This window comes from Pedobacter nutrimenti (assembly GCF_032678445.1).
In the GTDB taxonomy this organism is placed as follows: Bacteria; Bacteroidota; Bacteroidia; order Sphingobacteriales; family Sphingobacteriaceae; genus Pedobacter; species Pedobacter nutrimenti_A.
Window position 1 is genome coordinate 402765 of sequence record NZ_JAVTSQ010000005.1, and the last position, 57671, is coordinate 460435.

45 protein-coding genes and 1 tRNA gene (1 of these 46 only partly in view) are annotated in these 57671 nt (G+C 41.5%); 18 read left to right on the forward strand and 28 right to left on the reverse strand.

Going from position 1 to position 57671, the window contains the following annotated elements; genetic code table 11:
- Positions 1 to 129: 129 nt before the first annotated feature.
- The 7 genes from R2S08_RS11245 to R2S08_RS11275 all read right to left on the reverse strand — a co-directional run bounded on the left by R2S08_RS11245 (position 130) and on the right by R2S08_RS11275 (position 11596).
- On the reverse strand, positions 130 to 1290 hold the full coding sequence (locus tag R2S08_RS11245) for a FecR family protein (RefSeq protein ID WP_316835270.1): 1161 nt from the start codon (positions 1288 to 1290) through the stop codon (positions 130 to 132).
- 113 nt (positions 1291 to 1403) lie between these two features.
- On the reverse strand, positions 1404 to 1970 hold the full coding sequence (locus R2S08_RS11250; RefSeq protein WP_316835271.1) for an RNA polymerase sigma-70 factor: 567 nt from the start codon (positions 1968 to 1970) through the stop codon (positions 1404 to 1406).
- 119 nt (positions 1971 to 2089) lie between these two features.
- Positions 2090 to 4501 (reverse strand): phosphocholine-specific phospholipase C, encoded by a 2412-nt coding sequence (locus R2S08_RS11255; protein WP_316835272.1) that lies wholly within the window; start codon positions 4499 to 4501, stop codon positions 2090 to 2092.
- Between the two features lie 60 nt (positions 4502 to 4561).
- Positions 4562 to 6127, reverse strand: a complete 1566-nt coding sequence (locus R2S08_RS11260; protein ID WP_316835273.1) for a SusD/RagB family nutrient-binding outer membrane lipoprotein — start codon at positions 6125 to 6127, stop codon at positions 4562 to 4564.
- A 20-nt stretch (positions 6128 to 6147) separates the two neighbouring features.
- Complete coding sequence (locus tag R2S08_RS11265) at positions 6148 to 9450, reverse strand: SusC/RagA family TonB-linked outer membrane protein (protein WP_208300871.1); 3303 nt, start codon at positions 9448 to 9450, stop codon at positions 6148 to 6150.
- Between the two features lie 281 nt (positions 9451 to 9731).
- Entirely contained in the window at positions 9732 to 10904 is a 1173-nt protein-coding gene (locus tag R2S08_RS11270) for a FecR family protein (RefSeq protein ID WP_316835274.1), read from the reverse strand.
- Positions 10905 to 11014: 110 nt separating this feature from the next.
- On the reverse strand, positions 11015 to 11596 hold the full coding sequence (locus R2S08_RS11275; RefSeq protein WP_410479525.1) for an RNA polymerase sigma factor: 582 nt from the start codon (positions 11594 to 11596) through the stop codon (positions 11015 to 11017).
- Between the two features lie 351 nt (positions 11597 to 11947).
- Here R2S08_RS11275 and R2S08_RS11280 point away from each other — a divergent pair, with 351 nt between their 5' ends.
- The gene (locus tag R2S08_RS11280) at positions 11948 to 13315 is read left to right on the forward strand and encodes a S41 family peptidase (RefSeq protein WP_316835275.1); all 1368 of its coding nucleotides are present in this window, start codon (positions 11948 to 11950) and stop codon (positions 13313 to 13315) included.
- A gap of 5 nt (positions 13316 to 13320) precedes the next feature.
- On the opposite strand, the gene R2S08_RS11285 is transcribed toward R2S08_RS11280, so the two are convergent.
- The 3 genes from R2S08_RS11285 to R2S08_RS11295 form a co-directional block, all read right to left on the reverse strand.
- Positions 13321 to 14523 (reverse strand): Gfo/Idh/MocA family oxidoreductase, encoded by a 1203-nt coding sequence (locus R2S08_RS11285; RefSeq protein WP_316835276.1) that lies wholly within the window; start codon positions 14521 to 14523, stop codon positions 13321 to 13323.
- A 97-nt stretch (positions 14524 to 14620) separates the two neighbouring features.
- Positions 14621 to 17014, reverse strand: coding sequence for an ABC transporter permease (locus R2S08_RS11290; protein ID WP_316835277.1), 2394 nt, complete (start codon positions 17012 to 17014; stop codon positions 14621 to 14623).
- A 158-nt stretch (positions 17015 to 17172) separates the two neighbouring features.
- Positions 17173 to 19452, reverse strand: coding sequence for a family 20 glycosylhydrolase (locus R2S08_RS11295; protein WP_316835278.1), 2280 nt, complete (start codon positions 19450 to 19452; stop codon positions 17173 to 17175).
- Positions 19453 to 19668: 216 nt separating this feature from the next.
- On the opposite strand from R2S08_RS11295, the gene R2S08_RS11300 reads away from it, so the two are divergent.
- The 5 genes from R2S08_RS11300 to R2S08_RS11320 all read left to right on the forward strand — a co-directional run bounded on the left by R2S08_RS11300 (position 19669) and on the right by R2S08_RS11320 (position 23873).
- Positions 19669 to 19953: a DUF3817 domain-containing protein gene (locus R2S08_RS11300; RefSeq protein ID WP_133780261.1), complete on the forward strand. Its 285-nt coding sequence runs from the start codon at positions 19669 to 19671 to the stop codon at positions 19951 to 19953.
- Positions 19954 to 20013: 60 nt separating this feature from the next.
- Positions 20014 to 20093 (forward strand) — tRNA-Leu (locus R2S08_RS11305).
- A 196-nt stretch (positions 20094 to 20289) separates the two neighbouring features.
- Entirely contained in the window at positions 20290 to 21096 is an 807-nt protein-coding gene (locus R2S08_RS11310) for a lipoyl domain-containing protein (RefSeq protein ID WP_316835279.1), read from the forward strand.
- A gap of 151 nt (positions 21097 to 21247) precedes the next feature.
- Complete coding sequence (locus tag R2S08_RS11315; protein ID WP_316835280.1) at positions 21248 to 22882, forward strand: ABC-F family ATP-binding cassette domain-containing protein; 1635 nt, start codon at positions 21248 to 21250, stop codon at positions 22880 to 22882.
- 88 nt (positions 22883 to 22970) lie between these two features.
- Entirely contained in the window at positions 22971 to 23873 is a 903-nt protein-coding gene (locus tag R2S08_RS11320; RefSeq protein WP_316835281.1) for an NAD(P)/FAD-dependent oxidoreductase, read from the forward strand.
- A gap of 65 nt (positions 23874 to 23938) precedes the next feature.
- On the opposite strand, the gene hscB is transcribed toward R2S08_RS11320, so the two are convergent.
- From hscB to R2S08_RS11355, 7 genes are read right to left on the reverse strand one after another with little or no spacing between them, the layout of a single operon-like run.
- Positions 23939 to 24457, reverse strand: coding sequence for a Fe-S protein assembly co-chaperone HscB (hscB, locus tag R2S08_RS11325; protein WP_316835282.1), 519 nt, complete (start codon positions 24455 to 24457; stop codon positions 23939 to 23941).
- Between the two features lie 8 nt (positions 24458 to 24465).
- A complete protein-coding gene (gene rseP / locus R2S08_RS11330) occupies positions 24466 to 25797 on the reverse strand; it encodes an RIP metalloprotease RseP (RefSeq protein ID WP_316835283.1) in 1332 nt (443 codons plus the stop codon).
- 38 nt (positions 25798 to 25835) lie between these two features.
- Complete coding sequence (locus tag R2S08_RS11335) at positions 25836 to 27017, reverse strand: 1-deoxy-D-xylulose-5-phosphate reductoisomerase (protein WP_316835284.1); 1182 nt, start codon at positions 27015 to 27017, stop codon at positions 25836 to 25838.
- Positions 27018 to 27031: 14 nt separating this feature from the next.
- Entirely contained in the window at positions 27032 to 28534 is a 1503-nt protein-coding gene (locus tag R2S08_RS11340) for a GH3 auxin-responsive promoter family protein (RefSeq protein ID WP_316835285.1), read from the reverse strand.
- A gap of 9 nt (positions 28535 to 28543) precedes the next feature.
- The gene (locus R2S08_RS11345; protein WP_316835286.1) at positions 28544 to 29332 is read right to left on the reverse strand and encodes a hypothetical protein; all 789 of its coding nucleotides are present in this window, start codon (positions 29330 to 29332) and stop codon (positions 28544 to 28546) included.
- Positions 29329 to 30297 carry a glycosyltransferase gene (locus tag R2S08_RS11350; protein ID WP_316835287.1) on the reverse strand — a complete coding sequence of 323 codons (969 nt, stop codon included), beginning with the start codon at positions 30295 to 30297 and terminating at the stop codon, positions 29329 to 29331. The genes R2S08_RS11345 and R2S08_RS11350 overlap by 4 nt, the downstream gene beginning before the upstream one ends.
- A 3-nt stretch (positions 30298 to 30300) precedes the next feature.
- On the reverse strand, positions 30301 to 31254 hold the full coding sequence (locus R2S08_RS11355) for a glycosyltransferase family 2 protein (RefSeq protein WP_316835288.1): 954 nt from the start codon (positions 31252 to 31254) through the stop codon (positions 30301 to 30303).
- 176 nt (positions 31255 to 31430) lie between these two features.
- On the opposite strand from R2S08_RS11355, the gene R2S08_RS11360 reads away from it, so the two are divergent.
- On the forward strand, positions 31431 to 31949 hold the full coding sequence (locus R2S08_RS11360; protein ID WP_316835289.1) for a hypothetical protein: 519 nt from the start codon (positions 31431 to 31433) through the stop codon (positions 31947 to 31949).
- A 4-nt stretch (positions 31950 to 31953) separates the two neighbouring features.
- On the opposite strand, the gene R2S08_RS11365 is transcribed toward R2S08_RS11360, so the two are convergent.
- Complete coding sequence (locus R2S08_RS11365; RefSeq protein ID WP_316835290.1) at positions 31954 to 33111, reverse strand: TlpA disulfide reductase family protein; 1158 nt, start codon at positions 33109 to 33111, stop codon at positions 31954 to 31956.
- Positions 33112 to 33195: 84 nt separating this feature from the next.
- Between R2S08_RS11365 and R2S08_RS11370 the strand changes: the two genes are divergently transcribed.
- On the forward strand, positions 33196 to 34038 hold the full coding sequence (locus tag R2S08_RS11370; protein ID WP_316835291.1) for a mechanosensitive ion channel family protein: 843 nt from the start codon (positions 33196 to 33198) through the stop codon (positions 34036 to 34038).
- 22 nt (positions 34039 to 34060) lie between these two features.
- Here R2S08_RS11370 and R2S08_RS11375 read toward each other — a convergent pair whose 3' ends face one another.
- From R2S08_RS11375 to lepB (R2S08_RS11385), 3 genes are read right to left on the reverse strand one after another with little or no spacing between them, the layout of a single operon-like run.
- The gene (locus tag R2S08_RS11375; protein WP_316835292.1) at positions 34061 to 34405 is read right to left on the reverse strand and encodes a hypothetical protein; all 345 of its coding nucleotides are present in this window, start codon (positions 34403 to 34405) and stop codon (positions 34061 to 34063) included.
- A 53-nt stretch (positions 34406 to 34458) separates the two neighbouring features.
- Entirely contained in the window at positions 34459 to 34794 is a 336-nt protein-coding gene (gene lepB / locus R2S08_RS11380; protein ID WP_316835293.1) for a signal peptidase I, read from the reverse strand.
- Between the two features lie 13 nt (positions 34795 to 34807).
- Entirely contained in the window at positions 34808 to 35269 is a 462-nt protein-coding gene (gene lepB / locus R2S08_RS11385) for a signal peptidase I (RefSeq protein ID WP_316835294.1), read from the reverse strand.
- Positions 35270 to 35370: 101 nt separating this feature from the next.
- On the opposite strand from lepB (R2S08_RS11385), the gene R2S08_RS11390 reads away from it, so the two are divergent.
- Positions 35371 to 36837 carry an ATP-binding protein gene (locus R2S08_RS11390; RefSeq protein ID WP_316835295.1) on the forward strand — a complete coding sequence of 489 codons (1467 nt, stop codon included), beginning with the start codon at positions 35371 to 35373 and terminating at the stop codon, positions 36835 to 36837.
- Between the two features lie 62 nt (positions 36838 to 36899).
- On the opposite strand, the gene R2S08_RS11395 is transcribed toward R2S08_RS11390, so the two are convergent.
- Genes R2S08_RS11395 through R2S08_RS11415 form a run of 5 tightly spaced genes read right to left on the reverse strand, consistent with a single transcriptional unit; the run spans position 36900 to position 43086 of the window.
- A complete protein-coding gene (locus tag R2S08_RS11395) occupies positions 36900 to 37466 on the reverse strand; it encodes a DUF4199 domain-containing protein (RefSeq protein WP_316835296.1) in 567 nt (188 codons plus the stop codon).
- Positions 37467 to 37518: 52 nt separating this feature from the next.
- Positions 37519 to 38199 (reverse strand): hypothetical protein, encoded by a 681-nt coding sequence (locus R2S08_RS11400; protein ID WP_316835297.1) that lies wholly within the window; start codon positions 38197 to 38199, stop codon positions 37519 to 37521.
- On the reverse strand, positions 38192 to 39454 hold the full coding sequence (locus tag R2S08_RS11405) for a dihydroorotase (RefSeq protein WP_316835298.1): 1263 nt from the start codon (positions 39452 to 39454) through the stop codon (positions 38192 to 38194). The genes R2S08_RS11400 and R2S08_RS11405 overlap by 8 nt, the downstream gene beginning before the upstream one ends.
- The gene (locus R2S08_RS11410) at positions 39451 to 41499 is read right to left on the reverse strand and encodes a BatA and WFA domain-containing protein (protein WP_316835299.1); all 2049 of its coding nucleotides are present in this window, start codon (positions 41497 to 41499) and stop codon (positions 39451 to 39453) included. Before R2S08_RS11410 ends, R2S08_RS11405 begins: the two co-directional genes overlap by 4 nt.
- A 12-nt stretch (positions 41500 to 41511) precedes the next feature.
- Entirely contained in the window at positions 41512 to 43086 is a 1575-nt protein-coding gene (locus R2S08_RS11415) for a L,D-transpeptidase family protein (protein WP_316835300.1), read from the reverse strand.
- Positions 43087 to 43339: 253 nt separating this feature from the next.
- Between R2S08_RS11415 and hisG the strand changes: the two genes are divergently transcribed.
- From hisG to R2S08_RS11460, 9 genes are read left to right on the forward strand one after another with little or no spacing between them, the layout of a single operon-like run.
- Positions 43340 to 44191: an ATP phosphoribosyltransferase gene (gene hisG, locus R2S08_RS11420; RefSeq protein WP_108552181.1), complete on the forward strand. Its 852-nt coding sequence runs from the start codon at positions 43340 to 43342 to the stop codon at positions 44189 to 44191.
- Between the two features lie 44 nt (positions 44192 to 44235).
- Positions 44236 to 45534 (forward strand): histidinol dehydrogenase, encoded by a 1299-nt coding sequence (hisD, locus tag R2S08_RS11425; RefSeq protein WP_316835301.1) that lies wholly within the window; start codon positions 44236 to 44238, stop codon positions 45532 to 45534.
- A complete protein-coding gene (hisC, locus tag R2S08_RS11430) occupies positions 45524 to 46564 on the forward strand; it encodes a histidinol-phosphate transaminase (protein WP_316835302.1) in 1041 nt (346 codons plus the stop codon). The genes hisD and hisC overlap by 11 nt, the downstream gene beginning before the upstream one ends.
- Positions 46565 to 46572: 8 nt before the next feature.
- On the forward strand, positions 46573 to 47706 hold the full coding sequence (hisB, locus tag R2S08_RS11435; RefSeq protein ID WP_316835303.1) for a bifunctional histidinol-phosphatase/imidazoleglycerol-phosphate dehydratase HisB: 1134 nt from the start codon (positions 46573 to 46575) through the stop codon (positions 47704 to 47706).
- Between the two features lies 1 nt (position 47707).
- Complete coding sequence (gene hisH / locus R2S08_RS11440; protein WP_133780235.1) at positions 47708 to 48301, forward strand: imidazole glycerol phosphate synthase subunit HisH; 594 nt, start codon at positions 47708 to 47710, stop codon at positions 48299 to 48301.
- Position 48302: 1 nt separating this feature from the next.
- Positions 48303 to 49052, forward strand: coding sequence for a 1-(5-phosphoribosyl)-5-[(5-phosphoribosylamino)methylideneamino]imidazole-4-carboxamide isomerase (gene hisA, locus R2S08_RS11445; protein WP_316835304.1), 750 nt, complete (start codon positions 48303 to 48305; stop codon positions 49050 to 49052).
- Positions 49053 to 49055: 3 nt separating this feature from the next.
- Positions 49056 to 49811 carry an imidazole glycerol phosphate synthase subunit HisF gene (gene hisF / locus R2S08_RS11450; RefSeq protein WP_316835305.1) on the forward strand — a complete coding sequence of 252 codons (756 nt, stop codon included), beginning with the start codon at positions 49056 to 49058 and terminating at the stop codon, positions 49809 to 49811.
- Positions 49808 to 50398: a bifunctional phosphoribosyl-AMP cyclohydrolase/phosphoribosyl-ATP diphosphatase HisIE gene (gene hisIE / locus R2S08_RS11455; protein ID WP_133780233.1), complete on the forward strand. Its 591-nt coding sequence runs from the start codon at positions 49808 to 49810 to the stop codon at positions 50396 to 50398. Before hisF ends, hisIE begins: the two co-directional genes overlap by 4 nt.
- A gap of 5 nt (positions 50399 to 50403) precedes the next feature.
- The gene (locus tag R2S08_RS11460; protein ID WP_316835306.1) at positions 50404 to 51300 is read left to right on the forward strand and encodes a WD40 repeat domain-containing protein; all 897 of its coding nucleotides are present in this window, start codon (positions 50404 to 50406) and stop codon (positions 51298 to 51300) included.
- 4 nt (positions 51301 to 51304) lie between these two features.
- On the opposite strand, the gene R2S08_RS11465 is transcribed toward R2S08_RS11460, so the two are convergent.
- The gene (locus tag R2S08_RS11465) at positions 51305 to 57031 is read right to left on the reverse strand and encodes a carboxypeptidase-like regulatory domain-containing protein (RefSeq protein WP_316835307.1); all 5727 of its coding nucleotides are present in this window, start codon (positions 57029 to 57031) and stop codon (positions 51305 to 51307) included.
- A 50-nt stretch (positions 57032 to 57081) separates the two neighbouring features.
- Positions 57082 to 57671 carry the 3' portion of a C40 family peptidase gene (locus R2S08_RS11470; RefSeq protein ID WP_316835308.1) on the reverse strand. It continues 193 nt past the right edge of the window, so only the last 590 of its 783 coding nucleotides appear in the window; its start codon lies beyond the right edge, outside the window; the stop codon is at positions 57082 to 57084.

Consider the following 57671-nt stretch of genomic DNA (forward strand, 5'->3'; position numbering starts at 1 on the left):
TTGCAACACTTTCATGGTTTTTTCCGCTTCCCATTTACATTAACCGGTGTTGTGGTAGATTTTTTTCATACTGTTTAGATTTAATTTGATTGTTCTGTTTATTTAATGGCTGGTTAGTCCCATTACTTGCTATTGTTTTACTCTTATAATCCTGCCTTCAATGGTAAATCTCACTTTACTTGCTTTTTCCAGCATATGCAACAAGCTGGAAACCTGATCAAATTTAGAAACCGAGCCAGTAAATGTTGGAGGATTTTCAGATGTACCCATGTAAACGATTTCTACATCATACCATCTTGCCACTTTTCTTAAAATACTGGACAAAGATTCGTTGGTAAACACAAACTCTCCGTTCTTCCAGTCAATAGCCTCTTCCGGATCTACCTCTTTAACCTTCACTTGCAGATCTTTAAGGATAGATTGTTGCCCAGGCTTCAATGCTGTTCTTGCATCATTCTCTCCTTTAAAAGAATTTCGTATTTGCACACTCCCTTCAAGTAAAGTTGTTTTGACAACGTTTTCATCTGAATAACAATTGATGTTAAAATGGGTTCCAAGTACTTCAACTTCCTGTCCGGAACTTTTGACCTTAAACGGATGTGATTTATCTTTAAAGACTTCGAAATAGGCCTCTCCTTTTAATTCAACACGTCGTTCGCCATGGGCTGCAAAACAAACAGGATAGGTTAACCGTGAGGCAGCATTAAGCCAAACTTTAGTACCATCTGGTAAACTGATCTGGTACTGTCCTCCTTTAGGAGTTTCAATGGTATTGGATCCTGTTATATTTTTAGAGAGGCTATTTGTTTTTGCGATGGTATATATTAATTCTCCAGTGGCAGATTTCGTAACCTTAACACCTGATTGATCTGCAATATCACCATGAGATGCATCAGTTAAGCTAATCCTTTCTCCACTGGCCAAGGTTAGATAAGCTTTATTGGAACCGGGTTTCACATCATTTTTATATACAGTAATTTGCTTGGCTGTATTAGAAAGAACAGCCGCTTTATAAAAAAACAAACCTGTGCCCAGCAGTATAAGAACCGCGGCAGCAGCCAGTTTAAAGAAAAGGGATCTCGTCCGGCCATTTTCACGTTGATGGATCTGAGATTGGATCTGATCTAACAAATATTTTTTCTTCAAATCAGATTCCCCCAATTCATCCGTATTCCAGCCCGCTTCTCCGTCAATAGAGTTGAACCAGGCTTCACAACGAGCAATCTCTGCATCTGTTGCTGTTCCCTTACTTACTTTTGAGACTAACTGAAGAAACTCCTCTTTATTCATTTGGTTAAAAGCGGGCTTTTTCTGTCGCTTCTAATAACACAGCACTTCAGACACACCCAGCACCCAAGCCAAACGAAAAAAAATATTTTTTTCTTAATAATACGCCGTGTGCGTTACAAAAAGGTACACCAGAAAGACATCCTGCCCAGGGAGACTTTTAATTTTTTAAGATTAATATTCATTTGGTTCTCTACCGTCTTTTCGGATATCCCTAACTTCTCGGCTATTTCCTTATTGGTTAGAAATTCGTTTCTGCTTAAGTGAAAAATTTGTCCGGCACGCTCCGGTAATGACTGTGTGAACTTCGCAATAATCTCTTTGAGCTCTCTCACCTCTAACGTATTTTCATCTGCAGCAACCTCCACATAATTTTCTACCGTTCTCGCAAAGAAAGCCTCCTTCACTTTTCCATGCCGGATGACGTTAAGTACTTTATATTTCACTGCAGCATACAGATAAGGTTTTAAAGCATCAGTCAGATGTTTTTTCCTGTTAAGCCACAACCATACAAAAACCTCCTGTACCAGATCATCGCAAACATTTGAATCCTTTAAAATCTTGTAACTAGCCTGGTAAAGAAATTCCCAATAACGTTCATAAATTTCTGTAAAGGCTGCATTATCACCTTCTTTCAAACGTTTGATCAATTGACTATCCGGAAATTCAGCGTAAACTTTCAAGGACTATTTCGGTTTATAACTCAAAGATTTGGTTCAAATAATGGGTAAATTATTCAAACCAAATCTTTTAACCGCTTATAAAGCTGCGCAAACGTTTGATATTAACCTATGAAGCGTTTTCAAGAAACAGCATCTCCCAAAAGTGGATCTGTAAAACTCTCTTTTAAATGCTCAAGATGCCCAGCAAACTGCTGACTGAAAGCAGGATACTGATGTATTCGTAAAATAAGATCATACCAATTGTGGTTATTGCCAAGAACAATAGTTTCCACCATTTCACTTTGGTTCGCTGGAAATACAATCTCGCGCTTATGCTGTCCATAGGACAGGTCTTCCAAAGTAAATTTCAATTCCTGTTTTTTAGTCTTTCTGGTCATTTTCAACAGCAAATTTTTCCTTTGCGGATCATACAACACAGCCACAGATAATTCGGGATCATTTACATCCCCCGTGTACCTCCTGTAAAAGCCATTTGTACTGTGTATCTTCAAATCATACTGTTGGTTTTTAAACATCTCCAACGGCCATTGGTAATGTAGAGTATCTCCCGCATCAGCCGTAAAGGCCCAATAACGCCCACCACCATACACATTAAACCCAACTCCACTGGAGGCTTTTCCAAAAAATGTGTTACCCGCAGTAAATGCAATTTCAAACTGTCCCTTAGCATGGTCCAGACTTCCATGTGCGTAGATTTCATAAGGTATAACATTCGCTGGCTTAATCCCTTTTTCTTGTTGAGGAAGAAGCGTATTACCTTTTGGCGACTTCATAATTCCGGTTATCTCCTGGGCCGTCAGTTTTTTATAATTATCTGGTAGTTTAGCAAATTTTGCCTTGTGGATACCTTCAATAAAAGGCGCTCTTTTTATGGGCTCCGGAAAAGCTATCTTTTCACCATGATACGGTCTGAACACAGAACTTAAATCACCGCACAAACTTCTTCTCCAGGACGTAATATTGTCCTCATGGATCTTCTTACCCGTTTTATGTGTTAAAAAATGTTCCAAAAATTGAATCGAAGAGGTATGGTCGAAGACCTGTGAATTCACATACCCTCCGCGAGTCCAGGGAGAAACGACAAGCATCGGCACTCTGTAACCCAAACCAATCGGACTTTCTTTTTCACCAGACACATATTCTGCACTAACATCCAAAGATTTAGAGACCAGACCCGTGGTCGGATCTGTTGGATTTGGCGCTACAAAAGGTGGCATGTGGTCAAAATACCCATCATTTTCATCATAGGTTAAGATAAATATAGTCTTCTTCCAGACCTCTGGGTTTTTAGTCAAAATATCTATCGCTTCAGAAAGGTACCATGCCCCATACCATGGTGCACTTGGGTGGTCAGAAAAATTAGATGGAGCGACCAGCCAGGATACCGTTGGTAACTTACCGCCGTCCACATCTGTTCTGAACTGATGGAGAACATCCCCTTTCGGAACGTTAGCCGTCCGTTGGGTACCATGGTCATCATAGGTGATCTTCTCCAGACTATGGAAATCCGGGTCTTTTCGATTCGTTACAAAAGCTCTGCGATGAATATCCTGTTCTTCGGGGCTCAATTTATCCAATGGATTCTGCTCCAGAAAATCCAGTTCCTTTTTTACCCAGTCCAATTTCTTCTGAAGCTTAGGATCTGGTTTTTCCTGAAGTTTTTGTTCCAGCTCCTTCTTGCTTGTTTTTAAATAAGCAATGTGTTCAGGATGTCTCTTTACATGATACTGTTTAAAAAATTCCAGTGGATTATCTGTAAAGTTCCCTAACCAGTCATCTTCTTCTCCTTCAAAACCTACACCAACACTCAGCTCGTTTTGATAAATCTTCCAGTCTACGCCATGGCTACTCAATCGTTCTGGAAATGTATTCCAGGAAATCCTTTCAGACCCATCAATATTGTCATTTGACAAATGCGGTTTCGAATCCGCGCGTTGTTGTTCTCTGATTTTCGCCGTCCAGAAGAAGCAACGATTTGGACTCGTCCCTGTTAAAGAAGAACAAAAATTATGGTCACAAACCGTAAAAGCATCAGCCAGTGCATAATAGAAAGGCACATCCAGTCTATTGTAATAGCCCATGGTTAAAGGCATATCCGCATATTCTTTATTTCCTGAACGTTTTGCATCTAGCCAGCCATCATGCCAGCCTTTATTCCTGGCATCCACCTGGTTGTCCCAGGAATGCGGAAGCGAACTCATCCAGGTAGCCTTGGTATCTTTAATGTCTAATCTAAAAGGCGCATAGGTTTCACCCTTTTTATTGCTTTGCAACCAAACCGGATAATTATTCGCAAGCCGGATTGCTCGTGGATCGTTAAAACCACGAACGCCCTTCAACGCACCAAATACATGGTCAAAGGAGCGGTTTTCCTGCATCAGAAAAACCACATGTTCTGCATCCAGATAACTTGTTCCCACTTCAGGATCTATGGCCAACGCTCTTTGAATAGATGGCGGCAAAATACTCGAAAGACCTAATGCTCCTGTTAACAGCGATGCTTTCTTTATAAAATCTCTTCTGTTGTCCATAATTTTATGCAATAAATGCCTGCCGGTACCTGGAAGGGTTCCGGCAGGCTGGCAAAATACTTAATTTTTTAGAATCCACATCGTCTGGTTCGTGTCGTCACTTCCAGCATATTGGCTTTGAACGGCAGCAGATAAATTTACAGAATTGTAGTCCAGTTCATTAGAAGGATATAGCCACCTTAAAGGAAGATTTGAAGCTGGTGTATTTAAATTTGTTACCGGATTTAAGGTAAAAACAGGATAACCCGTTCTTCTATTTTCAAACCAGGCAGAATATTTGCCTCCTTGAAGAAAATTGGCCAGATATTTTTGAGTGATGATCTGGGCAATTTGCTGTTCACTTGTTCCAGAAAGCACTACTGCTGGTAACAATGGATAAGCATTAATATAAGCTGCGTCCATTTTCATGCTGTGATTGTAATCTGTAAGGTCAGGTGTGTTGGTCGCGATAAAATTCATGGAATTTGTAATACCAGCGGCATAATAACTTTGAGCAGCAACCCCATTGATCCAGCCCCTAACCGTTGCTTCAGCAAGAATAAATTGAAGGTCCCAATAACTAAATACAGCTACAGGCTCTGCATTGACCAGCTGAACGTAACGGTTGTTCAAATCTGCATAGTCTTTATTCACCCTTCTGGTCTGCAGGCTCGAAAATGCATCTGAAGGTTCAACACCTGGGTAAGCGTCATAGTCAGATTCTGTTAGTCCGGATGCAATCTTAACAGGCGATGGCTTAGCATAGTAAAACAACCTTTTATCCTTTAACAGTTTCAGTGGACCCAGCAATACATTAGATAACATTGTATAATTAGATTTAACAAAAGAATTCCCAGATCCAGCAGGAACATCTGACCAGGGATAGTTTTGACCAGCGGTAGCATTATAAGCTAAAGCAAAATTATCTTTGTAATCCCGCATTAGTGGCCGGTTACTAACAATATCCTTAAAGCGTTCAATAACTTTCAGATCAGCATCTCCGGTTTTCTTATATAAATTGATCAGTACATGTAACTCAAAGCTATTCGTTAATCTTCTCCAGTTATCAACTTTACCCGCATATATTGGGTCTCCTTCAAAATTGCTTCCCTGAGCAAATAACTGGTTAGCCTGATCCAACTCATTTAATATTCCCAGAAAAACCGTCTTTTGCGCATCATATTTTGGTTGCAGAATGTTATCAGTCTCCCCTTTCACCGCATCTGTATAAGGAATATCTCCTACCTGCATTGTGGTCATAAAAAACTGCCATGCCCTGATAAAGTGCCCCAAGGCCTGATACGACTTTTTCAATCCATCACTTGTTGCATAGTTGATCATCGGAGGTATATTCCGGAGCAATGTAATCCGGCTAAAATCAGTTCTTCCTAATTTATTGTATTGAAAACCTTCCTGTCCTTCACCCCAGGTAAGGTACTTACCTAATAAAAAGGGTTGCATAAAAGATTTCTGGGTACTGATGTCACTCCGCGTAATGTTCAATATCATCGTGGTAGCGAGCATGGCAGAATTCACCTGTGTGGTTGTATTTGGATTGGTATTGATGTCATCGTATTTCTTACAACCATTTGCTGCAATTGCTAATGCAAACAATAACAGTGTATATTTTAAAAATCTAGTCTTCATAAAGTTTATATTAATCACGATTAAAGTCCTACTCTGATGTTAAAGCCAAGCATACGTTGCGAAGGTGAGTTCAGGTTTTCTGTATCTACATCAGGGTCAGAAAACTTAAATTTGGTCCAGAGGTATAGATTTTGCCCTGTAATAGAAAATGAAGCTCTTTTTAAGCCAAGCTTATTCACAAATCTTGAAGGAAAATTGTACCCGAGCGATACTTCGCGCAGTTTAATAAAAGTTTCCTTCTGAATTCCCATATCACCACCTCTAAAACTCTGAGCATAGTCCTGATAACCCACCTGTACATCATTGGCTGCATATTTCCTGGTGTCGCTGGTTATATTGCCATATTTATCATAACTAACACTTCCGGAAACCACTTTGACACCTTTACCTACATAATTATTTAAACCATTCACCACCTGATCATAGCGGTATTGATTATCAGATTCAGGATTGGTACCGCTGTCCCACATTTTATCATACAGATAATTGTACATTAAACCTCCTATACGGCCGTCAATGTTGACACCAAGGGTCCAGTTCTTATAATTGAAGTTATTGATAAATCCAAAGCTAAAATCCGGTTCTCCATAACCATATTTTTTTACATAATCACTTTCCACAGGATAACCGCTGGAATGGATCACATTTCCTTCCGGATCCCTTAACCAGTAAGAAGCCGTATAAGTATCCAGACGTTGCCCTTTCTTAACCCATGGGTTATCTGCAGAATAAACAGGATCCAGATTATCGTAATATCTATGCTGATTCGACCAGTTAATCATTGAATTCCATTCAAAATCTTTGCTTTTCAGAATAGTTCCATCTATAGAAATCTCCAAACCTCTTCTGGTGTAGGTTTCGGCAGTATTGACCAATGTACTTGAAAATCCAGAGGAAGAAGGAATAGTAGCCTGAGTTTGCTGATTATAGTAGTATTTATTAAAGTAAGCGACGTCAAAATGAAGTCGTTTTTTAAACAAATAACCTGCTGTTCCAATTTCCCAGGTGCGTTGAGAGCTCGGCAAAATATCTCCATTTCCAAGTAAAGACGAAGGATAACTTGCAGAATTTAATCCATTCCAAGCTGCAGTAGTTGTGCTGTATGCACGGTTGGTTGCAAAAATGCCCGCAGGAGTTTTAAATACAGCAAAAGATCCCCGAACCTTAAAAAGATCGATAACTTCAGGCAATTTAACCAATTCAGAAATGACCACGCTTGAGCCCAGAGAAGGATAAAAATAGGACCTCGTTGATTTTGGTTGAGTAGACAGCCAGTCATTTCTACCCGTAAAATCTAAAAATACTGCATCGTTCCATCCCAGAGATGCCCTTCCGTATAAACTACTTGTTTCCTTAGGCGTAAAACTCTGTCCTACTGTAACAGGCTCTACCGACCCCAAAAGAGAAAAGAAAGTAGGAGAAATCAACCCGTTTTTTGTCGTTCCGCTAAAGGTTTCGTCTTCTTTATGAAAGAAGTTACCACCCGCTAATCCTTCAAAGGAGAACTTATCAATTTTCTTTTTATAAGTTAAAATCAAATCGTTACTTGTACTGTACCCCTTCGAATCGGTAATACTATACATTCCCTTTGCATTCCACCCGCCACGTGTAGAAAATATATTAGAAGTCGGATTCCGCATGGTGTTTTTGTTATTATAGTTATCATAGCCAATTCGGAGCATCAAGTTCAGGTCCGGTGTAAAGGCATAATTAGCGATAACACTGGCATTCATTGTATTTTCCTGTATTCCATTCAATTTCTCATTCGCAATCAGATAAGGATTATCATACCAGTTGGTGTACATCCAGTTTTGTGTTTTATTTGGAACCACCCAGTAATCTTTGTAGTCTCTGATATCATATTCAGGTCCAGTCCACATCACCAACTGGTATAAGTACCCTTGATTCCCATATCCGCTACCCCATATTTGTGGCGCAGAACGGCGGCTGATTCCCATATGGCTTTCGATTTTAAATTTATCGTTGATCCGAATCTCCCCACCAGTAGTTACGTTCATCATATTCAATTGCTGATTAGGAAACTGTCCCTTGTTGTAAATATGGTTCAAACCAATTTTAAAACTTCCATTTTCGCCCGTTTGCGCTATAGTAACATTATTGTTTGCCACAATGCCGGTACTCATAAAATTTTTAAGGTTGTCTTTGCCCACAGATAACAGTGGCCTGTTGTCTTCAAACTGCTTGGTTACCGGATTCCAGTCTCTTGCGGTATTTCCAGCATTTAGCCGGGGGCCCCAAACATAATCATTATCAATTTTACCATTTTGCCCCCGTCCATAAGAACTTTGAACCTTTGGCTGTGCCAGATAGCCCAATTGCAACATCGTATTGCTATTTACATCAACAGAGAATCCTTTACCAGCAGCGCCTTTCTTAGTCGTGATTAAATATACCCCACCCTTGGCTCTTGCGCCGTATAAAGCGGAAGCCGTTGGGCCTTTTAAAACATCTATACTTTCAATATCATCTGTTGGAATGTCTCTAAGGCTTAAATTATCGTAATCCACACCATCCACAACCAGTATTGCTGTTTCACCACGAAGTTCTAAGGTTGGTTTTGCATTAAATTCCGTAGAATTCTTGACCACCAATCCTGCTACTCTTCCTGTTAGTGAAGTGCCCAGATCAACGCCCTTGACTGTCTGAACCGCACTTCCAGAAACCCGTTGCACAGCATATCCTAAAGATTTTTCTGCCCGTTTAACTCCCAGAGCGGTAACCACTACCTCATCCAGATTCTGTTTAATTGCTTCCAGTACAATGGTCATTGCAGCACCAGAATTGGTTACTGTGATTTCTTTTGTTACATAGCCAATATACTTTATGACCAATACATCCCCTGCCCTGGCATTTATTGAAAACTGGCCTGTTGAACTGGAAGTTGTTCCTTCTTTCGTCTCTTTGACCTGAATGGAAGCCCCCGGCAAAGGGATACCTTCAGTGTCAGTTATCATACCGTGTACATTGATTAGATTGATAAAAAATTCCATAGGTCTGCTGACTACCGGAATTTCCTTTTTAATCACCACCATCTTATCCATGATCACATACGTGAATGGCTGCCCCTTAAGAATGGCGGTTAACGCTTCTTCCATGCTGGCATCTTTAAGGTTCACACTAACCTTCCCTGCCTCTTTTACAGATTTATTATTATAAAAGAAACTGTAGCCACTCTGCTTTTTGATCGTCTCAAAAAGACTGCTAAATGTGCTGTTCTTTTTTGAAATCGTGATTTTCTGTGCATATCCTTCAGCCGAAACCTGGAGACATCCGATAATTAACAGGACAATTGTAAGTTTCATTGCCAATAAAATCTTAGATGAGAAGAGCCTCCTCTTAAAAGAGGCTTTCCTGCATAAATTTAAATTCATACTTTTGAATGTTTGGGTTAATTCATAAATTATTTAACAAGGTATTTTTTGAGATCTTCCTGGACTTTTTTCCATTCTGATTTATCCGGATGGAATCCTACCGGATCCTGTTGCAACCAGGGTCCGGTTATTCTTTACCGAATAGGATTTGGTTAGATAGTTATTTGTTCATACACAAATGGTTTAAATTAAAACTCTGTTATTTAGCTATTCTATTTGGTTACAATTATTTTCTTTCCTTCAATTCTAAAATGAGCACCACTATATTCCAGGATCTTCAATACTTCAGATAAATTCACCGATCGTGGAATATCTCCTATAAACTCATCATCTGAACTTTTGATCTGGTAAATAACCTCAACATCATACCATCTTGATAACTGGCGCATTACAGTGTACAAATTATCATTATCAAAATGGAAATACCCATTTTTCCAGGCCATCACCTGATCCAGACGGGCGGCCTCTATATTTATTTTTTCCGGTGAAGTATTACTTAATGTAGATTGCTGACCAGGCTTAAGAAAGTGCCCTGACGGCTTTTCCTTCTTCTCATTCGTCATCATCACAGAGGATACACGTACAGAACCCTCCAGAAGAGTTGTTTTGGTACTTTGTTCATCCGTATAAGAATTGATATTGAAATGCGTTCCGAATACCTCCACAACCTGGTGTTTGCTGAGTACTTTAAATGGACTTCTTTTATCTTTAAAAACCTCAAAATAGGCTTCTCCTTCTAACTCTACTTTACGCTCCCGAAGTCCTTTAAAACTTGCAGGAAATTTTAGAGATGATGCAGAATTTAACCATACTTTAGTGCCATCCGGCAAATTGATCTGATACTGTCCACCCTTAGGCGTTGAAATGCTATTTAAGATTTTAGTATGTCCTGAAACTGATTTCATAGCAGCATCTTTCAATTCATAAACCAATCTGCCATCTATTTTTGTAATTGAAATTCCTGCCTGATCAGCTACTTTTCCATTTCCCGCATCCGTAAGCGAAATCTTCGAGCCATCGCTCAAAGTTAAAATGGCCTTATTAGATCCAGGAGAAACATCGTTTTTAGCATAAAAAGTGGAGGATGGTGCTTTGCGGGAAGATCTATTGCTGATGATATAGACTCCAATTCCCATAACCAATAATATGACGGCAACAGCCGCAATTCGTGGCCATAGGGGTTTAACTGGTTTTGGCCGATCATTTTTTTGCTGGATATTTTTCCACAATTTACCCTTCACCCTGTCATAATCAGGCTCAGCAAACGCTCTTTCCTTTTCCTGAGTCTCTTCCAAAAACCAGGTTTCCACGAGCGCTTTTTCCTGTGCAGAAGCCTCTCCTTTCAGGTATTTGTTTAATAATTTATCGGCTCTTTTATGCTCCATTATACCACCTTCTTTTCATATGGCCAGCATCAGAAACCATAGTCATCATGCCGGCATATGGTAAAGAACCGCAGCTCAGGTCAAAGTAGTAGAACCAACGAGAAAAAAAACTAAAAAAATGTGAAAAAGACGCTGAAGGTATCTGCAAGTCTGATCCTCAATACCTTTGTTGCATTACTTACCTGCTTTTTAACAGTAAGTTCCGAGATTTCTAATTTTTCTGAGATCTCTTTATAGGAAAGGTGCGCTTTACGGCTTAATTCAAATACTTCTCTCATTTTCGCCGGCAACTGAGCAAGCTCTGCCTCAATTCTGGATGCCAGTTCATGCTCTCTTACCAAATGGTCTGTAATACATTTACCTTCATCAATGAATTTCTCCAGTGAATTGAGATAATTATTACGGACTTTACTTCTTTCAAAATGTTTAAGTATCCGGTTTCTAACAGAAGCATAAAGAAAAGAAGAAAGAGACACTTTGATGTCCAAGTCTGAAGACTTACTCCATAACATGACAAAGATATCCTGAACCACATCTTCCGCTTCATCTTCATTTAAAAGCACTTTTCTGGAATAACGATATAAAACCACCCAATACCTATCGTAGATCTCGGCATAGGCGGCAGTATCTCCTAATTTCAGCAAACCTGCTAATTGACTATCTGTAAGATCGTTATAAGATTCCAAAATCACTTATTTAATCACGGTGTGAATATATCAAGGAGTACAGCGGATTCCAAAAATAATGTAAAATATTTAAAACGCAAACGTTTGCGTAAACTACATTTAAACATAAAAACAACGCTGTACCACTATATTATATATTTTCGCAAAAAAATTTGATTTAACAAAACACTAAAGTAAATTAGAGTTCAATTTGCCAGAATGGGCTTCAGATCTTTAAAAAAATCTACCTTTACCGTCGTACCGTTATTAGTCCTATGCGCTGTTCTGTTCGGTATACCCATATCAAAGGCAGGCAAATATCAAAAAAAACAGACTTTTGTCTCAACGGTAATCCTTAAAAAGATCTCCGTTAAAAATATGCAGGAAGATTTAGCAATCCTTTGGGCTGCTATTCAGGAAATGCATCCAGCCTATGGCATTTATACTACCCCACAACAGCTCAAAGCAATATATAAAAGCACTTGTTCGTCAATAACTCATCCTCTAACCGAAAGTGACTTTATCACCAGGATCTATCCCTTTCTATGTGCATTGAAATGCGGGCATACTCAATTAAAGCATTCCGCAGGATTTGATCCTTCCAAAGAGCCTAAACAACCGCCCCTTCCCTTTCAGGTTCTGGTTCGAAATCACCGGGCCTGGGTTAAGACCTATAGAACAGCTAAGCTTCACACAGGTGACGAAATCATTAGCATCAATGACATTCCAACTTCCGATGTCATACGTCACGGCTATGATCTATATTGTGGTGATGGCTACAATGAAACTTTCAAAGAACTATTTTTAAGTGAATACGATGGTTTCGAAGATGCTTGTACTAAATATTACCATTGGAAAGCCCCCTACCGGGTACTGGTCAGAAATAACCAAGGCAAAACCAAAATCGTACAAATAGGTGCTATAACAGAGAATACTCCTTTTAAACCAGAACAAAAACAGGCCCCTGAACAGAAAAACTGGACAGAAGCCACCAACACAGATTATCTGCCTCTCCGGTTTTCAAACACCAGTTCAACAGCGTGGTTTGAGGTCAAAACCTTTCAGTACGCCGATACGCTGATTTACGAGCAGGCCTTTAAGCAAATACGGATGAAAGGCATTAAAAATCTCATTATTGACCTTAGACATAACACAGGAGGTGATATCAGAATTGCAGCAAAACTACTCTCCTATCTCGCAGATTCATCCTTCCATATCATCAAAGAAATAAGATCCAGGACCCCTGACCCGGCAGTCAACCCCTTTAATAAGTACTTTGATGCCAACCGGACAGAAAGCTTTAAACTCGGTTTTAAACCCGGCCCTAAACGAGCAGACGGCTATCATATTGATTTTCGACCCGTATTCGGATTGTCCTACCAGGCACTCCCGGTTAACCCACTATGGCATTTTAAGGGCACGCTATTCGTTTTGATTGACGGGGCAACTTTTTCTTCAGGTGCACATGCTGCTGCTGCCATTAAGGCCCAATGTAAAAACGCCAAATTTATTGGCAGAGAAACTGCAGGTGCAGAAGAAGGCTGTAGTGGGGGCACTATTCAACACCTCACCTTACCAAACACCCATATCGTTGTTGAATTCCCATGGATGCGTGTGGTCTCCGTTGCTAAAAACCCGGTATTTGGACATGGAATTTTTCCTGATTATACGGTGTCATACAGCGCTGAAGACATCACCAATAAGCGAGACCTGGACCTTAAAAAGGCATTGAGTCTCCTCCAATAAGGGAACTATACAGTATACCCGGGTTTCCAGTTTTCTATCGCATTTCCAAAAAGGGCATTATTGATCATATGCACACTAATGGCTGTCTTAGATCCCGTAAACACATTTGAAGTCGGCATTTCCACGCTTGTCACACATTTATGAAAATCAGTTAACGCATACCAGGACCCATCTTTGATTGGTTCGGTAAGAATCGGAATACCACCGTCTTTATTCCAGGTAATTTTGGTTGCACCTGTTACACCATCCACTGTCTGATTGTATTTTTTTAAAGTTTCCTTTTCCGGATAATATATCCCCTCATCCACCAACAGAGAAATACTTCCTTTTGAACCCTTGATCTTAAATAAGTAGCCATCATGACTGTTGGCACAAGTCGCCCCAAAGTTTCCGATCATGTGCTCTTTACTATACCGCAGCACAGCTTGTACGTTATCATAAGTTTCTCTTCCATCTTTATAGAAATCAATACCACCTGTTGCAATGACTTCATCGGCATGCGTATCAAAAACCCAGTTGATAAAATCAATCTGATGGGATAATAATTCTGCCGGGAGCCCACCGGAATACTCTTTATACATCCGCCAGTTGATCTGTCGTTCCAGCGAAGGGTCAGGAACAGGTCTTCTCCAGCTTCCGTTACGATCCCAGCGACAATCAATCTGCGTTACCTTACCCAGATACCCCTGATCGATCATCTCTTTAACCTTGAAATAAAGCGGTGTATATCTGTATTGATGTCCAACCTGTAAAATCTGCTTAGGCTTTGACTTGACCAGGGCCACCAGTTCTAAAGCCTGGGGAATATTATAAGTCATCGTTTTTTCCAAATAAACGTGTTTACCAGCCAGCAAAGCATCTTTAGCAATCGGAAAATGCATATTTAAAGGTACAGAGATCAGTACAGCATCAATATCTTTATGATCCAGGATTGCCTTATAATCCTTAACAGCCAAAGCTCCAGGCACTATCTTTCGGCCGTTTTCCAAACGAAAATCAAGGACATCACAAATGGCCTTGATCTGGTACAGGTCAGGAATTTGTTTTAATACCTGCATAAGCCCCGTTCCCCTGTCGCCACAGCCAATAACTGCAATATTAATTTTCCTGCTTTCAAAAGGTAAGCTTACCGCCTTAAGCAAGGTATTGTGCAATAATAAACCCCCCGCTGTAATTCCCGCCTTTTTTATAAAACTCCGTCTGATCATATTTCTCTTATTTGGTACGGATAAATTTATAAAAATATCAACTTGATATCACCCATGTGATATATATTTTACTTAAGTAACCTAATTGAACTATTAACTACTCTTCTTTTAACGCCTTCACAGGATTAGTTCTTGCAGCCCTGTAAGACCGAAGACTTACAATTATAAAAGTAAGCCCTAAAGAAGCCGTCATCGCCAGAGCAAATGGCCAGAAGTTCATCTCAATCCTATAAGCAAAACCAGCCAGCCATTTATGGATATAAATGTAAACAACAGGCCAGGCGAGCAAATTTGCAAAAAGCACCATTTTCAAAAAAGAACTGTTCAACATCGCAACTAGCTCAAATGTACTCGCTCCCAATACTTTTCGAATAGCAATCTCTTTGGTTCTTTGCGTAGAAACAAACGATACCAGGCCGAACAAACCTATGAAAGAGATGAAGATGATCATCGCCGCAAACACTTTAAAAAGTGCTCCCATGACCTGTTCAGTTTTGTAGTACTGATTAACCTGGTCATCTAAAAAAACAGCCCCATACACATGATCAGGAAAAATACTGTTCCATTGCTGTTCTATTTGTTTCATCACCGGCAAAATAGATTTGGTATCCAGCTTTACGGCAATCGCATAATATTCCGTTTTTGAAGTAGAAATTGCAACAGGAGAAATCATTTCATGCAGCGATTGATCAACAAAATCCTGTACGACTCCTACAATAACTCCCTTACTGCTTTCCATCGTAAAGAATTTCCCCAATGCCTCCTCCGGATTCTTTACTTTAAGTTTTTTCAGAAGCGTCTCGTTCACCACAAATTCCTTAATTGTATCACTTTTATAAAAAGCCCTTCCTGCGATGATCTTCATTCCAAATGTGTTGAAATAATCTTCGTCTGCCGATTTAGCGCTAACAGAAAAATCAGCCTTCGGTTTGTGATCATAAGAAAAATCTGTATCATAATTGTTATTGGATGTGGGCGCCGCATTGCAAAAGCTCAGGCCCTTCACCCCAGGAATAAGAGCAAGTTTCTCCTTTAAAAGTCCAAATTTAGTCTTGCTCAAACTATCTGTAGGAACATCAACTATGGCTGTGGTCTTCGTGCTAAAACCAAGCGGCTTTTCACGGATATATTTCATTTGCCGGATCACCACCAAAGTTCCTATGACCAGCATCGCTGTAATGGAAAATTGAACCAGCATTAAAATTTTCCTTAAATTTAATCCACCAGCGTCTGATCTTATTCCTTTATTCTTAATGGCCAGCACAGGACTAAATCCAGACATGATGATAGCAGGATAGAATCCCGCAAAAAAACTTACAGCAATCCATAAAACCCCAATAAAGAACCAAACTGAAGGATAAGCTAAAAATCCGAATTTAATATCTGATTGTAAAAGAGCAGACAGCCCCGGACCTGCAAGCTCTACAAATACACCAGCAAATACTACTGCAATAGAGGTAATTAATCCGGTTTCCCACAAAAACTGCCATCTTAATTGATTACGCGAGCTTCCCATTACTTTACGTACACCAACTTCCTTTGAACGGCTGATCATCTGAGCAGTTGCCATATTGATAAAATTAATGCAGGCCGTAAGCAATAAGAACAGACCAATAATCCCCATGCCAATGATTGATTTCATGGATACGGTCTTATTTGCCGGGTTTCCCACTCTTTCATCATAATGTAGTTCATGCAGAGGCTGCAATAAATGATTCACTTTCCCCACCATATTCTTACCGCGGTATTTATCAGCCGTAAACCTGGAGAGTGCATTTTCAAATTCGCGTATATTTGTGCCTTTTTTAAGCAACAAATAACAGTTGGAAGCACTTCTTATAGACTCCCAGTTTTTGTTGCTCCTGTTCGGATAACTCGCATAACTAAGTATAATATTCAGAGGGAAACTGGTATTTTCCGGAAGATCATCAATGACACCAGTCACTTTAAGGTCAATTTTGTTTTGAAAATTGATGGTCCTGCCCATGGCCTCTTTATAGTCTCCAAAATATCTCCGAGCCATCTTTTTAGAGAGCACTATGGTATTTGGCTGAGACAGTGAACTAATGGGATTTCCCAATAACCATTGCGTATTGAAAACCTCGAAGAACTCGGGTCCCGCATAAAATATATCTTCGGCAGTTTTTATCTTTTCTTTTCCTAGATTATCTTTAATTTTCAGGATCCCGCCGCTAAGTTGAAGTGCTACTGCCCTTTCAACTTGAGGAAACTCTTCTTTAATCGCCTGAGTAAGCGGTATAGAAACACCCTGAGAATAGTCTATAGTTCCTGAATAATCAAATGAAGTAATTACCCTATATATCCTTTCCTTTTTAGAGAAAGATTGGTCATAACCTAATTCGAAGGAAATAAACATATAGATCAATATACAGCTGGCCATTCCTATAGAAAGCCCTGCAATATTAATCAGGGTATATCCTTTTCGCTTGGAAAGGTTCCGCAAAGCTATTTTTAAGTTCAGTCTAAACATAGTCAAAGATGATTTCTTCTGTTACTGCAACAATTAGTATAAATCAACGATCTAAAGCAATGCCATAATCAAAAACCCGGCATAAACGACAAAGGAGCAACTTACGTTTGCTCCTTTGTTCATAACCGGACATTGAACTGTTCATTTATGTTCAGGCCCTACCGGTAAAAATCTTCTGACCGAACTGGTCTGCGTTCGCCCGAAGGCAATTGAACTTCAAGTTTCAATGTATATCCACCGCCACCTTCTAAAAACAACAGTTCAAAAGGGTGATATCCTTTAGCCAAAGCAATCTGGGCAGATTTTTCAAATGAAGAATGCCATCCATCATTATCCACAAGCATTTTCCCTTCCATTTTCAATACGCTGCCATCATCAGATCGAAGGAAAAAAGTGTAAATACCTTTTTCAGCCGCATAAAAATAGCCCTTATGACGTGTCGCAAACTGATCTGCCGTTTTTTCAACAGGGATTTCAATAGCAGAAGTCACCTTTTGCACTTCAAGTGCCTTTTCATTAATATCTTTCACAAAGTGATAGGCTCCTGGATAGTAGAAAAAATCCAGACCCTTTTTTGCAGAAGCCAACTGAACTGACGGAGCATAATCCTGCTTCTCATAATTAACCGTGTACAACTCCCCTCTTTTTCCGGATGTATTAAATGCAGCAAGTTTAAACTGAACAGGTTGTTCAATGGTCAGTTTCCCTTTATACAGTTTAGAAGACAAATTTGGTACAGAACCATCTGTGGTATAACGTATATCAAAATTCTTAACCGGGTTAAAAATTTCCAGAGAAGCCTTATCTACAAAAACACTGTTTACACTAAACCCGTTCAAGTCCAGAAAACGATAACTGATTTTCATCGCATCCAGCATAGGGAGCTGATCAATAACCTTTTGCTCAAAGCCTTTCCAATCCAAACTCGGTTTACCCCAGGCTACTTCAGCCATCGCCAGCAAACGGGGAAAGACCATATACTCCAATCTTTGCTCACTAGGAATATATTCTGTCCAGATATTGGCCTGAACACCCATTACAAATTTTCTTTCGGCCGTATTCAGCTTAAAATTATAAGGATCAAAAGAGTATACTTTCTGCAAAGAATTGGCATCCTGCTGTGCATCGAAATAACAAAACTCTCCTGGCGTCATGATCAGTTCATTGCCTTTCTCCGCCGCATGCTTTGGAGCATCTGGCACCCAGGTCCTCCAATACATCAATGTGGCCGTAGGGGAAATACCCCCATCCAGAATTTCATCCCAGCCAATCAACTTTTTCCCTTTACTATTGAAGAATCGCTCCATACGATGTACAAAATAGCTTTGCAGTTGGTTGATATCTTTCAAGCCCTCCTTCTTCATCAGCGCATCGCATTCAGGTACATTTTTCCAGCTGCTCTTCTCTACTTCATCAGCTCCTAAATGAATGTATTTACTTGGAAACAATGCTGCAATTTCTGTAAATACATTCTCGGCAAATTCAAACGTAGTTTCCTTACATGGACATAAAGGTTCAGAAAAGTCTTTAGCTTGTCCTCCTTTACCCTTGGAAGTCAGCCAGGGCATCAAAGCCGTTGCAGCCATCATATGTCCCGGCATATCAATTTCAGGTATAATTTCAACAGATCTGTCTGCAGCGTATTTAATCAGCCCCTTCATCTCCTCCTGAGTATAGAATCCACCGTATTTCCTAACCCCATCAATCATCTTAAAGTGCTTTTCCGGCAATTCATAATCCGGGTTATCCTTTGCGAGTACCAAACAGGCAGAATCCTGCTTATTTAAAGTACGCCAGGCACCTTTAGCCGTTAACTCCGGGTATTTTTTGATCTCTATACGCCAACCCTGATCGTCAGTTAAGTGCAAATGAAATTTATTGAACTTATATAAAGCCATTCGGTCAATCATTTTCCGCAGATACTCCAGGTCAAAGAAGTGCCGGGAAACATCCAAATGTACTCCCCTCCACTCAAAGCGTGGTGCATCACTAATTTCCACACCCGGAATTTTAAAGCCCCCCTTTGAAGTACTCTTATACAGATTTGCTCCAATCAATTGTTTTAAGGTGGATACAGCAGCAAATGCACCTTCAGCGGTAGACGCTGTAAGCACCACGTTTTCATTCTTCACCGAAAGCTTATAGCCGCCTCTTGGAATCACATCTTCACGCACAGATTTCAATGAAATTGTATTTTTCGTTATTGCTGCAGTTTTTTCCTTCATCGTCTTCAACTCTCTCACAGCAGCTCCAAAGAGCGTTCCCGAAGACGGGCTAATGACCGTATTACGATTTAAAATAAAATGACCAGACTGCGGATTTAAGACAGATGGTTGGGGAATCACTGTATAAGTTCCAGGAACAGCCTGAGCATTTACAGAAATTTTAACACAAACTAACACTGACAACAAGGCCAGATTAATCAATCGACACTTCATATATAAATTTTACTAAAACCTTTTATTCAAATATAGAATATGATTTTTAAAAACAATCAACTAAAAAATCCTTAAATCATTAATCAAAAAGTAGCAGAACAGATCAGGAAAAAACAGAAAATTCAAATTTCTCGGGTTAACGCATTGTAAAAAAGCAAAAAAGGATCTTTTTGCATCCGTCTTTACTGTATTTTAGCCGCAAATCAATACCCCATTATGAATTCACTATCTATCTTTAGAAAAGTAGCCGTTGCAGAAGGGATTTCTTATATCCTGTTAATTTTTATTGCAATGCCCCTTAAATATTTTGCAGATCTTCCTCTGGCCGTAAAATACACAGGCTGGGCACACGGACTATTATTTGTACTTTACATTGCTTTTTTTATCATGGCCTGGATGGATAACAAATGGAAAACAGGAAAATCAGCTCTGATTGTACTGGCTTCATTGCTGCCTTTTGCCCCATTCTATGTGGATAAAAAGCTAAAAGAAGATAATTAGAAATAAATTTTGCTTTTTATAATTCATTTTATACATTTGCAACCCGCTAACAAAGCAAATGCCCAGCTGGCGGAATTGGTAGACGCGCTGGTCTCAAACACCTGTGGGAAACCGTGCCGGTTCGACTCCGGCGCTGGGTACATACCGGACAAAAGTCCAAACCTTAAAGGGTTGCTCATTAAAAAGCAACCCTTTTTTCTTTACTTTCGGTTTGCTTATCTTTATACCGCTACTCTTCATTCACGACATACAATCAACAAATGGAAGTTATAAACGAGATCGTTTTTCAAACAGGGATAAGTAAGAGTTCTCATCTATCTTTAATACCCACTAGCCGTGCAAGACTATTATAAACTACATGCCGACGCGCTTTATAACTTCAAAAATGAAGCAAGAAAAGCCTTTTCCATTATCTGCAGTAGCTTTGGCTTAAAAGAAGAAAATATTGTCCTAACAGAAATGGATAATTTATTTCAGATAAGATTTTCGAATCACAAGATCAGGATTGTAGTAGAAGGTGTTAACTGGGGGATGAATACAAACATTCATTTTGGGATTAACGCAAAGAATAGTCCCCTATATAGCATTCTGCAACTGATAAAAGAACGAAAACCTGCAATACCTGTTGAGGGCAATCAAATTGATCAACTCTATGGATATTCTCATTACCTGATGACCTATGCTGCAGATATTCTAAAAGGAGAAACCAACTTTTTTGATCAGCAGGAAGAACTGGCCAGGCAAGAAAAAGAAGACTCCAATAAAGCCCTGGAAGCCGAATCGACCAGAAAACTTTCCGAAGGTTATTTAAAAATTAACGTGCCCACCGGAGAACCGGTCTGGCGAAAGCCTCGTCCATCGCTATCAACGTATAGTGATATTAAAGGTAAATTTCCACAGAGCATTGAAGTCCTATACAATCCGGGCGATTTATTGAGTTATGCTCCTTCCGAATCAGCTATCATCAGCAATTGGAAAATAGACCTGAATAATATCGTTTTGAAAGATGAAATAATTTGTGAGATATGTACAGACAAAGTTTCAGTTGAGGTTGTTGCTCCCCATACCGGCCGGCTGATATGGCTATTAGAAGAAGGTATCGTGTTTAAATCTCCAATCTGTATTGCGTTACTGATAACCTGAGTTAGTAAAAACGCTGATACTTGGGCATCAAAAAAGCAAACTTCAATTAAGCTAATAGCAGTTTCCCAATTGGCTGTCTACAAATATATCTTGGTCACCATAATTCGATGTCTTTCCCTTATCTTTGCCAATAATTCAATATTCCCATACTGTGATCAATGTAAATAACATCTCCGTTTCATTTGGCGGAACCACTCTGTTTAGCGACGTAACCTTTTCGATAAACGAGAACGATAAAATTGCCCTGATGGGTAAGAATGGCGCAGGCAAGTCGACCATCCTAAAGATCATTGCCGATGTGGCTAAACCTAGTTCCGGGAACGTAACCGGTCCAAAAGATGCGGTAATAGCGTATCTACCACAACATCTGCTCACCCATGATAAGGTGACCGTTTTTGAAGAAACAATGAAAGCCTTCGAAGAGGTAAACCAAATGCAAAAAGAGCTTGATGAGCTGAATGAGCAGCTTACCATCCGTACAGATTACGAAAGTGATGATTATATGAAGCTGATCGAACGTGTATCGGAACTGAGTGAAAAATTTTATTCGATCGAAGAGATCAATTATGATGCAGAAGTAGAAAAGGTATTAAAAGGCTTAGGCTTCGAGCGTAAAGACTTTACCCGCCAAACCTCTGAGTTTTCCGGCGGATGGCGGATGCGCATCGAACTGGCCAAAATTCTATTAAAGAAACCCGATCTCATCTTATTGGATGAGCCGACCAACCACATGGATATCGAAAGTATACAATGGCTGGAAGATTTCCTCATCAACTCCGCAAAAGCAGTGATGGTCATTTCACACGATCGTGCTTTTGTAGATAACATCACCAACCGTACCATCGAAGTTACGATGGGCAGAATATACGATTACAAAGCCAAATACAGCCACTATCTCCAGTTGCGTGCTGACCGTCGTGTACACCAATTGAAAGCTTACGAGGAACAGCAACGTTTTATCGCAGATAACCAGGAATTTATAGACCGGTTTAGGGGAACCTATTCCAAAACCCTGCAAGTGCAATCGCGCGTAAAGATGCTCGAAAAGCTCGAAGTTATTGAGATCGATGAAGTAGATACTTCGGCATTACGATTGAAATTTCCACCATCTCCACGTTCTGGCCAATATCCTGTAATTGTAGAAGAGCTCACTAAAACTTACGGCGATCATGTTGTATTTAAAAAAGCATCTATGGTGATCGAAAAAGGAGAAAAAGTGGCTTTTGTGGGTAAAAACGGAGAGGGTAAGTCGACGATGATCAAAGCCATTATGAGTGAGATCGACTTCGAAGGAGAGTTAAAAATAGGCCACAATGCCAAGATTGGATATTTTGCCCAAAACCAGGCTGCGCTACTTGACGAGAACTTAACGGTGTTCGAAACCATTGACCAGATTCCATTAAGCGATGGTACTGTAAAAATCAAAGACCTTTTGGGTGCCTTTATGTTCAGTGGCGACGATACGACAAAAAAAGTTAAGGTACTCTCCGGAGGAGAGAAAACCCGTTTGGCCATGATCAAGTTGCTCCTGGAACCTGTAAACGTGTTGATACTGGATGAGCCAACCAATCATTTGGACATGAAGACCAAAGACATCATCAAAGACGCCCTTAGAGATTTTGATGGCACTTTGATTCTCGTATCCCACGACCGGGATTTCCTTGATGGACTGGTAAAAAAAGTATTCGAGTTTGGAAATAAGCGCGTCCGGGAACACTTTGAGGACATCAAAGGATTCCTGGCCTACAAGAAAATGGATAGTCTAAAAGAAATCGAACAAAGCTAAAAAAGGTATTTGCCCTAAAAACACCTATTGAACGCAAAAAAGCCTTAGATTTCTCTAAGGCTTTTTTTGCAAATAATAATTTATACATATGATCACTAAAAACTTTGACGTCATCATCATCGGAGGCAGTTATGCCGGCTTATCCGCGGCCCTCTCCCTCGGCAGAGCCATTAGAAAAGTATTGGTTATAGACAGTGGAAAGCCCTGCAACCGTCACACACCCCATTCTCACAACTTCCTTACACAAGATGGAAAAACACCCGCTGCTATTGCCGAAACCGGAAAAGAACAAGTCCTGCAATACCCAACAGTTCAGTTCATGGATGCAGGGGTTACAGAGGTAAAAAGAGAGAAAGAACAATTTCTGGTATCCACCTCCAGCCATCAGGATCTTACAGCAAAAAAATTGCTGTTTGCAAGCGGTGTAAAAGATCTGATGCCAAATATCGAATCCTTTGATGATTGCTGGGGAATCTCAGCTATCCATTGCCCCTATTGCCATGGCTACGAATATAAAGGGCAAAAAACGGGTTTACTGGCCAATGGCGACATCGCCTTTGAATTCAGTCAGTTGCTCCATAACTGGACAGACCAACTGACCATATTCACCAATGGCCCATCCACCATTACAGCCGCACAAGCAGATCAACTGGCACTGAAGAACATATTTATAGTAGAAAAAAAGATCAGGAAGTTCCAGCACCTCAAGGGCTATATTCAATCCATGAATTTTAATGATGGAAGCACCTTTCAGCTCGATGCTATCTATGCAAAACTCCCATTCGAACAGCACTGCCTGATTCCTGAGCACCTCGGGTGTGAAATTAACGAACAAGGATATATCCAAATAGATGAATTCCAAAGAACCTCCATACCCGGCATATATGCTGCAGGCGACAACACCACAAGCATGCGTTCTGTCGCATCCGCTGTCGCTGCCGGAACAAAAGCCGGTGCCTTTATAAACCACGACCTGATCTCCGGAAAATAACTTCACAACGGGATTAAAACCCTCTTTTACCTAAAAGACCCGGCTGCCGCCAGGTCTTTTATCAATTATTTATCAAGTCTTTCTCTCAACCGGAGCAAATATTTATTGCGGTAATAAAGGTCCTTGATCTTCAACAAAGATTGTTTCTGCTGCTCCTCATCCTGTGTTTCAAAACCAGAAGTCAACACCAACAGCTCATCAAACAGCTGCTTTTCAATCAGATCCACCTCTGCTTTAATCGCCAGTAACTTTCCTGCATCAGGTTCAAATTCCAGCTCCATCAAAGCTTCATTCACCTCCATCATTTCCATCAAAAAATGCTGAGGAAGCACATAATTCTCTCCTTCTGTCAAAAGACCTTTCAGTTCGAGGATATAATGCAGGCGTTTCTGCGGATCGCCCAATACCTGATAAGCCTTATTGTTCAGTGTAGACAATTCCAATACCTCCTCCTGTTTCTCCTGGCTTTCCATGATATAAAAATCTGGGTGAAACTTTTTGCTCAACTCATAAAACTTCTGTTTAATGACAGCAGGATCCGGATTAAAACTCAAGGATAAGCCATACAGCTCAAAATAGTCCATAAAACTGCCTACTTAATAAAAGCTTTAAATATATCGTTCCCCAACACAAAAACCATCAAGGAAAGCAGCAGAACAAAACCTACAATCTGGGCACGTTCCATAAATTTATCACCAAGTGGTTTCCCTTTAATCATTTCAATGATCAGAAAAACAACATGTCCGCCATCCAGTGCAGGAATAGGTAATAGATTCATAAAAGCCAAAGCAATAGAAATAAAAGCCGTAGACGCCCAGAATCTTTCCCAGATCCATTGACCTCCATAAACCTTACGTGCAATCTCTACAGGCCCTGAAAATGCCTTTGTTGCCTTAACTTTACCCGTAATGACTTTCCAGATACCTTTAGCATTGGTACTAAACTGAACCCAAGCCTGTTGAGCACCTATAGGTAAAGCCTGGAAAAAGCCGTAATGAATCGTTTCTATCTTAATCTCATGAATATTAAATCCAATACCTACTGAACCAGCCGTATCTGCAGGCAAATTCAGGTTTAAACTCTGCCCGCCACGGTTTACGGTAAATACCATTTCCTTGCCTTTCAGCTTTTTCACTTCCTGGATCACATCAACATTGTATTTTACAGGTACACTATTAATTGCTGTAATACGGTCGCCTTTATGCGCACCCGCTTTAGAAGCTGGTTTTCCGCTCATCACACTATCAATGGTTGAGGTCAGTAAAGGCTCCCTCGAAATAAATTCCTCTATTCCCAGATCAGAAACTTTATTCAGAATGTTATCCGGAACTTTAATATCAATTGTTTTCCCTTCTCTGATTACCGTCAAATTCGTATTACCAAGCAATACTTTTGGGCTGATCAGTTCATCAAAACGCAGTACTTTATTTCCATTTACCGCAATGACACGGTCTCCCTTTTGTAAACCTATTTCTTTACCGATCACTCCGGGGTTGATTCCATTCTGAACGGAATTATTTGGCACATAGGTTTCTCCATATTTAAATGTCAGCATCCAGAAAATAAAAATCCCAACAATAATGTTCACAACCACACCACCTAACATCACAATCAGACGCTGCCAGGCCGGCTTGGACCTGAATTCCCAGGGTTGTACAGGTTGTTCCATCTGTTCCGTATCCATAGATTCGTCAATCATCCCTGAAATCTTAACATAACCACCTAAAGGCAGCCAGCCAATTCCATATTCACAATCTCCGCGTTTAATGCTAAATAACTTCACACCCCAGGCATCGAAAAACAAATAGAACTTTTCTACTTTAATCCCAAAAGCACGTGCCGCCAAGAAATGTCCTAATTCGTGTAATATTACCAGTATCGATAATCCCAGCAATAACTGGGCAGCCATAATCAGTCCGTTCATATATTATTTTAATGTTTTTATAATTAGATCAATAAAAATTACTTTGTTACGAGTTGGTGGGCAAATATACGCGTATGATGATCGGTTTCTAAATAATTATTCAGTACCGGCTGACCAACAAAAGGCATATCCTCCATACAACGTTCTATAATATCACTCATTTCCAGGAAACCTACTTTATCCTGTAAAAAGGCATTTACAACCACCTCATTTGCCGCATTTATAATACAAGGCATATTACCCCCTTTTTTCAATGCACGAAAGGCCAGATCAAGGTTTCTGAAATTCAAATAATCCGGAGGGAAAAAATTCAACTCAGGATAATCCATAAAATTAAAACGCGGAAGCTGGCTCTCCACCCTGTTCGGATAGGCCAGTGCATAATGAATCGGCAGTTTCATATCCGGTAAGCCCATCTGGGCTTTCATAGATCCATCTTTAAACTGTGCAATAGAATGAACTATAGACTGCGGATGTACAATGACATCAATCTGATCAACATCTAAATCAAACAACCACCTCGCTTCAATCACCTCCAGCCCTTTATTCATCATAGATGCAGAATCGATCGTGATTTTTGCCCCCATCACCCAATTGGGATGTTTCAGGGCCTGTGCCTTCGTCACTCCAGCCAGATAGGCCCGGTCCTTCCCCCGGAAAGGACCACCTGAAGCTGTCAGGTAAATTTTTTCTACCGCATCAGATGCTTCACCAACCAGGCACTGGAAAATTGCCGAATGCTCAGAATCCACCGGAATAATCTTAACACCATGTTTTCTGGCCAGTTCCGTGATCAGTTCTCCCGCCACCACCAAGGTTTCCTTATTGGCCAAACCAATATCTTTACCCGCTTCAATCGCCGAAATTGTTGGTTTCAAACCCGCAGATCCGACCACAGCAGTCAAAACCAGATCACTGACAGGCAAAGCCGCAGCTTCACATAAAGCGGATTCTCCCGCAAGAACTTTAATTCCTGTTCCGGCAAGGCCCTCCTTTACGCTTTCATATTTCCCCTCATCAGAGATCACCACCAGTTCGGGTCTAAATTCCCTTGCCTGCTGAATCAATAAAACGTCATTAGACTGAGCCGTAAGTGCTGTAACCCGGTATCGTTCCGGATTGGCCTTCACTACTTCCAGCGCTTGTGTACCAACAGAGCCCGTTGAGCCCAGTATGCTTATATTTTTTTTAATCGCCAAAAGCTTTTTCTCCTTCAACATCTGCAAAGACGTTGTTATTTAATCGTAAAATTACTTAAACTATCCGCAATCTTTCTGTCATTCGCTAAACGGGGAACCTTATTTTGTCCACCCAGCTTCCCCTCTGCTCTCATATAACTCACAAAAGCCTCTTTTACCAAAGGACGAATAATCAACGGCTGTAAAATCTTCCCTTCAATGAGGTCAAAGTAATAAATATTTTTCTTTTGCAAAACCTCATCCACCCTTCTGCTAAAAGCAACAAGGTCTGAAGGCACATTTCCAAACTCTATAAACCACTCATGATAAGGCAATCCACCTTCCGGATCTACCACCTGTGGTGCCACTGTGAATTCCGTAATTTCAATCCCCTCCTCATTGGCTACACTCATTAAAGCGTGCTCAACCTCTTCACCAATCACATGCTCTCCAAATGCTGAAATGAAATGCTTGATCCTCCCTGTCACCATAATCCGGTAGGGATCTTTAGATACAAATTTTACCGTATCTCCTATGCTATATCCCCACAAACCCGCATTGGTATTTAAAATCAAAGCATAATTTACATCAAGTTCAATTTCGCCCAGACTCAGGCGGGTAGGGTTGTCATTATAAAATTCATCTGCAGGGATAAATTCATAAAAGATCCCCGCATCTGCCAGTAAAAGCAATCCTTTATCCTTTTGACTGTCCTGATAAGCAATAAAACCTTCCGATGCAGGATAGGTCTCAATAGAATCTATCCTCCGGCCAATACTCGCTTCAATTTTAGCCCGGTAAGGCTCATAATTAACCCCTCCATAAACAAAGAGTTTAAAATTAGGAAAGATTTCTTTGATCTTTCGTCCTCCTGATTTCTCTGTCAGCCTGTCAAAATACATTTGTACCCAGGGAGGTATCCCAGAAATAACCGTCATGTCCTGTTCAATCGTTTCCTCAACAATTGCATCAACCTTCAGTTCCCAGTCTTCTATACAATTCGTGGCGTAAGAAGGCAAACGGTTTTTCTGCAAATAAGCCGGAACCAGATTCGCCACGATACCAGACAAGCGGCCAACTTTAATTCCATTCTTCTTAGACATGACAGGACTGCCCTGGAGGAAGATCATTTTCCCATTTACAAAATCTGCATTTCCAGTTTCATGAATATAGGTAAGCAAAGCATTTCTTGCCGCCTTAATATGCTCCGGCATAGAGTCTTTAGAAATGGGAATATATTTTGCCCCCGAAGTTGTACCAGAAGTTTTTGCAAAATACTCCGGTTTTCCCTTCCACATCACATCCGCTTCCCCGGCAACAACTCTATCAATATAATTCTTTAAGCCCTCATAATCCCTAACCGGAACCTGTTTCTTAAAATCTTCATAATTTTTGACCAAAGCAAAATGATGGTCCTTTCCAAAAGAAGTTTGCTTTGCCGAAGCCATCAGATTTTTAAGGGTATCCTGCTGTGCCTTCACCGCATTCTTCTTCCACTTGTCAATCCCCTTTACCACAAAAGCGGCAAAAGGTTTGCTCAACGCTGCTTTTAATCCCATAAACCTTGCTTAAACAATATTGTGAATGATATCAGGGTGCTCATCACCTTTATACTCGCTCATCATTTTTCGATAAGCAATGGTCAGAGCAACATTAGATAAAGGAACAATGATAAAAGAGCTTAAAATATTGATCAGGAAAGATACAATAGGCCACTGCATATAACTCACCAGCAGATACAAAATATAAAACCCACCCAACACAAGCAACAGCAGAAGAATTTTCGTGAAATTTCCTTTTGTAATGGCCAGACTAAATTTAATAGAGCCAAAAGGTGGTTGATTCTTATCAATGATGAAAAAAGGAAAAAAAGAAATTCGGATCCAGGTAATAAAAATAGCTACGGTACCCACAGAGATCGCAACATTAGTTACCACAGACATTTTTATCCCTGTATAGATAAAAGGAAAACCAACCAATGCCACCACAGAATATACCCCTACAATACAAAACATAAAATAGCACATCGCAATCAAAAACCGGATGATCTGCTGGCGGGTAGGCAACGTACTCACAATACTCACATCATGCTCTTCATCATCCAGCAAGTGAAAAATATACTTCAGCAAGGACAAATTAAGCGTAAAATACAGCATCACAAAAAGGGCAGCCATGAAAATATTCAGACCTTTACTCACGTCTTTCAGGAAAAAAGCCATTAAACCCGAGGCATTGGAAGTCAAAAACATTAAAAAGCATAAAGTGGCAATGGAAAAGTAATTCCTTTTGGTTAGTATCCAGGCTTTACCAATCACCTCGTTCACCGTAAAGGTGCTTTCTTTTAAAAATTCTATCATGATTGTTTCAATACTACTCTTTTAACAAAATCCTGTATAAAACCCATGCCGTAAGCAAAAAGCTGTATAAAAGATGCAATAATACTCAAAAATGCAACTTTAACAGATTTAGTCACACTCCAGGCATGAAAAAAAATCATTGCAAATATAATTAGCAACGCTGTGTTACAAATATACGCCAAAGGCGGATACAATATGTTCAATATTAAAGTTAGTATAATACCAACTGTAAAAGCAGCCGGAAAGAAATGGATCAATTTCAGCTCAGAAGGGAAATGCTTATAAATATTGATCCGGGCTCTGCCAAAGAAATGCAATTGCTTATAGAATTGGGCAAAACTAGTCCTTCTCTTGTGGTATACTTTTGCAGCAGGAATCAGTCCGATCTTAAAACCATGCTCGTGAATACGAATACTATATTCAATATCCTCCCCCAGTCTGGTTAAAATAAAACCGCCTGCCTTCTCCCAAACCTCGCGCGAAACCCCCATATTGAAACTGCGCGGATGAAATTGTCCAACGTGCTTCTTATTTCCGCGGATCCCGCCTGTCGTAAAAGGAGAGGTCATGGCATAACTGATCGCCTTTTGTACCGGACTAAAACTACTGTGCGCCGCATCCGGGCCACCGTAAGCATCCAGTTTATGTTCAAACAGATAATCCCTTACCGTTTCCAGATAATCAGCAGGAATAAGACAATCCGAATCAAAAATGATAAAATAGTCCCCCCTTGCATGTTCAAAACCATAGTTTCTGGCAAAACCCTGTCCGGCATTTTGTTTAAAGAAGTAATGAACATCCAGCCGGTCCTTATATTTTGCAACAATCTCCTTAGCATCATGGACAGAGCCATCTTCAATCACCAGCACTTCAAACTGCATGTAAGTCTGTTTGGTCAGGGTAGCCAGCAGTTCGTCTATTTCCTGGGGCCGGTTGTATAAGGGAATTATAATAGAAAAAAACATCCTTTAACTGATCTCCTTTTCTATCAGATACTGATTACGTTCAGGTGCATTACGCGTCACCAGTTCGGCAACAAAACCAGTTAAAAACAATTGTGATCCTACGATAATGGCCACTAAAGCAATATAAAATAAAGGCTGATCCGTAATTTCACGTTTATAAGGAATACCGGCAGCAATATGGTACAATTTCTCACCAATCATCCATAGAGCCATAAAAGTACCCAGTAAGAAACTCAATACCCCCAGCGACCCAAAAAAGTGCATTGGGCGTTTGCCAAATTTCCCGACAAAAAATATAGACAACAAATCCAAAAAACCATTAACAAAACGGCTAAAACCAAATTTGGTTACCCCATATTTACGGGCCCGGTGTTCCACTACCTGCTCACCAATTTTCTTAAAACCTGCCCATTTTGCAATAACAGGAATATACCGGTGCATTTCCCCATAAACCTCTATGGTTTTGACCACATCATTGCGATAGGCTTTCAAACCACAATTAAAATCATTCAGCTGAATTCCAGACATTTTCCTTGTCGCCGCATTAAACAGCTTCGTAGGAATCGTCTTGGTAATGGGATCATACCTCTTCTTTTTCCAGCCGGAAACCAAATCGTACTTTTCTTCTTTGATCCTTCTGTATAATTCGGGGATTTCATCCGGACTGTCTTGCAAATCGGCATCCATCGTAATCACTACATCACCCATAGCAGCTTCAAAAGCCACATTTAAAGCCGCAGACTTTCCGTAATTCCGCCTAAATTTGATACCCCTTACCCGATCAAACTTCTCTTTGAGTTGTTCAATAATCGCCCAGGAAGAATCTGTACTCCCATCATCCACAAAGAGAATTTCGTAAGTAAAATTATGTTCAGCCATCACTTTAGCTATCCACGAGGTGAGCTCAGGCAATGACTCTTCTTCATTATATAAGGGTACTACAACCGAAATGTCCATGTATGATTTACAACAATATAAACAATCTGCAAACTTAGATAAAACTGATTAAGCATTTATGAAGATTTATAAAAAAATTCGCATTTCATCATCTCCTTTAATTAAAATCAATTCCAGCCAAAAAAAATGATAATATTATGTATACTCGCGTTTAATTTGAAACACAAAATTTAAAAATGAAATCAAGCCCCGGAATCGCTAAGCATATTACTCCCCTATATCAACGCTCCGTACTGGCTTTTCTGATTTGCACTGCATTTTTTTGTACTCATGCCTATAGCCAGGCTAAAAATTCCATTGGTGCCGGTTTGGCACTCAATGCTTCCAAAGAAGGTTCAGGCTATGGAGGCGTTCTTCAGGGAGAGATCAAATTGGCAAAAGAATTCTCTATGGTACCCTCTATCGGTATCGAAACCCCTTATACCGGTTATTTTGGCTTAGGTGGCAAATACTATATTGAACCCGGTTTCTATATCCGTCTGGGTGCATTGGCTTATCTAGGCGGAGAAGAAGGAAGCAACAACGGAATAGGCGCCACAGCAAGCGGAGGCTATGAACTGATCTCGGAACAAAGAAGCATACTTGACCTCAACCTTCACGGTGATTTTATAAGAATCAACCATCAGGCAACACCGATTGTTGGTATCAGGCTAACCTACAACTTTTCATTTTCCAAGCAAGGCAGAATTCAGTAAAACCTTAACGAAGTACTTCTTCTAATTTTTCCAGAAGCGATTCCCCAAACAAGTCCTTCCCTGCAATACGTCCATCAGGACCAATCAGAAAATTCTTGGGAACAGCAGTTATCGCATATATTTGCGCAGCCTTATTATTCCAGCCCCTTAAATCACTCAATTGCGGCCAGATTAAATGATCCTCCCCCACCGCATTCAGCCATTTTTCTCTATCCGCATCCAAAGAAACAGAGAGGATCTCGAAGCCTTTGTTCTTAAACTGCAAATATAGCGTCAACAAGTCTAAATTTTCTCCTCTGGAAGCCTCCGACCAACTCGCCCAAAAATTCAGTAAAACATACTTACCTTTAAATGCATCCAAAGAGATCTTATTTCCATCGGCATCAGGTTGGCTGAAATCCATCGCCTTTACCCCTATAGCCGTCTGTTTTTCCACATTAAGCCTGCGCAACATTTCCTTACCGGATTTTGAATTTCTCAACCTGGGACTTAAACCACTCAACATCTTCGTAAAGTTCCCGGCACGCATCATGCGGCTACGTTGCGCCACCAGATCAAGTGTAACATAAGAATCAGGATGCGTTTTTATAAAAAGTTCATCTATTTCTCTCATTTTTCTAACCAGGGGCTGCATTTCTGCACTAATGGCCTGGACTTTTTTGTTTGAATCTATACCAAATCCCTGGCTCTGAATTAGCAGAGGAATCATTTCATCCTGTAAATTCAACATCTTATCCCGCTCTTCACGCTTCAAACCCTGCAGCGAAAGCAGCTCCTGCTGTGTCTTGCCGCCGGTAATTACCGCTGTATTCATTTTACTACTGCCCTTCACCAAAACAGTTCCTTTCTCGAGAAAAAAATCCTGTTCATCAATCTTTAGTAATTGCTCCACATAAGAAGTATTCGGATGATCTTCCAATGGCAGGAAACCTAATGTAGCTTTAACCGGCAGAGCCGAAGGAGCCGTTCCTGAAAAATCAAAAAGCCCGTTCCTGGTCACCATAGAATCCCGTACCTCTTTATGGTTCAGGTTATAGGCCAGCACCACCTTCATCTCCTTTTTCAGCAAGGTAAATGCACCATGAATCTTAAATATTCCCTGGGCATTTCCATTAAAGACCAGGAAAAGCAATAGTACAAAAAGGAATGCCATCTTTCTCATGAACTGACTATCTAACAAAATCCACACCACAGCAACATAATGGCATTAAAAATGCGGGGAAGAAAGCTGAGTAAATTTTTAAATATGAATTATATCGAGCCCAAAGTGGCAAAACTAATTGACGCCTTCGTAGATATGATCCCTTCCCTTTTATTTGGACTAATCACCCTGTTTCTCGGAATATGGCTCATCAAATTTCTGATCGGCTTTTTAACCAGGCGGTTCACCAAAGGAAATATCGACGTTTCCCTTTCCTCCTTCCTGATCAGTGTACTAAAAGCCATCCTTTATCTATTACTGATCCTCCAGGTGGCCTCAACGGTTGGCATTCCCACCACTTCCTTTATTGCCGTTCTGGGTACTGCTGGTCTTGCCGTTGGATTGGCCCTGCAAGGCAGCCTTTCCAATTTTGCGGGCGGAGTCCTGATCCTGCTGTTCAAACCTTTCAGAATTGGACACAGCATTTCAGCGGCCAATGGCGTTAGCGGAACTGTCCTTAAAATAGACATTCTCTACACCACCCTAAAAGCTGCCAACGGCACAACACTTTATGCCCCTAATGGCCCCTTGGCCAATGCTGTGATCAACAATACCTCAGACAATGAAACGCGGATGCTCGAATACATTATTGGAATCTCTTACAATTCCAATATAGACACCGCCAGAAAACTCATTCTGAATTTACTGGATAAAGACCCGCTTGTCCTGAAAACGCCACAACCGGTCGTTCTTGTCAGTTCTCTTGGAGAAAACGCGGTGAATCTGACTATCCATGCCTGGGTAGCTAACGGTGACTACACCAAAGCCTATTACAGTAATTTTCAAAAGATAAAAGAAGAATTAGACAACAACAGTATTTCCACACCTTATCCTCAGCGAGAAGTACATATTCTGTCACCTGCCCCCACTCCAGGTGATCAAAAATAATTTAACCTGTAAAGTCCGGCCTTTAAGGCTGGACTTTAAGTATTCCATCCTTGGTTACCCACAGCTGAACAGCCTTACTATTGTCCAGCACCACCTCCAGTTTATCACCTGCTTTATAATCCTCAGCTTTAAAACAAGCCAAAAGTTCATCCTCAACTCCATTCAATTCAGTTTTAAGCTGTTCAATCACTTCTGTCTGGCTCTTGATCTCTTTATTCAGGCCCGAAATTTCCAGTTTCAGATCAGGTGTTTGAACATCTGCCAAAAGATCCTTCACAAGTTTTTCCACCAGGGCCAGATCTTTCTCCAGTTCTAGCAACTCCGTTTTAGACTGACAAAAACTAAGTGCTAATTCATTGATTTTCATTTTATTATAATTTAATCAACAAGGTAGTCATAATAATCTGGTATCTACTGTTTTTAATGGATTGATTTAAGTATCCTGTTCCATCTGATCTTGTTCAAACCAGTTCCCAAGCTATCCTTACTCATCCAGGTAATCATAGCTTTACCCACAATATGGTCTTCTGGAACAAAGCCCCAGAAGCGGGAATCCTCAGAATTATGTCTGTTGTCGCCCATCATCCAATAGTAATCCATTTTAAACGTATAATGATCTGTCTTTTTTCCATTGATCAAGACGCCATCTCCATTATTAACCATACTGTTATGCTCGTAAAGTCTTATGGCCTGTCCATAAAGTGCCACTGCTGACGAATCCAGTTTTATGGTCCATCCCTTCTTTGGAATAGTCAATGGGCCAAAGTTGTCATATAGTTACCACATCACCAGGTGTCCCGATACACCGTTTAATATAATGTGTCCTCATGTCCACCGGCGTGTTGTCTTTTGCTTCAGGAGGATAATTAAACACAACCACATCCCCGCTTTTAACCGATGATAGTCCTGGCAAACGAAAATAAGGAAGTTTGACCCCATCCCAATAGGTTTTGATCTTACTTCCTGTTACAGTAGACTCCAGAAAAGGAATAGACACTGGAGTCATTGGCATTCTCGGGCCATAAGCAAACTTGCTCACAAACAAATAATCACCAGTTAAAAGTGTTCCTTCCATAGAACCGGAAGGAATAGCATAAGCAGAAAACAATAGTCCTTTAATTATCGTAGAAGCTATAACTGCAAATAAAAGCGCATCAAACCACTCTCTTGGTTTGCTTTTCTTCGGTTTAGACTGCGCTGTCTTTTTGTTAAATAAACTAGTCCATTTCATACCCAATTCATTTTATTCAGAATGTCCATTTTTGATTTAGAAAGCCTGTATTTGTTACATCATTTTCTTTATATTTACATTGATCACCAGCTCCCCAACGAATGAAAGGTAAGTCCCCACGCCTAAGCAGTCAAGAACTACTGGAAATTCTTTCCATGTCTGAAAACGCGACTGCAATTTACACCACCGATGACATTATTATCCAAACCGCCAACGATTCCATGATCCAGTTCTGGGGCAAAGACCGGAGCGTTATAGGTAAACCGCTGGAGGAGGCCGTTCCTGAGCTACAGGGACAACCCTATATTGAGATCCTGAAGGAAGTTTGGAGAACAGGCAAAACCTTTGAAGCAAAAGACGCCCCCGCCGAACTTTCCACTGGCGGAAAACTTCAAACCTATTATTTCAATTTTAAGTACCGTGCGATTCCTGCAGCCTCTGGAGACACCTATTGTATCCTCCACACTGCGGTAAACGTCACCGAAAACATAAAGTCCAGAAGAAGGCTGGAAAAAACAACCGACACCCTCAAGCAAGCACTTGACTCTGCCGGGATGGGCACCTGGAGCAGTGACCTGATCTCTGGCGTACTGACCATTTCCAAACAATCCAGGCTGATCCATGGGCTTACTGATGAAAAGCACCTTACCCTTGAAGAATCCTTCAAAATGATTGACCTGGCTCAACGTGAAATGGTTGCAGAAACCATTCGTGAAGCCATCAAAACAGGAGAAGCCTTTGAGGTAGAATACCTGATCCATCCCTTAGACGACGACAAACCTAAATGGCTTCGTTCTACGGGCAAGGCCTATTATGATCAAAGCGGCACACCGCTCAGCATCTCCGGCATTATCCTGAACATCACCGAACAAAAGCAAGATGAAATGCGAAAGAATGACTTCATTGGAATGGTAAGCCATGAGTTGAAAACACCGCTTACATCCTTAAAGGGTTATGTACAATTACTGAATGCCAAGGCGAAAAAAGAAAATGATGCCTTTGCGGTGAATGCGCTTTCCAGAGTAGAAATCCAGGTCAATAAAATGGGTTCCATGATCAACGGCTTTCTCAATCTCTCCCGTCTGGAATCGGGTAAGATCCACCTCAGCAAACAAGATTTCAATCTGGAAGAACTCCTGGCAGAAAGCATTGAAGAAGCACGCCTCACCGCAACAGAGTACAACATCACCTTACATGAAGGCGAAACCATACATATCCATGCAGACCGTGACAAGGTGGGCCAGGTGATCTCTAATCTGCTCAGTAACGCGGTTAAATATTCTCCAAGAGGAAAAAGCATAGAACTGTTTTTCAAAACAGTCGACAATATGGCCGTAATCAGTATAAAAGATGAAGGAATGGGCATTAAACCCCAGGATATAGATAAACTCTTTGAACGTTATTCCCGCATTGAAAGTAAACATACCCAAAACATTTCAGGGTTCGGAATCGGCCTCTACCTCTGCTCAGAGATCGTTCAGCGGCATGAAGGTAAAATATGGGTAGAAAGTGAAAAAGGCAAAGGCTCTACCTTCCACTTTAACCTTCCACTCTCCCTTGAACAATAAGACATAAAAAATGGCCGGAATTTCTTCCGACCATTCGTGGCCTTAAAGCCCCTTTTATTTTTCTATAACGATTTAATCTCTTCCGTTTCCTCGTATAAAGGCTTTTCCTTTTTAATTATTGCAGCACCAATCAAGCTCACAATCAGTCCAAAAAAAGTATAGGTAATCGCCGCACCGAAACCAATAAAGTAAATCATATAAGGCCTCATCATTTCCACCCCTTTAATCTTATTGTCATCATCACCAGCAGTCTCTTTGGCTTTGTCAATTAAATTATCAAATGCCGAACGGTCTAAAACCTTATAATATAACATCAATAAAAGAGCAAGAAACAAACCTGAGTATGCCGCAACTTTAAAACCTGCCGAAAAAGCCCTTCCGAAGGTAATATAGCCTCCAAGCTCTTTCTTATGATTGGTTTGCACATACACAATAGCCAGGATAAACGGAATATAAGACAATGCCGAACTCAATATCTTTTCACCTAAAGGAAGATTAGTATTGTTCGTATCAATACCAATCATTTTGAAAATATAAATTAGTGCCAAGAAATAAACAGCGTAGGCAAGTGCCCCTTTAAAAGCCAGCACATTTGGCTTTTTTTCCATTTCAATAAGTTGTTGTTGCATTTTTATTGTTTTAGATAAACATTAATTTAAACAGTAAACACCCAAAAATAAACTAGGATGTCCGGATATTGTTAAAATTAGTAATTAACGTGTAAACTGCAACATCAAAACCAGGTTCGGAACTATATTTCTCCAGATCCTTAACTACTGCCTCTGTTCCTTTAGGTTCATAAAAGAAAGCCATAAAAGGCACAAATAACTGCTCCATTTCTTCTCCCAGATCAATCATATCAGCATGGCTGCAAATATCTTCTATGCTGCTCTCCGCAAGTTGCTGATTGCTGATCAGGTCTTCATAGATCATAAACTCATCCTGAAACTCGTCCTCTTCCACCAATAAAAATTCTTTCAGGAAATCACCAAGTTCCGGTTTGATCTGCTCATCATGACACTCGTTAATGTACATCAGCAGATTCAGCAATTCCGATCCGCGGTCAATGGTTTCCTCTTCAATATTCTCCCATTCCTCTGTGTCCAGGTAGTCCTCTTCCAGCTTTTTCATATCACTGGAGAAGAAATTAATCATCAGCAAATCGAAGAAAACCTCTCTAAGCTCATCAAATGCCGGATTTTCATCAAATACTGCATCAAATGCTTCCACTTTCTCTAAAAAGCCAAGGTCCTGATTAAAAACCCCGATCAAATCTTTCTGCAAATCGGCTGAATCTCTGCCAGCTGTTGCAGCAAATTTATTTAAGGATGCAACTAAGGCACCTTCTACTTTACTATCCATATACTTGATATTGTTTATGATTATATACCAACACCACCTTACCGGTTAATGTTTCATTTAACAAAGGTGAATTGGCAGACTTAGATCTGTTGCTTTCTGCATTATACAACCACTGATCCTGTGTTCTGAACAAGGTAAAATTCGCCTCTTCGCCAACGGCCAGTACCGGCACAGGCAAATTCAGTATTCTTCGGGGCGCAATAGCCAGTTTCGCTGCAATTTGTCCAGCATCCAGACCCGCTTTCAGCAACAACGGCAATGCGGTTTGAAGTGCTATGATGCCGTAGGCAGCAATTTCAAACTCTACATCCTTGAACTCTATTTCATGCGGGCGGTGCTGCGCACTCACTGCATCAATTGTCCCATCCTTTAACCCGGCAAGCAAAGCCTTTACATCAGCCTTACCACGCAAAGGTGGCTTTACCTTATAATTACTATCAAAATCATTCAGTAATTCTTCCGTAAAAACCAACTGATGAGCGGCTACATCACAGGTAATCCTGATCCCATCTTTTTTTGCTTTTTTAATAATGGCCACAGAACCCGCTGTAGAAATCGTATTGATATGTACAGGTGCATCATGGTAACCAGCCAGAAAAATATCCCGGGAAATCTGCATTTCCTCAGCCAGAGCCGGAAGCCCTTTCATCCCCAGCAATACACTGGTTTTACTTTCATTCACCTGCGCCTTCCCTGCGATAGATTTATTTTCCGGATACACCATCAGCAAACCATCAAAACCTTTGCTGTACTGCAAAGCACGGCTCATAAAGCCATCATCAGTAATAGGCTTTAATCCATCTGAAAAAGCTACAGCACCCGCCTGCTGCATATCATACAATTCCGCCAGCTCTTTCCCTTCCAGATTATGGCTGATGGCACCAATTGGATATACATCCACCAGGTTATTTTTCGACCTGTTCAGCACATACTCCACCTCAGATTTAGAATGCATCACCGGTTGGGTATTGGGTAAAACTGCAATACCCGTAAATCCACCCGCAGCTGCAGCAGCTGTAGCTGTACGGATATCTTCCCTGGTTTCAAAACCCGGATCACCTACAGAACAGTTCAGGTCAAAAAATCCAGGAGAAAGATAAGCGCCCTTCCCTTCAAAAACCTCTTCTCCTTTTTGAGGTTTCAGCTGCGCTGAAAGCGCCGTAATTTTCCCTTGTTCTACACGTACATCACAAGTTTGCCCGTTAAACTGGCTGCTGGGATCGGCAATGGTAACGCCTGTAATCAGAAGGTTCATGTTTTTTGTATATTCTTAGTGTTGTTAAAAAATCGAATCAGTAATACTTCAACCGCTAGAAAAACCGCACACAAAACTAGGCAAAGTTTCCATAAGTCTGTGCGGTTATTTTTCGGAGTACCGTCTAAAGTAAGCGCATCCTTTCCACTGTGATAGAGCTCTATTTTTTGCTTTGGAAACAATTCCTTCAGCTTCGTATCCTCTGTATATCTGCCATCAGATTCCCGCCTGTCTTCGTTAAATGCATAGACACTCTGCACAGAATCTGCTTTTTTCAGTTCATAAAATCCAGGTTTCCGAACCTGATCCGCTATATAGATCAAACTCTTTCCATTGGCCTGCCTCAATTCAGGAATCGCCTCAAAATGATCTGCAACCAGGCGCAGGGATTGATTGGTCCCCAGACTGATCTGCTCACTCTCCAGCAAATCATCATTGCCAATCGTATAATATAAAGGCTGCTTTTTAGCACTCCCAAAAGCCACTTTATACATCAACGGAACAAAAACCGGATGCTGAGGCAGATTACTGTCCTTGATGTTCGTGGAAGTTGCACACAAATAGATCTTTCCTGCACCCAAACCAAACTGGGCAAAAAACAATTGGTTAGGCGGCAGCGTCATCAGATTTTGCTGTACATTTTTCTGCAGCTCTGCAAATCCGAAATAACGGCTCACTTTGGGCAAATCTATAGAAGAAGGAATATGTTCAAAAACCTCCCGGAAAACCTCATGTTTTAAATCTATAGCACTTACATTCAACTGTTCTGTATGCAACACTGAAACACGCGGCAGTGACAATTCGCTCAAAAAAGCCGAATATTGTGCCTGATTTCCGTCCAGATCGGGAAAAACCACAACAGTTCCTCCCTGATTCACATACATCCGCAACTGTTGCGACAAACCGGAAGAAGGAGATTTCAGCCCGTTCAGTACAATCAGGTCATATTTCCCCAGCGCTGAGTACCGGATATTCGATTCTGGCATATCGGTCACTTTAAAATAAGCATCCGAAGCATAAAGTGCATCAATATGTCTTTCTCCAGGGTCTCCCTTAATGTTCAATACACTCCTGCTGGCCTCCACTTTAAACGTAAAATTTAAATAGTCGTCAAAAACAACCGGATAATCCTTAACACTCAACAAACCCCGGTGCCAGCCTTGCCCAAGACCTCTGAAGGCAATCGTATCGTTTACCGTTCCATTTGCCGGGATATTCAAATTATGTACCGCTTTTTGAGTATGGTCAATCGTCAATTTCACCGCAATCCCTGAAGCGGGCTCTTCCGTATAATTCCGAAGTTTGACCACCAATTTCTCTGCATCTCCGGGTTTATGCACAGCAGATAAAAACCAGACACTATCTGCCGCAATATTCGGCATCTTGTTCGCCTGTAATTTCACCAGGGTAACCTGCTCCTCCTGATCTGAAGAAACAAGGGCTTTGCTCCCGGTAAAACTCTCCTGGAAATCTGATATCAAATAAATAAACCGGTTGGAATTCAAATCGCGGTGACCATCCAGACGATTCATGACCTGTGAAAGCCCTCTGTGTACCGGAGAGATCTTTACCTCGTCCAGGAGTTGAAGCAGTTCTTCCCCTCTAACCTGTCTCTGGTGTTTTCCCTCAAAATCATTGGTCAGCAGCTGAAACTTATCATTCGGGCCGTAAGACTTTACAATCTCCCGCACTTTCCTTTTCGCCTCATCCAGTAAATTACCATCCTTATTAACCGCTTCCATACTATAGGAATTGTCTACATAGATCAAAACCAAGGTTGGAGCAGCCGGATCCATTTTCTTTCCCGAAAACCAGTAAGGCCTGGCAAAAGCCAGAACCAGGAATACAATAGCCAGTATCCTGGCGAACAGCAACAACAGATTTCTGAGCTTTTCACGCGAAGCCCCCCGTTCCTTTACCTCTTTAAGGAACTGTACATTACTAAAATAAACTTTGGTGTATTTCCTAAAATTGAACAAATGAATTAAAACAGGTATTGCGACCGCCGTAAGTGCAAAAAGAAAACCTGGATATAGGAAATTCATTAAAAACCAAAGTTAGAGAAATTTTTGCAATTTACTCCAAAGTGTTTCATCTAATCCATAAACATCCGGACGTACCTGCAAAGCACCATTCTGCCACCAGGCTGTGATGTAATTGATGATCAAGGGAACCTGTTTCTTCGTACTGAACCATTTTGGCTTCAGCTCAAAAACATTTACCGTATCTGCCTTTTTAGCTAATTTTTTCTTGTACACCTCCATTTTGGTGGTATCCAATGGCGGCAGGTTGACCTCCATACGCAACTGATCGAACTGATATTTATCGTTCACCAGCATTTCAGCAAATTCCAAAGGTTTTTCCACACGTACACAACCGTGGCTGATGGCCCGGTTCGCCCTGGCAAAAGCAGACTTATTATTGGTATCATGCAGGTAAATGCTCGATCCATTGTCGAAAATAAACTTAAACTTCCCTAAAGCATTTCCTCCACCAGAACCCTGTTTAAATTTAAAAGGCAAACGCTCTCTCGAATAATGGCTCCATTGTATCGTATCCGGATCCGTCACCAGCTGTCCTTTATAGTAGACTTTGATATTACTGTTGGATAAATAATAAGGATCTCTGGCTGCCTGATAATAAATCTCACTCTGCGCAATGCTCGCAGGAATATTCCAGACCGGATTTACCTGTATAGAATTGAGTTTGCTGAACAATATCGGGGTTTCATGATTTTTAGGTTTGTCATCCAGTTTACCAGATTTAAGATAGGCTTTGATCTTTTCCTCATAGCCCTGCTCTCTTTTCCCCCCAACACAAACCTTCATATTTTTTAAAGTGTCCCCATCCTTAAACCAGGTTAAAGAGAAATCAGGAATATTCACTTCCACATATTGGGTACCCGTTTCGGGAAGTTTCCACCGCAGTCGCTCCATGTTAACCAGGATGGTTCTTGCGCTCTGGTCGGCCGTATCCTTCAGGTTATGCCGGGCCAATTCCTTCTTTAAAGCCGCATATTGCACCGACTTGGGTTGTGCAGCACTCAACTCTGCAGCATAATTCCTGGCATCCAGCAGTTTAACAATACCCGCACTGTCCTGCCTTTTAACAGGAATATAATACCGGCTTAGGATTTTACGAGGGTTTAGTACCCCAAAATTCACAAAATCATAATATTTGATCAATGACTCCGATGCATTCAACTCCAGATCAGCGACAACAGGATAAAGCGCATCAATCGTTTTGAAATCATTGGCATCCAGGCTCATTTTCAATTCTTTGAGCCGTTTCAAACCAAATAAAGACGGATTAAAGCCATGTTCCCCGCTCTTTTCCAAATAACTGATCAGACTATCCAGATCACCATTGATATAATGATGGGTTACAAATACAGGACTTCCCTCCTTATGCTCATAATAGGCTCTAAGGGTTTTTGGATTTGTTAAATGCTTTCGGGATTCCTCCAGGCGTTGATTAAAAACCTGGTTATAGGCAGCTGTATCAAAATCCTTGTACAGTTTATTTTTAAAATGCTCTGCTAAAACAAGGCCCACTTCGGGCGTTTTCTTAAACCAGTTGCAAGCCTGAAGCAATAAGGCAAACAGAAAAATTAGCGTAAATGTTCTTTTCAAATCAGTAAATATGTTACAAAGGTACAAAATCAAATTAAATGCCATTTATTTTTTGATTTGTCGTTTCAATCGATATATTTGCATTCCTCAAGATGCATTGCATTAACGATTAGGAACTTATAATAAATGAAAAAACATTTGAACCATCACTTACATCTGCACCATCGCCAATTGGCGATGTATATGTAATGTTTTGTACTTCAAAACCTGTTTCCGAATTTATATTTCTTGTTCCATACCATAATCAGCAATAGTGAAAACACTTAAAATAGCTATCCAGAAATCGGGTAGATTAAACGAAAAATCAGTAGAGATCCTTAAAAACTGTGGCCTTTCTTTCGAGAACTACAAAAGTTCCCTTATTACATCCGTAACCAATTTCCCATTGGAAATTCTTTTCCTTCGCGACGACGACATTCCGGAATACGTTCAGGACGGCATTGCAGATCTGGGTATCGTAGGAGAAAATGTAATTACCGAAGCCGGCGCTGAGGTAACCTATTTACAAAAACTAGGTTTTGGGAAATGTACCCTGAAAATTGCCATTCCGAACGAAAGCCAGATCACTGAAATTGCTCAGTTGGGTGGTAAAGCCATCGCGACCTCTTATCCTGTTATTCTGGAAAAATACCTTAAAGACAACCATGTCAATGCAGACATCCGTACCATTTCCGGTTCAGTAGAAATTGGTCCCGGACTTGGCCTGAGCGATGCCATTTGTGATATCGTTTCTACTGGTGGTACTTTAAAAAGCAATGGCCTGAAACCCTTTGCAGAAGTCATGAAATCCGAAGCGGTACTGATCGGAAAAGAGGGCTCCGACCTGCTGCCGGAAGTACAGGAACTTTTACAGCGCATCCGCTCTGTACTGCGTGCAAAAGAAACCAAATACGTGGTCCTGAATGTGGCCAAAAAAGACCTGGAGAAAATCGTAAACCTACTTCCGGGCGTAAAAAGTCCAACCGTCGTTCCACTTTTTGATGAAGACTGGGTGGCCGTTCACTCTGTTATTGCCGAACATGATTTCTGGGAAAAGATCAACAGCCTGAAAGCCGCAGGTGCAGAAGGTATTGTAGTCATGCCGATCGAGAAAATCATCTCCTAAGCCATCAGCTCAGGAAATACGAGTTCATCATAAACGATAAGACATTGAAAACATATAGTTATAAAGATCTGTCGAAACAGGATATTGATGCATTATGCACCAGACAACTGGAAGACGATCAAAGTATAGACCAGCGCGTAAAAGACATCATCAACCAGGTAAAAACCAAAGGAGATGAAGCCCTTCTCGACTATGCATTTCAGTTCGACAAAGTAAAACTGGAGTGCCTGTTCCTTGATCAGGAAGAAATTAACGCTATAGCCGCCGAAATTCCGAAAGCAGAAAAAGCAGCCATTGACCAGGCTTATGCCAACATCAAAAAGTTTCACGCTGCACAGATCGCTAAAGAAGCACCAGTAGAAACCATGCCAGGCGTCACTTGCTGGAGAGAAACCAGAGCTATAGAAAAAGTAGGTCTGTATGTACCCGGCGGTACCGCTGTTCTGCCGAGCACCTTCCTGATGCTGGGCATCCCGGCAAAGCTGGCGGGCTGTAAAGAGATCATTGTTTGCTCTCCTCCCCAGGCCAATGGAAAAACCAATTGTTACCTGGCTTACTGCGCACAGCTTTTGGGCATAGATAAGATCTACCTGGCTGGCGGGGCACAAGCCATTGGCGCCATGGCTTACGGCACAGCAAGCATCCCAAAGGCAGACAAGATCTTTGGACCTGGCAACCGTTACGTGACTTATGCCAAACAACTGGTACAGGCAACCACACTCACGGCTATAGATATGCCTGCCGGTCCTTCAGAAGTACTCGTTCTGGCCGACGAAACAGCCAATCCTGCTTATATCGCTTCCGACCTGCTTGCACAGGCAGAACACGGTACCGATAGTCAGGCCATCCTGGTCTGTACTTCCAGTCAGATCATTGACCAAACCCTTCAGGAAATTGCCAGGCAACTCGAAGCCCTGCCAAGAAAAGACATCGCAGCAAAAGCCATCGCCAATTCCTATGCGGTAAAGACAGATACCCTGGCAGAAGGCATGGCCTTTTCCAACACCTACGCCCCCGAGCACCTGATCCTGGCTACAGATCACTTCCAGGCTTTAATCCCTCAGATCAGCAATGCAGGATCTGTCTTTCTGGGCAACCTTACCCCCGAAAGTGCCGGAGATTATGCCTCAGGAACCAATCACACCCTGCCAACCAGCGGCTTTGCAAAAGCCTATTCCGGTGTATCTATAGACTCCTTTGTTAAAAAGATCACCTTCCAGCACATCAGCCCGGAAGGCCTGAACCAAATCGGAAAAACAGTAGAAGTCCTGGCCGCCGCCGAAGGCCTGCAGGCACACAAAAATGCAATCACTATTCGTTTAACTACAAAAGATGGATATTAATAACCTACAACGCGAAAACATCAAAAACCTCCGCCCTTATTCTACGGCGAGGGATGAATATAAAGGACAAGCCAGTGTATTTCTGGACGCCAATGAAAACAGCTACGGATCTCCGCTGGAACAGAACTACAACCGGTACCCGGACCCTTTACAACTGGATCTCAAAGAAGCCATCAGCAAAATTAAAGGTGTACCTATAGAAAACACCTTTTTAGGCAATGGAAGCGATGAGGCCATAGACTTGCTCTACAGGGCCTTCTGTGAACCAGGCAAAGACAATGTCATCGTACTTCCCCCTACTTATGGCATGTATGAAGTCTCTGCAGGAATCAACAATGTAGAACTCCGTAAAGTAAACCTGCTGCCCAATTTCCAGTTAGACCTGGAAGGCATTGCAGAAGCCATTGACGAGCATACCAAAATGATCTTCATCTGTTCACCAAACAATCCAACCGGCAATTCCATTATCCGCACCGATATAGAGACCATTTTGGCCAACTTCAAAGGACTGGTGGTTATCGATGAAGCCTATATCAATTATGCCAAACAAAAGACCTTTATCCAGGAACTGACCGAATACCCGAACCTGGTGGTCTTGCAAACTTTTTCCAAAGCCTGGGGTCTTGCTGCTTTACGCTTAGGCATGGCCTTTGCCCCCCGCCCGGTTATCGACATCCTGAACAAAATCAAACCACCTTACAACATCAATCAGGCCACACAGGACATTGCCCTCGAAGCCCTGAAAAATGTAGCACAGGTCAACGACTGGATCAAGGCTACGGTAGAAGAGCGGGAACTTTTAAGTGCAGCTCTAATTCAGTTGCCAAAAGTCAAAAGAGTATTTCCTTCGGATGCCAATTTTATCCTCGTTGAAATTGAACAGGCACTGGACACCTATAATGCCCTGGTCGAACAAGGAATTATTGTAAGAGACCGTTCCAAAGTAACCCTGTGCGAAGGATGTCTGCGCATTACGATTGGCACACCGCAAGAAAACAACACTTTACTCCAAGCCTTAAAATCGCTTTAAAACCAACCATGAAAAAAGTACTTTTTATAGACAGAGACGGCACCATCATCCTTGAACCGGAAGATGAGCAAATCGATTCTTTTGCCAAACTGGAATTTTATCCTAAAGCTTTATATTACCTATCCAAAATTGCCCGGGAACTCGATTATGAACTGGTCATGGTGACCAATCAGGACGGGCTCGGCACGTCTTCCCATCCGGAAGACAACTTCTGGCCGGTACACAACTTTATCCTGCAAACCCTACGGGGAGAAGGAATTGAATTCGCAGAGGTGATTATCGACAAAACTTTTGCCCATGAAAACGCACCTACCCGCAAACCCAATACCGGTTTGCTGCAAAAATACTTTGGCGCAGATTACGATCTTGCCCATTCATTCGTGTTAGGAGATCGCCTTAACGATGTCGTACTTGCTAAAAACCTGGGTGCAAAAGGCATTTTCATCCGCAACAACGATAATCTGGGTGCTGCAGAAACCCTGGGGTCTGCAGAAAGTTTACAGGAAGTCATTGCCCTGCAAACCCAGAACTGGGAAGATATCTATACCTTTTTAAGAGCAGGGAGCCGTACCATACAACACGAACGCAATACCAATGAAACCAAAATCAGCATCCGCATTGATCTGGACGGCACAGGTAAAGCCAATATCAAAACAGGCCTGCACTTCTTTGACCATATGCTGGACCAGATTGCCCGTCACGGCAGTATAGACCTGGATATTGAAACCAAAGGAGACCTTCACATCGATGAACACCATACCATAGAAGACACCGGTATAGCCCTTGGAGAAGCCTTTGCAAAAGCCATTGGCAACAAATTAGGTCTGGAAAGATATGGATTCTGTTTACCTATGGACGATTGCCTGGCGCAGGCAGCTATAGATTTTGGCGGCAGGAACTGGATCGTCTGGGATGCGGAATTTAAACGCGAAAAAGTTGGAAATATGCCTACCGAGATGTTCTATCACTTTTTCAAATCTTTCAGCGATGCCTCAAAATCCAACCTGAACATCAAGGCCGAAGGAGACAACGAACATCATAAAATAGAAGCTATCTTTAAGGCCTTTGCAAAAGCAATTAAGATGGCGATTAAACGCGACGCAGAAAAATTAGTCTTACCAAGCACAAAAGGCGTATTATAAGATGATTGGAATCGTAAATTACGGAGCAGGCAATATTTTCTCCCTTACTTCTGCCTTGCAGCGGCTGCAGCTGGCCTACGGAATGGTAGATACAGAAGCCGATCTGGACAAGTATAGCCACATCATTATACCTGGTGTAGGCCATGCCGGTACCGCCATGAAAAAACTGGAACAAACCGGATTGGTAGAACCCCTGAAAAAACTCCAAAAACCTGTACTGGGCATTTGTGTGGGCATGCAACTGCTCACCCGGCATTCAGAAGAAGGAGATGCGGACATGATGAATATTTTCCCACTCGAAACCAAACTTTTCGACAAGGAAAAAAACATTAAAATCCCACACATGGGCTGGAATAATGTAAACTTTAAAAACAATTTACTGTTTGAAGGTGTTGAAAATCAGACACAATTTTACTTTGTTCATTCGTACTTTATTGAATATAACCCTATTTTTGACATCGCGACTGTTGATTATGGCGTTCAGTTCTCAGCCGCAATACAAAAAGATAATTTTTATGCCGTGCAGTTCCACCCCGAGAAATCCGGAGCAGCAGGCGAACGTTTATTAAAGAATTTTTCAACTATAACACCATAAAATGTACATAATACCCGCAATTGATATTTTAGATGGAAAAGTGGTCCGGTTAAGAGAGGGCGACTACAATCAAAAAACAGTATACGACGTTTCCATCGCCGAGATGATCGAAACCTACCGGTCTAATGGGACAGAATTTATACATATCATTGACTTAAATGGTGCTAAAGGCGACTTTAGCAACCAGGCCGCATTATTCGATATCATTAAAAAAACCGATATGCGTGTACAGTATGGCGGTGGTATCCGTACCATTGAACAAGTGACTAACCTGCTCGATGCCGGCATCCACCGCGTGATTGTCGGTACACAAGCCATCACAAATCCTTCTTTCCTGGAAGAACTGAGCAAAGAAGTGGGTAAAAAATACGATTATGCCAACAGGATCGTCATCGCCATCGATGTGTTGGATGAGGTCATCAAATATTCCGGCTGGATGGAAAGCTCTCCAATCAAACTGATGGACTATGTAGATAAATGTCTGCAGTTAGGCTTTTTCCGTTTCTTATGCACAGACATCAATAAAGATGGCAAACTGGGCGGCGCAGCTATAGACCTGTACAAAAAACTCCTTGAACATTCCCCTTTTATCAAACTGATCGCTTCAGGCGGTATCAGTTCGATGAAAGATATCGAAGAACTTTCCTCATTAGACATCCGTTCTGTAGTAGTGGGTAAAGCCATCTACGAGAACCGCATCACGATTGAAGAAATTAAAGAATGGAACTTGAAAGCCATGTCATCACTATAGCCCATGCTGAGTAAACGGATTATCCCTTGTCTGGACGTTAAAGACGGACGGACAGTAAAGGGCGTGAACTTTGTAGACCTGAAGGATGCCGGAGACCCTGTTGCCCTTGCTGCGCAATATGCACAGCAAGGTGCCGATGAACTGGTTTTCCTGGACATCACCGCAACCCATGAAAGAAGGGACACCACCATTGACATGGTCAAGGCGGTAGCCCGGGAACTCAATATTCCTTTTACCATAGGCGGAGGCATCAGCTCTGTAGCCAATGCAGAAGCCCTGCTCAATGCAGGTGCCGACAAAATCAGCATCAATTCTGCAGCAGTAAGAAATCCGGCCTTAATAGAAGAACTGGCTAAAGCTTTCGGTGTACAATTTGTGGTACTGGCTGTCGACACCAAATATACCGGTGGAAAGAACCTGGTCCACCTGAACGGTGGCCGCCTGGCCACTGAACTGGAAACTGAAACCTGGATTAAACAGGCCGAAGAACTGGGTGCCGGAGAAATTCTGCTCACCTCTATGGACCATGACGGCACCAAACAAGGCTTTGACTGCAATTTGCTCGATAAAATCTGCAGAAGCATCAATATCCCGGTAATCGCATCAGGTGGCGCAGGAACAACCGCACATTTCACAGAAGTATTTACCCAAACTGGTGTAGATGCCGCCCTTGCAGCCTCTGTATTCCATTTTGGAGAAATAGCCATCCCCGATCTAAAACAAGAATTAAATAAACACGGCATTCCCGTAAGGTTATGAATATAGATTTTGAAAAAACACAGGGCCTTGTCCCTGTTATCATACAGGACGTACACACCCTGGAAGTTTTAATGCTGGGGTACATGAACGCAGAAGCCTGGGAAAAAACACAAAAAGAAGGTAAAGTCACTTTCTTTTCAAGGTCTAAAAACCGCCTCTGGACCAAAGGAGAAGAAAGCGGTAATTTCCTCTTTGTAAAAGAAACCCATATTGATTGTGATAAAGACACCATCCTGATCAAAGCTGAACCTGTAGGCCCTACCTGTCATACCGGAAGCCGCAGCTGTTTTAAAACCGATTACAATCAGAACTTCATTTTCGAACTGGAACAGATCATTGAAAACCGTTACGAAAATCCGTCTGAAGAATCCTATGTGAACAAGCTGCGCAAAAAAGGGCTCAACAAGATTGCACAGAAAGTGGGAGAAGAAGGTGTAGAAACCGTTATCGCTGCACTGAACGAGACAGATGTTGATTTTGTGAACGAAAGTTCAGACCTGATCTTCCATTTACTGGTCCTGCTCAAAGAAAAAGGCAAAACCTTAAACGACATTGCCCTGAACCTGGAAAGCAGGCATAAAAAATAACAACCATGCTCAAACACCAGCAAACCCTTAACGGTCATCAAAATCCAGTCTATGCCCTGTCCACTGCAGAAAACCCGGAACGGTTTTACAGTGCTGGAAATGACAAAGGTGTTGTAGAATGGTCACTTGCCGATATGGCCTTTGTAAAAGTCATTGTACCTGTACAAAGTTCAGTCTATGCCCTTCACCGCTTCAACCACCTGCTCTTCATTGCGCAGCGAAGTGGACTGATCCTGGTTTTTGACCTCCGGAAACAAGAATTGCTGGCTACCTTGAAGCATCATCAAAAAGCAGTATTCGACTTAAAAACCGTCGGATACAAAAATGAATTACTCAGTACAGGAGAAGACGGAAGCGTTGCCGTATGGTCTTTACACGATTTCACTCTCCTGTACCATTTTCCTGTACTTAGCGATACGGTAAGGGTTATCGCCATCAGCAACGATGAAAAAGAATTTGCCCTGGGTGCCAAAGACGGCGTTATCCGCATATATCATACAGAAGATTACAGCCTGTGCCGGGAACTGACCGGCCATACCCTGCCCATTACCTCTATCCAGTATGCCCCTTTGGGCAACTATATGATCTCCGGAAGCCGGGATGCACAACTGAAGGTCTGGACTTTGCCTGGCTATGAAATGGACAGGAATATCCCAGCCCATTTATTCAGTATTTACAGCATTGCTTTCCACCCCAGCCTCCCTTATTTTGCCACCTGTAGCCAGGACAAGAGTATTAAGATCTGGAGCAGTACCGATTTTAAACTCTACAAGATCCTGAGTATAGAAAAAGGTACGGACGGCCACTTTCACTCCATTAATAAAATGATGTGGAGCGAAGATGGGAAACACCTCATCTCCGCAAGTGACGACCGCAGCATCCGCATCTGGAACTGGGAATAGTTTTTTATTTAATCGCTACCCTTTTCATGCCTTCCCGGCCATAAAATACCGGGAAATACATCATTTCAGCTTTTGCCGGGTTCAGCGTATAACTGCCCGAATACCTCGGCATCAGTTCCACCTCAAAATTATATTTGCCCTTTTTCAATTTGGTGCAGAATATGGAAGTCTTGTTCTTAAAATATTCCCGGTGCGTTTCTATTCCCCAAAACTGTTGGATCTTATTTTCATAAGAACAGCCCGCAGGAACAGGAATTTCAATCATCACATAATCTGCATCTGCACGTACCTCAACCTCTACCCTGATCTTAACGGCTTTACCCGCTTTTAATGCTGTAACTTTCTGACCTTTCTCTTCGAACCAGGTTTTCACCGTAAAATCCTTATTTACCTTCTCCGGATTAGGATTATTAAATTGCTGATAAGCCGTAATATAGACTGGTCCATTTCCTTTTTTATGAATATTTAATGCAGTCCCGGCTTCTATGCTTTTAGTAAAAGGAAAAACGCTTACTGTTTCGGTCTGATTTAACACCAGCGAAGCAGGCTCCCCTGATTTTTTATCCTGGATCAGATCCGGTAAAATGTTTTCCAGGATCAGAGAAGATTCATACGTATTTCTCCACTGCCCATCTTTGCGCTGCTCCAGGAAATAACGCACAATATTGTCCCGCTCTGCAGTGTACTTTCCTGTAGCTTTTAAGATCTGATAAGCCAAAAGCGTATTTTGAATACTGTTATCCCAGAAATTCACCCCTTCCTCTCCCCAGTAGATATTGCCAAACATGGTCTGTTTTTTCATTGCCAGCAAAGCTTTAACATCAATATCCATCCCCGCCAGCTGCTTTAAACGCAGAATCTGTAATTGCTCAAACAAGCTCTGCTTTTCGGTTTTCTTTTGCTTTTCTGCTTTCAGTACAAAGTCTTTAATATAAGCTTTACCATCCAGCGCATGGATCAGTTTAATAGCCATAACCTGATCTAAATCCGTACTATAACTCAGTTTATCTGTCAGATAGGCCAAAATTCTGGTCTTGTCCAGATTGATCGGATAACCTTGCTGTTCTGCCAGGAGCAATGCCTCTGTTACATGTAAACTGATCCAGAGTTCCGCATTGCTGCTTTGCCACCAACCCCAGGTGCCTTCAGGTCTTTTACTGGCCAGTAATTTTTTGATCAGCTCTTTGATGGCCTTTTCATTCTTAAAATCACTCCCCAGATACTTTCTGACTGTTTTTTCCAGCAATAGTGATTTCAGTTTAGAAGCCATTTGCTCATTGCACAAATATTCATAATTGCGCAGTTTTTCCATTTCATCCAGTAGTGTTGGAAACACAGAAGCTTCCGCTCTCAAGCTCACTTTACCTAAACCCGCATCAAAATGATAATTAATGGTCGTATCCCTCACCAAAGCATTAAAATAACCTTTGGTTTCCAGCACTCCTTTTTGAAGCAAGGGTATTTTACGGATTTCCCCGTCGAAATAACCATTTTCCTGCCTTAGCGTATACTCAAACTGTAAACTGTCTTTTCCTGCAGCGACAACTGGTATGGTATCAATACGGGAATTCTTGAAACGCACAGCCCCATTAAGCAGCTCCGTTCCATTGTAACTGAACTTCCGCAGCACCTGTTTTTCCTCTGTACTGTAGTTCATCAGTTTACCAATTACCTGGATACTGTCACCCGCCAGCGCAAATTGAGGAGAAACGAAATTCGCGCTCAATGTTTTAAAAGAGCGGATAGAGGTTTCTGCCAAACCCGTTTGCTGATGTCCATTCATAGCAATCAACCTGGTATTCCAGCTGGTGATGTCATCCGGAAATTTCACTGTAAACCTGGCTTTTCCTTCCCTGTCCGTGAAAAGTTTAGGTTGCCAGATGGCATAATCAGAAAAATTAGTCCTCATGGTTTGCTGTTGGCCCATAAGTTCTCCCTGCGCATTCAGGGTTTTATTTCCACCCTTGGTATTGATTACGATCACTCCGTTTGCAGCCCTTGAACCATAAATAGCCGTTGCCTCTGCGTCTTTTAAAACCTTTATATCCGCAATCATATCCGGACTGATTTTAGCCGCCTCTGCAGATACCGGCATTCCGTCTACAATATATAAGGGCTGACCGCCGCCCAATGAATTCGTTCCTCTAATCATGATAGCCCCAGTACGATTAATGGAGACCCCTGCAAGCCTGCCTTCTAAAGCTGCCGGCATCGCCATCATTTTTTTGTCTCGCATACCATACCCCACAACAACAACCTCATTCAAATCATTGCTATTTGCCCTTAAATACACGGAATCCAATTTACCGGCACTTATTACAGTTTCTAATCGGTCATATCCGATATAGCTAAACACCAGTTTTCCTTTTTGTGGTCCCTCCAGAGAGAAGCGTCCTTCGCCATCTGTCATCGTTCCTTTGTTCCAGCCCTTTACGCGCACTTCCACTCCAGGCAAAGCTTTCCTACTGTCCCGGTCAAAGACCCGTCCTTTAATCTGGACCCTAAGCACCGCACTTGTCCTCTTCCCATTAAAAGCCTGTGCAAGCTGATCCCTGATCTCCTCTTCATTCCCCCTGTCCGATTTTACAGATTTGATCAGCTGGTCTATCGTTTTACTCAGCTGATCTGCCGGCAAAACCTGAACATCCGACCATTCAAAATAATTCTGTCCCGGTGCTTTAACCCTTACATCTTTTACCGTAAAATAGCGGTTATCTTTAAACAGATATAGCACACTGTACCCGCCAGCTTCCAAATTGGAGAAGTAACTGCTGTTGCCCGGATAAACCTTCACAAAATCAGGCTCATCGTTTTTGTAAATCAGTACATTTTTAACAAAAGGCATTTTTTTCGCTAAAACCGTATCCAGCTTCATCTGAATCCGCCCCTTATAATTATAATAGCCATAGCCATCAAAAAGCATGGTGGTATAACTCCTCAAATCCAAATACTCATTCCAGATGCTGTCTATCTCGGCATTTTTAAGCGGATACTGCCTGTAATCCGTATTTCCTCTCTCTACATCGTTCAGAACGGTATTAAATAAGTAAGGAGTTCCTGGTGATTTTTGTTTAATCAAACCCGGAAGAATGGTATAAGTATAACCACCTTCTTTCAGAAAATTCAGTTCCATACCATCGGAAGAATAATGCAGGTAATTCTCCCTGAATGGTCCGGTCAGCAACGATCCGTTTCTGTGCACATTAGGTGGAGGATTCAGCAAGACCAACTGATCATCCGTACTCACTACCGCCTTTTTTTCATTAAATGTATCCTCGATGCGGATCATATAAGGTGCAATCGTTGCAGCTTCCTGGTCGCTCAACGTTTCTTTTACTTTACCTACTGCCACCTTGGTATTGCTTTCATCAGCTACCATGCTGATGATCGTCTTTTTCCCTTTTACAAAGCGGTAACTGTCCAGTACAGCAAGATAATTTGCGCTCCGCATTTTTATACGGTGCAAGCCAGGCCGTATCTGGAATACATAGCGCTGCAACTGATCTGCCTGGCTAAAAAATACCGGCACATCATCTATATAAACAATACTTACAGGCTCTATATTACCATCTTTAACCAGGAAAGGTGCAACCTGTGCTAAAGTATCTACCGTATTTTCACTAGAAATAATGGTTTCTTCTATCGTATACAGTTCCTTCGGATTACAGAACCGATAGTACTCCATCGTATCCAGGCCAAGTTCTTTTCCCCATTTCAGCCAGTTCAGCTTCATGTTTCCGTTCAGCCGGATCGGTTCTCCACTCATGGTGCCGCTGGTTTTCAAGACCGAAAAACTCTTTCCAAAATAAGGCAGATTGATCCAGGAGTTATTTTTAAACTTCGACGTATAAGCCAGGGCTGTCACATCAGTTCCCTCAACGGGATGGCCTTCTGCATCATTTACCAGAACTTCCATAGGAACGGATTGCCCGGGATAAATAACCTCAGGTGCCTTTAGCTGTACATCCAGTTGCTTTGCATTGTAAAATGCATTTCCATCTGTATTGTATTCCTGTCCGCCCCAAAAATAATTTACGCGTATCCTTGTGCTTTTAGCCCCATTATATTTCATTAGCGTATCCAGACGGCTGGTATAGCCTTTCAACCATACCTTCTGATCGGAGAACACGGTATACCAAAAAGGAATATGGTGTGGATTGATAACCTGTACCTGCAAAGAATCTTTTGTCTGCCTGGAAGATACAGCCATGCCTGTACTGAGTTCTCCTAAGGAGATTGTTTTTTCAAATCCACTTGCCCCCTTGAAATGATAAGACACTACATTAGGGTCCAGAAGGAGTTCCAGCGGTAGCTGAACAACAGAAGAATCCCGTTTCAAACCATTTCCAATATAAGAAAGCAATACGCCTTTTTGCTCAGCAGGCTTTCCTTGAAAAAGGTATTCAAACCGAAGCGTGTCTCCTTTTAAACTTGCCTTTAATTCTTCCTTTTTTAAACTAAAGGATAAATATTTCTGATCTTCCTGCTGCTCGTTATTACTATTTAAAAAAGTAAAACGGAGGGTAAAGTCCAGGTCAGCTTTTGGGAAAATACTGTCCGGAAGCACCAATTTGGTTTCTCCAACCGGATCAAGCACCATTTCCCTGGTCCATAAGGTATCCTTAACAAATGCACGCTGATCATAAAACGTCCTCACATTTCCGGTAATGGCTGTAATCTCTACCCGTCCATCAGGTACTGCCAGGTCATTTTCATCTGCCGCTTTCATATAAACAGTTACCGGGTTTCCTGGAGAATGAACTTCCTTATCGGTTCTTACAGAGAAATGAATCCCCTTTAATTCATAGTCTTCATAGCGGAAAGTACCTGCATATACTTTTTTCCATTCCTTTCCTTTTTGTTCTTTTAAAACAACATCGTAATTGCGGTCCAGATCAATATCCAGACTATCCAGCAATACAAAACTATGCTCATAACCACCATCCCGGTAAGGCTGGATCATGCCCAGCACCTCGCCATCCTCTTCCCCCTGGCGCATTAATTCTACGCGAAGCGCTTTGTTGTGAATGGCCTTTCCTTTAGCGCTGACGATATAAGCTTTAAACTTCACCGTATCCAAAGGTTTGTACATGGGTTTATTAAAAGCCATATAACCTGCATATTTTGGCTTCTTCTCCTGGTGCACCTCCACCTGACGGTCATAACCACGACCTCCCTTTCCTCTTAGCCTTACCCATGGCTTTTGCTCCTGAAAAGTAAAATAATTACGGATGCCCTCCTGCTCTACCACAATCACATTTGGCTTAATGCCCTTTTTGGACACATACAGGCCAGCCTTCTGATCATATTTTACCTTTTTGTTTTTTCCAATCCTGACCGCTGCATTGCTGACCTGCATACCTTTCAAATCCGTAATCCGGAACTGAAAATCCTTCAGGTTGTTTACAAACTGCAGGTTTACATTCCCCACCTGTTCCAAACTATACACCAAATTATTAGCCACCGGAGTAACATACAGGTAATGGCCAAAAGGCGTTTTCTTAGGATAGGTTTTCTTTGTGTCCACCCGGAAAGAATCCACCAGGCTGTGCATAAAAGCATCACTTACTGCAGCAGTAGCCCCTGCAGCAACGGTATAAGCTTCTTTATCAGTTAATTTATAGATATAAGTATAATATCCGGATTGTCTGCTCGCCGATAATTTATTTTGTGCATTTGAGCCATTTGCCAGTATACCGGCAAGCAGTAAAGAGAGGAGAAGGTGCTTCATGTGCAATTTTTTGTGGATGATGCAACTGTATCGTTAATTTCATAAATTAATTAAAAAAATCTTTTAATGATCCGGAGCTGGTGAGTATATTTATTCAGTTCCTTGTTAAAAATGCCCTGGTCATCAATTGGATCTATCCTTACTTTTCCCGAAGCATGTATAATCTGCTGATTGTCCAGCAAAATACCCACATGCGTAATGCGCCCTTCTGCATTGTCAAAAAAAGCAACGTCACCTTTCCTTGCTTCAGGAAGAAAATCGACGGTAACACCTTCTTCTGCTTGTTGGGAAGCATCTCTTTTTATCCGGATACCGGCCATTTTAAACACAATCTGTGTAAAACCGGAACAGTCTATTCCAAACCAGGTCCGTCCGCCCCAGAGATAGGGTGCATTTAGAAAGAAAAGCCCTAGTGCAGCCAGATCACCTTTTAAGACACCATAATTAACCTGTAAAGGTTGAAAGCTCAGTTTAAATTTCAAGTTCCCAAAGCTGCAATAGCCATTGCTAAAGCCGGGAAGACTACTTCCGGCAGCCAGGTAATAGCTACTCCCATCTTCGGCGATGAGCGCATTTTCCAAGGCCAGCGGAGCAACAAAATCTGAAACAGCATCAACCTCTTCCCTGGGCACAATCTCCA

Coding starts and splice junctions, on each gene's coding strand:
- hisIE (WP_133780233.1), top strand. CDS start 49,808: ATGAATATAGATTTTGAAAAAACACAGGGCCTTGTCCCTGTTATCATA.
- lepB (WP_316835294.1), bottom strand. CDS start 35,269: ATGAAATGGACTAGTTTATTTAACAAAAAGACAGCGCAGTCTAAACCG.
- R2S08_RS11335 (WP_316835284.1), bottom strand. CDS start 27,017: ATGTTGAAGGAGAAAAAGCTTTTGGCGATTAAAAAAAATATAAGCATA.
- hisB (WP_316835303.1), top strand. CDS start 46,573: ATGAAAAAAGTACTTTTTATAGACAGAGACGGCACCATCATCCTTGAA.
- R2S08_RS11400 (WP_316835297.1), bottom strand. CDS start 38,199: ATGGATAGTAAAGTAGAAGGTGCCTTAGTTGCATCCTTAAATAAATTT.
- R2S08_RS11370 (WP_316835291.1), top strand. CDS start 33,196: ATGAATTATATCGAGCCCAAAGTGGCAAAACTAATTGACGCCTTCGTA.
- R2S08_RS11285 (WP_316835276.1), bottom strand. CDS start 14,523: ATGATCAGACGGAGTTTTATAAAAAAGGCGGGAATTACAGCGGGGGGT.
- hisA (WP_316835304.1), top strand. CDS start 48,303: ATGTACATAATACCCGCAATTGATATTTTAGATGGAAAAGTGGTCCGG.
- hisF (WP_316835305.1), top strand. CDS start 49,056: ATGCTGAGTAAACGGATTATCCCTTGTCTGGACGTTAAAGACGGACGG.
- hscB (WP_316835282.1), bottom strand. CDS start 24,457: ATGGACTATTTTGAGCTGTATGGCTTATCCTTGAGTTTTAATCCGGAT.
- hisC (WP_316835302.1), top strand. CDS start 45,524: ATGGATATTAATAACCTACAACGCGAAAACATCAAAAACCTCCGCCCT.
- R2S08_RS11410 (WP_316835299.1), bottom strand. CDS start 41,499: ATGAATTTCCTATATCCAGGTTTTCTTTTTGCACTTACGGCGGTCGCA.
- R2S08_RS11365 (WP_316835290.1), bottom strand. CDS start 33,111: ATGAGAAAGATGGCATTCCTTTTTGTACTATTGCTTTTCCTGGTCTTT.
- R2S08_RS11465 (WP_316835307.1), bottom strand. CDS start 57,031: ATGAAGCACCTTCTCCTCTCTTTACTGCTTGCCGGTATACTGGCAAAT.
- R2S08_RS11265 (WP_208300871.1), bottom strand. CDS start 9,450: ATGAAACTTACAATTGTCCTGTTAATTATCGGATGTCTCCAGGTTTCG.
- R2S08_RS11360 (WP_316835289.1), top strand. CDS start 31,431: ATGAAATCAAGCCCCGGAATCGCTAAGCATATTACTCCCCTATATCAA.
- R2S08_RS11290 (WP_316835277.1), bottom strand. CDS start 17,014: ATGTTTAGACTGAACTTAAAAATAGCTTTGCGGAACCTTTCCAAGCGA.
- R2S08_RS11390 (WP_316835295.1), top strand. CDS start 35,371: ATGAAAGGTAAGTCCCCACGCCTAAGCAGTCAAGAACTACTGGAAATT.
- R2S08_RS11280 (WP_316835275.1), top strand. CDS start 11,948: ATGCAGGAAGATTTAGCAATCCTTTGGGCTGCTATTCAGGAAATGCAT.
- R2S08_RS11300 (WP_133780261.1), top strand. CDS start 19,669: ATGAATTCACTATCTATCTTTAGAAAAGTAGCCGTTGCAGAAGGGATT.
- R2S08_RS11255 (WP_316835272.1), bottom strand. CDS start 4,501: ATGGACAACAGAAGAGATTTTATAAAGAAAGCATCGCTGTTAACAGGA.
- R2S08_RS11345 (WP_316835286.1), bottom strand. CDS start 29,332: ATGATAGAATTTTTAAAAGAAAGCACCTTTACGGTGAACGAGGTGATT.
- R2S08_RS11460 (WP_316835306.1), top strand. CDS start 50,404: ATGCTCAAACACCAGCAAACCCTTAACGGTCATCAAAATCCAGTCTAT.
- R2S08_RS11320 (WP_316835281.1), top strand. CDS start 22,971: ATGATCACTAAAAACTTTGACGTCATCATCATCGGAGGCAGTTATGCC.
- R2S08_RS11355 (WP_316835288.1), bottom strand. CDS start 31,254: ATGGACATTTCGGTTGTAGTACCCTTATATAATGAAGAAGAGTCATTG.
- R2S08_RS11270 (WP_316835274.1), bottom strand. CDS start 10,904: ATGGAGCATAAAAGAGCCGATAAATTATTAAACAAATACCTGAAAGGA.
- R2S08_RS11260 (WP_316835273.1), bottom strand. CDS start 6,127: ATGAAGACTAGATTTTTAAAATATACACTGTTATTGTTTGCATTAGCA.
- R2S08_RS11340 (WP_316835285.1), bottom strand. CDS start 28,534: ATGGGATTAAAAGCAGCGTTGAGCAAACCTTTTGCCGCTTTTGTGGTA.
- R2S08_RS11350 (WP_316835287.1), bottom strand. CDS start 30,297: ATGTTTTTTTCTATTATAATTCCCTTATACAACCGGCCCCAGGAAATA.
- R2S08_RS11245 (WP_316835270.1), bottom strand. CDS start 1,290: ATGAATAAAGAGGAGTTTCTTCAGTTAGTCTCAAAAGTAAGTAAGGGA.
- hisH (WP_133780235.1), top strand. CDS start 47,708: ATGATTGGAATCGTAAATTACGGAGCAGGCAATATTTTCTCCCTTACT.
- rseP (WP_316835283.1), bottom strand. CDS start 25,797: ATGAACGGACTGATTATGGCTGCCCAGTTATTGCTGGGATTATCGATA.
- R2S08_RS11375 (WP_316835292.1), bottom strand. CDS start 34,405: ATGAAAATCAATGAATTAGCACTTAGTTTTTGTCAGTCTAAAACGGAG.
- R2S08_RS11405 (WP_316835298.1), bottom strand. CDS start 39,454: ATGAACCTTCTGATTACAGGCGTTACCATTGCCGATCCCAGCAGCCAG.
- R2S08_RS11295 (WP_316835278.1), bottom strand. CDS start 19,452: ATGAAGTGTCGATTGATTAATCTGGCCTTGTTGTCAGTGTTAGTTTGT.
- R2S08_RS11395 (WP_316835296.1), bottom strand. CDS start 37,466: ATGCAACAACAACTTATTGAAATGGAAAAAAAGCCAAATGTGCTGGCT.